Source organism: Mitsuaria sp. CC2 (assembly GCF_048957715.1).
Classification (GTDB): domain Bacteria; phylum Pseudomonadota; class Gammaproteobacteria; order Burkholderiales; family Burkholderiaceae_C; genus Roseateles.
The window spans coordinates 229,110-285,237 of record NZ_JARVXN010000015.1; the positions used below are offsets into that span (position 1 = coordinate 229,110).

51 protein-coding genes and 1 pseudogene (2 of these 52 only partly in view) are annotated in these 56,128 nt (G+C 68.4%); 17 read left to right on the top strand and 35 right to left on the bottom strand.

The genetic code is table 11. The features are described 5' to 3' along the window. Both PV762_RS11415 and PV762_RS11420 read left to right on the top strand, forming a co-directional pair. Nucleotides 1-14 carry the end of a methyl-accepting chemotaxis protein gene (locus PV762_RS11415; protein WP_421035149.1) on the top strand. 1,537 nt of this gene lie to the left of the window's left edge, so the window shows 14 of its 1,551 coding nt (coding positions 1,538-1,551); its start codon lies beyond the left edge, outside the window; it ends in the stop codon at nucleotides 12-14. Nucleotides 15-147: 133 nt separating this feature from the next. After that, entirely contained in the window at nucleotides 148-1,941 is a 1,794-nt protein-coding gene (locus tag PV762_RS11420; RefSeq protein ID WP_421035150.1) for a glycoside hydrolase family 15 protein, read from the top strand. A gap of 12 nt (nucleotides 1,942-1,953) precedes the next feature. Here the strand turns inward: PV762_RS11420 and PV762_RS11425 are convergent. Further along, nucleotides 1,954-2,229, bottom strand: a pseudogene (locus PV762_RS11425) (SDR family oxidoreductase); the annotation flags it as partial. A 50-nt stretch (nucleotides 2,230-2,279) separates the two neighbouring features. Here PV762_RS11425 and PV762_RS11430 point away from each other — a divergent pair. Together PV762_RS11430 and PV762_RS11435 are read left to right on the top strand one after the other, a co-directional pair. Next, the gene (locus tag PV762_RS11430; protein WP_421035151.1) at nucleotides 2,280-3,086 is read left to right on the top strand and encodes a LysR substrate-binding domain-containing protein; all 807 of its coding nucleotides are present in this window, start codon (nucleotides 2,280-2,282) and stop codon (nucleotides 3,084-3,086) included. Between the two features lie 144 nt (nucleotides 3,087-3,230). Further along, entirely contained in the window at nucleotides 3,231-5,129 is a 1,899-nt protein-coding gene (locus PV762_RS11435) for a M48 family metalloprotease (protein WP_421035152.1), read from the top strand. 13 nt (nucleotides 5,130-5,142) lie between these two features. Here PV762_RS11435 and tehA read toward each other — a convergent pair whose 3' ends face one another. The 3 genes from tehA to PV762_RS11450 all read right to left on the bottom strand — a co-directional run bounded on the left by tehA (nucleotide 5,143) and on the right by PV762_RS11450 (nucleotide 8,550). After that, nucleotides 5,143-6,138: a dicarboxylate transporter/tellurite-resistance protein TehA gene (gene tehA / locus PV762_RS11440; protein ID WP_421035153.1), complete on the bottom strand. Its 996-nt coding sequence runs from the start codon at nucleotides 6,136-6,138 to the stop codon at nucleotides 5,143-5,145. Between the two features lie 150 nt (nucleotides 6,139-6,288). After that, nucleotides 6,289-7,908 (bottom strand): 2Fe-2S iron-sulfur cluster-binding protein, encoded by a 1,620-nt coding sequence (locus PV762_RS11445; RefSeq protein ID WP_421035154.1) that lies wholly within the window; start codon nucleotides 7,906-7,908, stop codon nucleotides 6,289-6,291. Nucleotides 7,909-7,998: 90 nt separating this feature from the next. Next, on the bottom strand, nucleotides 7,999-8,550 hold the full coding sequence (locus PV762_RS11450) for a carboxymuconolactone decarboxylase family protein (protein ID WP_421035155.1): 552 nt from the start codon (nucleotides 8,548-8,550) through the stop codon (nucleotides 7,999-8,001). A gap of 102 nt (nucleotides 8,551-8,652) precedes the next feature. On the opposite strand from PV762_RS11450, the gene PV762_RS11455 reads away from it, so the two are divergent. Beyond that, entirely contained in the window at nucleotides 8,653-9,549 is an 897-nt protein-coding gene (locus tag PV762_RS11455) for a LysR family transcriptional regulator (protein ID WP_421035156.1), read from the top strand. 110 nt (nucleotides 9,550-9,659) lie between these two features. On the opposite strand, the gene PV762_RS11460 is transcribed toward PV762_RS11455, so the two are convergent. Then, a complete protein-coding gene (locus tag PV762_RS11460) occupies nucleotides 9,660-10,502 on the bottom strand; it encodes a ferritin-like domain-containing protein (protein WP_421035157.1) in 843 nt (280 codons plus the stop codon). A 150-nt stretch (nucleotides 10,503-10,652) separates the two neighbouring features. Between PV762_RS11460 and PV762_RS11465 the strand changes: the two genes are divergently transcribed. Beyond that, nucleotides 10,653-11,666, top strand: a complete 1,014-nt coding sequence (locus tag PV762_RS11465) for an alpha/beta hydrolase family esterase (RefSeq protein ID WP_421035158.1) — start codon at nucleotides 10,653-10,655, stop codon at nucleotides 11,664-11,666. A gap of 4 nt (nucleotides 11,667-11,670) precedes the next feature. Here PV762_RS11465 and PV762_RS11470 read toward each other — a convergent pair whose 3' ends face one another. The 4 genes from PV762_RS11470 to fba all read right to left on the bottom strand — a co-directional run bounded on the left by PV762_RS11470 (nucleotide 11,671) and on the right by fba (nucleotide 15,480). After that, nucleotides 11,671-12,774, bottom strand: a complete 1,104-nt coding sequence (locus tag PV762_RS11470) for a hypothetical protein (RefSeq protein WP_421035159.1) — start codon at nucleotides 12,772-12,774, stop codon at nucleotides 11,671-11,673. A gap of 95 nt (nucleotides 12,775-12,869) precedes the next feature. Then, a complete protein-coding gene (locus tag PV762_RS11475; RefSeq protein WP_421035160.1) occupies nucleotides 12,870-13,763 on the bottom strand; it encodes a phosphoribosylaminoimidazolesuccinocarboxamide synthase in 894 nt (297 codons plus the stop codon). A gap of 127 nt (nucleotides 13,764-13,890) precedes the next feature. After that, nucleotides 13,891-14,316, bottom strand: a complete 426-nt coding sequence (locus PV762_RS11480; RefSeq protein WP_421035161.1) for a gamma-glutamylcyclotransferase family protein — start codon at nucleotides 14,314-14,316, stop codon at nucleotides 13,891-13,893. Nucleotides 14,317-14,415: 99 nt separating this feature from the next. Beyond that, nucleotides 14,416-15,480 (bottom strand): class II fructose-bisphosphate aldolase, encoded by a 1,065-nt coding sequence (gene fba / locus PV762_RS11485; RefSeq protein ID WP_421035162.1) that lies wholly within the window; start codon nucleotides 15,478-15,480, stop codon nucleotides 14,416-14,418. A 320-nt stretch (nucleotides 15,481-15,800) separates the two neighbouring features. Here fba and PV762_RS11490 point away from each other — a divergent pair, with 320 nt between their 5' ends. Beyond that, nucleotides 15,801-16,820: an STAS-like domain-containing protein gene (locus PV762_RS11490; RefSeq protein WP_088404655.1), complete on the top strand. Its 1,020-nt coding sequence runs from the start codon at nucleotides 15,801-15,803 to the stop codon at nucleotides 16,818-16,820. A gap of 19 nt (nucleotides 16,821-16,839) precedes the next feature. Here the strand turns inward: PV762_RS11490 and pyk are convergent, their stop codons facing one another. Both pyk and PV762_RS11500 read right to left on the bottom strand, forming a co-directional pair. After that, on the bottom strand, nucleotides 16,840-18,270 hold the full coding sequence (gene pyk, locus PV762_RS11495) for a pyruvate kinase (protein ID WP_421035163.1): 1,431 nt from the start codon (nucleotides 18,268-18,270) through the stop codon (nucleotides 16,840-16,842). 229 nt (nucleotides 18,271-18,499) lie between these two features. Then, on the bottom strand, nucleotides 18,500-20,818 hold the full coding sequence (locus PV762_RS11500) for an NADP-dependent malic enzyme (protein WP_421035164.1): 2,319 nt from the start codon (nucleotides 20,816-20,818) through the stop codon (nucleotides 18,500-18,502). A gap of 253 nt (nucleotides 20,819-21,071) precedes the next feature. Here PV762_RS11500 and pstS point away from each other — a divergent pair, with 253 nt between their 5' ends. Beyond that, a complete protein-coding gene (gene pstS, locus PV762_RS11505) occupies nucleotides 21,072-22,157 on the top strand; it encodes a phosphate ABC transporter substrate-binding protein PstS (RefSeq protein ID WP_421035165.1) in 1,086 nt (361 codons plus the stop codon). Nucleotides 22,158-22,169: 12 nt separating this feature from the next. On the opposite strand, the gene PV762_RS11510 is transcribed toward pstS, so the two are convergent. The 9 genes from PV762_RS11510 to def all read right to left on the bottom strand — a co-directional run bounded on the left by PV762_RS11510 (nucleotide 22,170) and on the right by def (nucleotide 30,208). Further along, the gene (locus tag PV762_RS11510) at nucleotides 22,170-23,708 is read right to left on the bottom strand and encodes a M48 family metalloprotease (RefSeq protein ID WP_421035166.1); all 1,539 of its coding nucleotides are present in this window, start codon (nucleotides 23,706-23,708) and stop codon (nucleotides 22,170-22,172) included. Next, a complete protein-coding gene (locus PV762_RS11515; RefSeq protein ID WP_421035167.1) occupies nucleotides 23,705-24,898 on the bottom strand; it encodes a phosphoglycerate kinase in 1,194 nt (397 codons plus the stop codon). Before PV762_RS11515 ends, PV762_RS11510 begins: the two co-directional genes overlap by 4 nt. 85 nt (nucleotides 24,899-24,983) lie before the next feature. Then, nucleotides 24,984-25,313, bottom strand: coding sequence for an AzlD domain-containing protein (locus tag PV762_RS11520; protein ID WP_421035168.1), 330 nt, complete (start codon nucleotides 25,311-25,313; stop codon nucleotides 24,984-24,986). Next, a complete protein-coding gene (locus tag PV762_RS11525) occupies nucleotides 25,310-26,077 on the bottom strand; it encodes an AzlC family ABC transporter permease (RefSeq protein ID WP_421035169.1) in 768 nt (255 codons plus the stop codon). The genes PV762_RS11520 and PV762_RS11525 overlap by 4 nt, the downstream gene beginning before the upstream one ends. Before the next feature lie 127 nt (nucleotides 26,078-26,204). After that, the gene (locus tag PV762_RS11530) at nucleotides 26,205-26,984 is read right to left on the bottom strand and encodes a head GIN domain-containing protein (RefSeq protein ID WP_421035170.1); all 780 of its coding nucleotides are present in this window, start codon (nucleotides 26,982-26,984) and stop codon (nucleotides 26,205-26,207) included. A gap of 134 nt (nucleotides 26,985-27,118) precedes the next feature. Further along, entirely contained in the window at nucleotides 27,119-27,580 is a 462-nt protein-coding gene (locus PV762_RS11535) for a hypothetical protein (RefSeq protein ID WP_421035171.1), read from the bottom strand. Between the two features lie 148 nt (nucleotides 27,581-27,728). Next, a complete protein-coding gene (gene htpX / locus PV762_RS11540; protein WP_421035172.1) occupies nucleotides 27,729-28,574 on the bottom strand; it encodes a zinc metalloprotease HtpX in 846 nt (281 codons plus the stop codon). Nucleotides 28,575-28,715: 141 nt separating this feature from the next. After that, the gene (gene fmt, locus PV762_RS11545) at nucleotides 28,716-29,672 is read right to left on the bottom strand and encodes a methionyl-tRNA formyltransferase (RefSeq protein ID WP_421035236.1); all 957 of its coding nucleotides are present in this window, start codon (nucleotides 29,670-29,672) and stop codon (nucleotides 28,716-28,718) included. 23 nt (nucleotides 29,673-29,695) lie between these two features. Continuing rightward, entirely contained in the window at nucleotides 29,696-30,208 is a 513-nt protein-coding gene (gene def / locus PV762_RS11550) for a peptide deformylase (protein WP_421035173.1), read from the bottom strand. A gap of 227 nt (nucleotides 30,209-30,435) precedes the next feature. Here def and PV762_RS11555 point away from each other — a divergent pair, with 227 nt between their 5' ends. The 3 genes from PV762_RS11555 (at nucleotide 30,436) to PV762_RS11565 (ending at nucleotide 33,374) form a co-directional block, all read left to right on the top strand. Then, complete coding sequence (locus tag PV762_RS11555) at nucleotides 30,436-31,596, top strand: LysM peptidoglycan-binding domain-containing protein (protein ID WP_421035174.1); 1,161 nt, start codon at nucleotides 30,436-30,438, stop codon at nucleotides 31,594-31,596. 55 nt (nucleotides 31,597-31,651) lie between these two features. Next, nucleotides 31,652-32,809: a DNA-processing protein DprA gene (gene dprA, locus PV762_RS11560; RefSeq protein ID WP_421035175.1), complete on the top strand. Its 1,158-nt coding sequence runs from the start codon at nucleotides 31,652-31,654 to the stop codon at nucleotides 32,807-32,809. A 112-nt stretch (nucleotides 32,810-32,921) separates the two neighbouring features. Next, the gene (locus tag PV762_RS11565) at nucleotides 32,922-33,374 is read left to right on the top strand and encodes a DUF494 family protein (protein WP_421035176.1); all 453 of its coding nucleotides are present in this window, start codon (nucleotides 32,922-32,924) and stop codon (nucleotides 33,372-33,374) included. Between the two features lie 37 nt (nucleotides 33,375-33,411). Here PV762_RS11565 and PV762_RS11570 read toward each other — a convergent pair whose 3' ends face one another. From PV762_RS11570 to yajC, 4 genes are all read right to left on the bottom strand, one after another. Then, nucleotides 33,412-35,838 (bottom strand): DUF1631 family protein, encoded by a 2,427-nt coding sequence (locus PV762_RS11570; RefSeq protein WP_421035177.1) that lies wholly within the window; start codon nucleotides 35,836-35,838, stop codon nucleotides 33,412-33,414. Between the two features lie 33 nt (nucleotides 35,839-35,871). Then, nucleotides 35,872-36,906: a protein translocase subunit SecF gene (gene secF / locus PV762_RS11575; protein ID WP_421035178.1), complete on the bottom strand. Its 1,035-nt coding sequence runs from the start codon at nucleotides 36,904-36,906 to the stop codon at nucleotides 35,872-35,874. 36 nt (nucleotides 36,907-36,942) lie between these two features. Beyond that, nucleotides 36,943-38,850 (bottom strand): protein translocase subunit SecD, encoded by a 1,908-nt coding sequence (gene secD / locus PV762_RS11580; RefSeq protein WP_421035179.1) that lies wholly within the window; start codon nucleotides 38,848-38,850, stop codon nucleotides 36,943-36,945. A gap of 155 nt (nucleotides 38,851-39,005) precedes the next feature. Beyond that, a complete protein-coding gene (gene yajC, locus PV762_RS11585; protein ID WP_421035180.1) occupies nucleotides 39,006-39,335 on the bottom strand; it encodes a preprotein translocase subunit YajC in 330 nt (109 codons plus the stop codon). 218 nt (nucleotides 39,336-39,553) lie between these two features. Between yajC and PV762_RS11590 the strand changes: the two genes are divergently transcribed. Next, nucleotides 39,554-40,219, top strand: a complete 666-nt coding sequence (locus tag PV762_RS11590; protein WP_421035181.1) for a GntR family transcriptional regulator — start codon at nucleotides 39,554-39,556, stop codon at nucleotides 40,217-40,219. 198 nt (nucleotides 40,220-40,417) lie between these two features. On the opposite strand, the gene PV762_RS11595 is transcribed toward PV762_RS11590, so the two are convergent. Then, nucleotides 40,418-40,987 (bottom strand): hypothetical protein, encoded by a 570-nt coding sequence (locus PV762_RS11595; protein ID WP_421035182.1) that lies wholly within the window; start codon nucleotides 40,985-40,987, stop codon nucleotides 40,418-40,420. 139 nt (nucleotides 40,988-41,126) lie between these two features. After that, nucleotides 41,127-42,068, bottom strand: coding sequence for a DMT family transporter (locus tag PV762_RS11600; RefSeq protein WP_421035183.1), 942 nt, complete (start codon nucleotides 42,066-42,068; stop codon nucleotides 41,127-41,129). 97 nt (nucleotides 42,069-42,165) lie between these two features. Between PV762_RS11600 and PV762_RS11605 the strand changes: the two genes are divergently transcribed. Beyond that, nucleotides 42,166-43,062 carry a LysR family transcriptional regulator gene (locus PV762_RS11605; protein WP_421035184.1) on the top strand — a complete coding sequence of 299 codons (897 nt, stop codon included), beginning with the start codon at nucleotides 42,166-42,168 and terminating at the stop codon, nucleotides 43,060-43,062. Further along, nucleotides 43,059-44,630 (top strand): glycine betaine ABC transporter substrate-binding protein, encoded by a 1,572-nt coding sequence (locus PV762_RS11610; protein WP_421035185.1) that lies wholly within the window; start codon nucleotides 43,059-43,061, stop codon nucleotides 44,628-44,630. Before PV762_RS11605 ends, PV762_RS11610 begins: the two co-directional genes overlap by 4 nt. A 6-nt stretch (nucleotides 44,631-44,636) precedes the next feature. On the opposite strand, the gene PV762_RS11615 is transcribed toward PV762_RS11610, so the two are convergent. The 5 genes from PV762_RS11615 to PV762_RS11635 form a co-directional block, all read right to left on the bottom strand. Then, nucleotides 44,637-45,755 carry an HDOD domain-containing protein gene (locus PV762_RS11615; RefSeq protein WP_421035186.1) on the bottom strand — a complete coding sequence of 373 codons (1,119 nt, stop codon included), beginning with the start codon at nucleotides 45,753-45,755 and terminating at the stop codon, nucleotides 44,637-44,639. Between the two features lie 138 nt (nucleotides 45,756-45,893). Then, complete coding sequence (locus PV762_RS11620; RefSeq protein ID WP_421035187.1) at nucleotides 45,894-46,625, bottom strand: ABC transporter ATP-binding protein; 732 nt, start codon at nucleotides 46,623-46,625, stop codon at nucleotides 45,894-45,896. A 1-nt stretch (nucleotide 46,626) separates the two neighbouring features. Further along, complete coding sequence (locus PV762_RS11625) at nucleotides 46,627-48,387, bottom strand: ABC transporter permease subunit (RefSeq protein ID WP_421035237.1); 1,761 nt, start codon at nucleotides 48,385-48,387, stop codon at nucleotides 46,627-46,629. A gap of 97 nt (nucleotides 48,388-48,484) precedes the next feature. Continuing rightward, nucleotides 48,485-49,519, bottom strand: a complete 1,035-nt coding sequence (locus PV762_RS11630; protein ID WP_421035188.1) for a branched-chain amino acid ABC transporter permease — start codon at nucleotides 49,517-49,519, stop codon at nucleotides 48,485-48,487. A 251-nt stretch (nucleotides 49,520-49,770) separates the two neighbouring features. Further along, nucleotides 49,771-50,349, bottom strand: coding sequence for a GAF domain-containing protein (locus PV762_RS11635; RefSeq protein ID WP_421035189.1), 579 nt, complete (start codon nucleotides 50,347-50,349; stop codon nucleotides 49,771-49,773). Nucleotides 50,350-50,663: 314 nt separating this feature from the next. Between PV762_RS11635 and PV762_RS11640 the strand changes: the two genes are divergently transcribed. After that, nucleotides 50,664-50,900, top strand: coding sequence for a hypothetical protein (locus PV762_RS11640; RefSeq protein ID WP_067278790.1), 237 nt, complete (start codon nucleotides 50,664-50,666; stop codon nucleotides 50,898-50,900). A gap of 36 nt (nucleotides 50,901-50,936) precedes the next feature. On the opposite strand, the gene PV762_RS11645 is transcribed toward PV762_RS11640, so the two are convergent. The 4 genes from PV762_RS11645 to PV762_RS11660 form a co-directional block, all read right to left on the bottom strand. Beyond that, a complete protein-coding gene (locus tag PV762_RS11645) occupies nucleotides 50,937-51,467 on the bottom strand; it encodes a thymidine kinase (RefSeq protein WP_421035190.1) in 531 nt (176 codons plus the stop codon). A gap of 420 nt (nucleotides 51,468-51,887) precedes the next feature. Next, a complete protein-coding gene (locus PV762_RS11650; protein ID WP_421035191.1) occupies nucleotides 51,888-52,469 on the bottom strand; it encodes a hypothetical protein in 582 nt (193 codons plus the stop codon). Continuing rightward, nucleotides 52,469-53,278: a hypothetical protein gene (locus PV762_RS11655; protein WP_421035192.1), complete on the bottom strand. Its 810-nt coding sequence runs from the start codon at nucleotides 53,276-53,278 to the stop codon at nucleotides 52,469-52,471. The genes PV762_RS11650 and PV762_RS11655 overlap by 1 nt, the downstream gene beginning before the upstream one ends. A gap of 389 nt (nucleotides 53,279-53,667) precedes the next feature. Beyond that, the gene (locus PV762_RS11660) at nucleotides 53,668-54,021 is read right to left on the bottom strand and encodes a hypothetical protein (protein WP_421035193.1); all 354 of its coding nucleotides are present in this window, start codon (nucleotides 54,019-54,021) and stop codon (nucleotides 53,668-53,670) included. A gap of 303 nt (nucleotides 54,022-54,324) precedes the next feature. On the opposite strand from PV762_RS11660, the gene PV762_RS11665 reads away from it, so the two are divergent. Further along, nucleotides 54,325-55,866 carry an adenylate/guanylate cyclase domain-containing protein gene (locus PV762_RS11665; protein ID WP_421035194.1) on the top strand — a complete coding sequence of 514 codons (1,542 nt, stop codon included), beginning with the start codon at nucleotides 54,325-54,327 and terminating at the stop codon, nucleotides 55,864-55,866. Further along, nucleotides 55,863-56,128, top strand: partial view of an E2 domain-containing protein gene (locus PV762_RS11670; RefSeq protein WP_421035195.1) — the 5' portion only. The gene runs 517 nt beyond the window's last position; only the first 266 of its 783 coding nucleotides appear in the window; it begins with the start codon at nucleotides 55,863-55,865; its stop codon lies beyond the right edge, outside the window. Before PV762_RS11665 ends, PV762_RS11670 begins: the two co-directional genes overlap by 4 nt.

The window sequence follows — 56,128 nt, forward strand, 5'->3', positions numbered from 1 at the left end:
GGCTGGCGGCTTGATCCCTCACCCACACTCTGTTGCCTTCACACAGCGCCCGTCTCCAGGCGGAATCCCCCTCCACGGGAACGTTCCTTGCCCGCTGCCCGGTTCCCGTCCGTGCAACATCGCAAGAACGACGAAGAAGGAGGAACGATGGATGCAGCCTCTCTGAAACTCGGCCTCGTCGGCAACTGCGCCGTCAGCGCACTGATCGACGACCGCGCCCGCGTCGTCTGGTGCTGCGCCCCGCGCTTCGACGGCGACCCGGTCTTCCACGCGCTGATCGACTCCCCGGAAGGCATCGGTCCCGACGGCACCTTCCAGGTCGAGCTGGAAGATTTTTCCCGCAGCGAGCAGTCCTACGACCACGGCACCGCCGTGCTGCGCACCCGCCTCTACGACACGCACGGCAACGCGATCGAAGTCACCGACTTCATGCCGCGCTTCTTCCTCAACGACCGCCCCTACCGCCCCATGATGCTGGTGCGCCGCATGCGCCCCATCCAGGGCCTGCCCCGCATCCGCGTCATCCTGCGGCCGGTCATCCAGTGGGGTTCCGCCCAGCCGGCCCGCACCCGCGGCAGCAACCACCTGCGCTTCGTCGGCCCTGAAGGCACCATCCGTCTCACCACCAACGCGCCGCTGACCTACGTCCAGGAAGAGACGTCGTTCGCGCTCGACATGCCGATGAGCTTCATCTTCGGCCCCGACGAGACGCTGGACCGATCCGTCGAGGACACCGCCCGGCTGCTGGAGGAGAAGACGATCAGCTACTGGCGCGACTGGACGCGCCGGCTCGCCATCCCGATCGAGTGGCAGGAGGCCGTGATCCGCGCCGCGATCACCCTCAAGATGTGCCTGTTCGAGGAGACCGGCGCCATCGTCGCCGCGATGACCACCAGCGTGCCCGAGGCGCCGCACACGCAGCGCAACTGGGACTACCGCTACTGCTGGCTGCGCGACGCCTTCTTCGTCGTGCGCGCGCTCAACAGCCTGTCCGAGACCGGCACGATGGAGGACTACCTCCGCTGGATGCGCAACATCATCGGCCAGTCCAAGGACGGCCACGTGCAGCCGCTCTACGGCATCGGTCTCGAGTCCAAGCTGACCGAGTACATGGTCCCGCACCTGCGCGGCTACCGGGGCATGGGCCCGGTGCGCGCGGGCAACCAGGCCTATGAGCATTTCCAGCACGACGTCTACGGCAACATCGTGCTGGGCTCGGCGCAGTCCTTCTTCGACCATCGCCTGCACCAGCGCGCGGGCATCGACGAGTTCGCGCTGCTGGAGCGCGCCGGCGAGCAGGCCTTCGCCATCCACGACAAGCCCGACGCCGGCATGTGGGAGCTGCGCACGCGGGCGCGCGTGCACACCTCGTCGGTGCTGATGAACTGGGCCGCCTGCGACCGCCTGTGCAAGATCGCGCGCGAACTCAAGCTGCCGCAGCGCGCCGCGCTGTGGGGCGAACGGGCCGCGTTGATCAAGCAGAAGATCCTCGACAACGCGTGGAGCGAGCAACGCCAGGCTTTCGTCGAGAGCTTCGGCGGCAAGGACCTCGACGCCAGCGTGCTGCTGATGACCGAGGTCGGCTTCATCGATCCGATGGATCCTCGCTTTGTGAAGACCGTCGACGCGCTGGAGGCCTCGCTCTGCGACGGCCCCTACATGCGCCGCTATGAAGCGCCCGACGACTTCGGCAAGCCCGAGACCTCCTTCAACATCTGCGCGTTCTGGCGCATCGACGCACTCGCGCGCATCGGCCGCGTCGAGCAGGCGCGGGAACTGTTCGAATCGCTGCTCGCCTCGCGCAACCACCTCGGCCTGCTCTCCGAGGACACCCACCCGGTCACCGGCGAGCTCTGGGGCAACTTCCCGCAGACCTACTCGATGGTGGGCATCATCAATTGCGCGATGCGGCTGTCGAAGCCGTGGGACTCGGAGATCTGAGGACGCCGGTCCTCAGGCCTGCACCATCCCGCCGTCGACGAACAGTTCGATGCCGGTGACGAAGGACGAAGCGTCGGAGGCGAGGTAGACCGCCGCCTTCGCGATGTCCTCCGGCTGGCCGATGCGGCCGATCGGCAGCTGCTAGGTCAGGTAGTCCAGCAGGCCCTGCTGGTCGACCGGATCGGGACCGGCCAGTTCCACCAGACCCGGCGTGTGGATCGGGCCGGGAGACAGCGTGTTGATGCGGATCGCGCGGCCTTTCAGGTCGAGGATCCAGCTGCGCGCCAGGTCGTCACCTCGGCACGCGGCTGCTGCAACGCACGACGCGGCGCGTCAGCGTGACGCCCGAGGGCGCGGCGTACTACGAGCGCGCGCGGCGCCTGATCGAGGACCTCGCGGAGATGGACGAGCTTGCCGCGCAGACCCGCGCGCAGGCGCGGGGCCGACTGCGCGTGGACATCGGCTCCGTGCTGGCCAACATGATCCTGATCCCCGCCCTGCCCGACTTCCGCGCGCGCCATCCCGAGCTGCATGTGGACCTGGGCGTCAGCGACCGACCCGTCGATCTCATCGGCGAAGGCGTCGACTGCGTGATCCGCGGCGGCGAACTGGCGGACACGACGCTGGTGGCGCGCCGTATCGCCGACCTCGACTGGGTCACCTGCGCGAGCCCGGTCTACCTGAAGGCGCGCGGCGTGCCGAAACACCCCTCCGAGCTGATCGCCCGCGCCCACGGCCCCGGGGACCGGACCCGCGTGCCGGGCCACGCGATCGCGGGCTACTTCTCGTCGTTGACGGGCCGCGCGTTTCCGCTGGAGTTCCACCGCGGCGACGAGCACCTGCAGATCGCCGGCGACACCGTGATGGCCGTCAACGAGAGCACCGCGCACCTGAGCGCGCTGCTGTCCGGCGCGGGCCTGGGCCAGACCTTCCGCTTCGCGGCGTCGCCGCACCTGGAGAGCGGCGCGCTGCGCACGGTGCTGACCGACTGGACGCGGCCGCGTCACCCGTTGCACGTCGTCTACCCGGCGTCGCGTCACCTGAGCGCGAAGCTGCGACTGTTCGTCGACTGGGTCGCGGAAGTGTTCGCGCCCTTCGACGATCGCCCGACCTCCGGGAATCTCCTCAACGAGAGGGATCGCTGAGCCGCCGTTCCCCCTTCACAATCCGGCCGCGGCGCATCAGACGCCAGGAAACGGACGGCAGGAAACAGACGGCAGGAAGGAGATGCCGGGAAAACGGACGCCGGGGAATCAAGCGGCGCCGGAGGGCGCGAGGGAGGAACGAGGATGAAGACTGCCGACTTCGAGCAGATGGTGGCCCGCCTGGAGCGGGAAAGCGAACAGGCCCCCGAGGCCTACAAGATGAAGGTGGCGCTGCTGGCGCTGGCGGGCTTCGTGCTGCTGGCGGTGCTGCTGTCCTTCGCCGGTGCGGGGCTGCTGGTGCTGGCCGGCCTGGCGTGGTGGATGATCTCCAGCGGCGGCGGGGCGTTGATCCTGCTGCTCAAGCTCGGCAAGCTGCTGATCGTGCTGGCCTTCCCGATGTGGTTCCTGCTGAAGGCCTCGTTCTCCGCGCTGTTCGTGCGGCTGCCGGCGCCGACCGGCTTGCCGGTCACGCGCGAGCAGGCGCCCGCGCTGTTCGCGGCGCTCGACGACATGCGCCGTCGGATGCGCGGTCCGCGCTTCCACCACGTGCTGCTGATCAACGAGATGAACGCCGCCGTCGTGCAGCGGCCGTTGTTCGGGCTGATCGGCTTCCCGCGCAACTACCTGCTGCTGGGCTTGCCGCTGCTGGAAGCGGCCACGCCCGACGAGGCGATGGCCGTCGTTGCGCATGAATACGGCCATCTCGCCGGTTCGCACGGCCGCTTCGGCGCCTTCATCTACCGCTTGCGCCTGTCCTGGGGAACGATCCAGGCCATCGCCGAGCACTGGAGCGGCTGGAGCGGCCGCCTGCTGCGCAAGCCGGTCGACTGGTACGCGCCCTACTTCAACGCCTACACCTTCGTGCTGGCGCGCGCCAACGAGTATCAGGCGGATGCCGCGGCTGCGGAGCTGGTCGGCCCGGCTGCCGCCGCGTCGGCCCTCAAGCGCGTGAACATCAGCGGCGGCAGCTATGACCGCTTCCTGACCGACCTGTTCAAGACGGCGCGCTCGGAGAACTCACCGCCCGAGGACCTCGCCGAGCGCTGGGCCCGCACCGCCTCCGCGCCGCAGACGCCGGCGCTGTCGAGCAAGGACCTGGACGCGGCGCTCGCGCGCGACCCCGGCGTGGCCGACACCCACCCGTCGCTGCGACAGCGCCTGCGCGCGCTGGGCCTGGCCGACACGCAACTGACGCTGCCGCCTGCCGATCTGGGGACGGAGGCGGCGTCGAACTCGGCGGCGACGGTCTGGCTCGGTGCCTCGGTGTCGACGCTGCGGCGCGAGATCCAGCAGCAATGGCGCAACGACGTCCTGCTGGGCTGGCGCGACCAGCACCGTCATTGGTCGGAGCTGCGTGAGCGCGCGAAGGTGCTGCAGGCGCTGCCCGAGCGCACCGTCGAAGAGGCGTTCGAGCTGCTTCGCCTGGACGTCCAGCTGCGCCCGGACGAGGACCATCTGCCGCAGGTCGTCGCGTTCAACGCGGCGCATCCCGACCGCGCGACGGCGCTCTACATGGAAGGCCTGCTGCGGCTCGACAAGGACGACGAATCGGGCCTGGCGCTGCTCGACCGGGCGATGAGCCTGGACGGCGACGCGATCCGCCCGGGTTGCGAGCGCGCCTATGAGTTCCTCGTTCCGCGCAAAGACCCGCGCGCCGAGGAGTACGCGGAGCGTTGGCGCCAGCGCGCCGAATGGGAAGCCTCGCGCGACCAGCAGGTCGGCCAGCTCGACGCGAAGGCCGAGGCGATGCCCAGCGGCTTCTCCGCCGAGGCGCTGACGACGCTGCGCCACCAGCTCACGGCCATGACGCCGAACATCGTCGAGGCGTGGATTGCGCGTCGACGGATCCCGGCGGATGCGGACGCGGTCGCGCTGGTCGTGGTGATCCGCTTCACGCGCTGGAGCCGTGGCGGCCGCCGCCAGGAGGCGCTGGAAACGCTGGCCGCGCAGGCGTGGCCGGCGACGGTCCATCTGATCACGGACGAGGCGCCCTACACGGGGCTGTGCAAGCGCGTCAGGGCCGCCGGCGAACGGGTGATCTGAGCCCGGCTGGCGCTCAGCGCGTCGGCGCCGGGTCTGCCGGCGCGGCGGTTGCCGCTGCGGCCGGCGCCGATGCCGGCTTCGCGCGAAGCACCCACAACACCGATGCGATCGAAAGTCCGACGATGACGACGTTGCTCATCGCGAAGAGCACCGGGGCGAGCGTCGTGAAGACCGGATCGTCACCGCGCTCGGCGAAGCGCATGGTGCCGGTGGAGATCGCCGTCGCGCCGAAGGTGAAGGCCCAGTACGACAGCGTGAACGGCTGGCGGATCCACGGCATCAGACGCAGGACCATCAGCGCCTGCACGATCGCGTAGCCCAGCAGCATGCGGGCGACGATGTCCGGCGGACCGGTGGTGACCGCCGCGTAGGCCAGCAGCGACACGGCGGGAGGCGCCATCTGGATGCCGACCGTCGGGCGCAGCGCCAGCGGAAGCGGTTCGACGGTCAGGAAGCGGCCCAGGATGATGGATTCCTGGACGATCCAGGCCAGCACGCCGGCGCCGAAGAACAGCTGGCCCCAGGTCGGCCAGCCGAGCGCCGAGATCGCGATCGCCGACACCAGGTTGGCGCCGACGGTGGGCAGGTACAGCACGGTGGTGGTGGTCTTCTCGTCGCGGCCGCCGCGCCACTGGCCGCCGTGACGCCAGAGCCCGAACAGCAGCGATGCCGTCGCGCCCGCGAGGATGATCGCCGTCCCCACGCCATGCGCATGCGGCAGCACGCCGATGCCGGCGAGCATCGTCGCCACGGGCACCAGCGCGATGAAGCAGCAGAGGATGGGATGCGCGGCCTCGGCCTTGGCCGCGTCGCGGTCGGCGATCCACTTGATCGCGAAACGCAGCAGCAGCACCGCCCACACCGTCACGGCGACCGCCATGACGGCCTCGCCGATCCAGGCGGGGAAGCCCCACAGCCGCGCCGCCACGCGCCAGCCGTTGCCCAGGCCGGTCAGGCCCAGCACCATGCTGAAGTAGGAGGCGGGGACCGCCCAACGGGATGCGTTCATCGAGGTGCTCCTGCGCACGACCACCGGGGGAGCGGTGGGACGAGCGGACTGTAGGAGTCGACCCACGCACGATCAATCGGGAGTTGTTGGAAGCTCCCTCCAAAGGCGGCGCGGAACCGACGCGGTGTGCGATCTGCGGGCGGCGGACGCTCAGAGGTCCAGCGTCAGCGCCTCGCCCGCCGTCCGCGACACGCAGACGCACATCAGACCCTGGTCCGTCTTCTGCGCGTCGGTCAGCACCTCGTCGCGATGTTCGGGCGTGCCGGCGATGACGCGCGTCGCGCAGGTGCCGCAGTTGCCGATGCGGCAGGAGGCCGGCACGCGCACGCCCTGGGCCTCCGCCGCCTCCAGGAGGCTGCGGCCGGCGGGGACGACGATGTCCTTCCCGCTGCGCACCAGGTGGACGACGAACGCGCGGTCGCCCGACCGGGCGGTCTCGGCGCCGAACTTCTCGGCATGCACGCGCGCGGACGGCACGCCCGCTGCGGCGGCGGCGATCGAGACCGCCTCGTTGAGCCGTGCCGGTCCGCACACGTAGACATGATCGGACTCACCCAGCGCGCGCACCAGCGCCGCGACGTCGAGACGATCCGCCGCGTCCTTCGCATGCAGCGTCACGCGGTCGCCGAAGGCGGCCGTCAACTCGCCGAGGAACGGCGCCTGCGCGCGGGACCGGACCGCGTAGTGCAACTGGAAGTTCTCGCCCCGCGCGGCGAGCGCATGCGCCATCGCCTTGATCGGCGTGATGCCGATGCCGCCGGCGATCAGGACGGCCTTGTGGGGCGCCTCCGCCAAGGCGAAGGCGTTGCCCGGCAGCCCGCAGTTCAGACGCACGCCGAGGGCGAAGTCCTGATGCACCGCCGCCGAACCGCCCTTGCCTTGCGGGTCGTTCAGCACGGCGATCTCGTAGGCATCGGTGCGATGCGGACTCGACGCGATCGAGTAGCTGCGCGTCGACGCCAAGCCGTCGGCCAGCCGCACGGGGACGTCCAAGTGGGCGCCCGCGACCACGGCCGGCAGCGGCGCGCCGTCGGCGGCGCGCAACTCATAGGCGCGCACGGTCGGCGTGAGCTGCCGCACGCCGCTGATCGTCAGCGCGAGCGGGCCGTCGCCGAGCACGAGCGGCTCGCGCGGCGCGGCGCTCGCGGCGAGGCTCGCCTTCGCCTCGTTCAACTGCGCCTTCAGCTTCTGCACCTGCGCGCGCAGCGGCGCCATCAGCGACCCGACCTCGGCCTCGGTGAAGCGCGGGGTGATGTGCTGCGGACAGTTCCAGTCCCAGCCCTCGATGCGGATCAGGAACGCGCGCTCGACCGTTGCGCCGTAGGCCGGGTCGCTCACCGCGGCGATCGCCGCGTCGCCCTGCGCGCTCTCGCCCGCCTCGACCAGTTCCACGCGACCGAGCAGCTTCAGCCGGCGACGGTTCGGGTAGTCGACGACGATCATCGAGATCCGGTCGTCCCGGCGCAGGTTGCCGACGCTCAGATACTGGACGTTGCCGCGGAAGTCCGCGAAGCCGAGGGTCCTCTCGTCCAGCACCTTGAGGAAGCCCTTCGGACCGCCGCGGTGCTGCACGTAGGGCCAGCCCGTCTCGCTGACGGTGGCCTGGAAGAAGTGATCGGCCTCGGCCAGGAACTGCGCCTCGCGCGGCGTCAGCGCATCGCCCCGGGCGCTCATCGTGTCGAGGAAGGCGTACTGCTCGCGACTTCCCTTCTCCGACTGGACCTCGCGGACCGTCGGCGTGAATGTGATGTCGGAATAGGCGCGTCCCATGATGAGCTCCCGATGGCGATGAGGGTGGCGATGGCGACGGCGTCGGAGGCGGCCGTCGCGGCGGCTGACGATCGAGGCAACAGGCCCGGATCAGGCGGTCGCCGGAAGTTCGAGCTTCACGTTCGGGAAGTCGATCTCGACCAGGCTGGCCTTGCCCAGGATGTTGGTCAGGAAGTTCATGCCGACGTGGGTGATGATCTCGACGATCTGCGCCTCGTCGACGCCGGCGGCGCGAAGCTCGGTCAACTCCAGCGCCGAGACCTCGCCGCGCTTGGCCATCAGGCTCTGCGCGAACTTCAGGATCGCGGCCGAGGTGTCGTCGTCGCTGGTGCCGGCGCGGGCGGCGGCGATCTCCTCGGCGGACAACCCCGTCTTGCGACCGATCGCCGTGTGCGCCGACACGCAGTACTGGCAGCCGTTCTGCTGGGCCAGCGCCAGCGCGATGCGCTCGCGGTCCAGCGGATCGAGGCTGCCGCCGTTGGCGACGCCGTACAGGCCGAGGAAGGCCTGCAGCGCCGTGGTCGAATTGGCGAAGACCTTCAGGAAGTTGGGGACCATGCCGAGCTGGCCTTGGATCGCGTCCAGCAGGACCTTCTGCTCGGGCGTGGCGGTGGACGGCTCGACGACGTGGATGCGGCTCATGGAAGTTCTCCGGTGGTTGGAAGGTGAACGCATGGTGGCCTTCATGGACCGCGGAGAGAATCGGCGCGCCGGGAAAATGACTCTTCCGGAATCAGGAAAGATATGGACAAGCTCGATGCCATGGCCATCTTCGTGGCCGTCGTCCAGGAGGGCGGGTTCTCCGCGGCGGCGCGGCGGCTGGGCGTGTCGGCGCCGGTCGTGACGCGCGCGGTGAGCGAGCTCGAGGCCGCGATGAACGTGCGGCTGCTGGTGCGCACCACCCGCGTGGTCAAGGTCACCGAGGTCGGCGAGCGCTATGCGCAGGACTGCCGGCGGGTGCTCGGCGAGCTGCAGGACATCGAGCAGGCGGCGAGCGGCTCGCACGGCGCGGTGCGCGGGAAGCTGGTCGTCAGCGCGCCGGTGATGTACGGGCGGCTGCAGCTCAACCAGGTCGTGCTGGCCTACCTCGAGCGCTATCCGGAGACCGAGGTCGAATGCCGCTTCCTGGATCGCAACGTCAACCTGCTCAACGAGGACGTCGACGTCGCCGTCCGCATCGGGGATCTGCCCGATGCATCCTTCCACGCGACGCCGCTGGCCACGGTCAGGCGCGTGGCGGTCGCGTCGCCCAAGTACCTCCAGCGGAACGGGACACCGAAGCAGCCGAAGGATCTGGAGAAACACACGCTGATCGCGGCGCTGGGCGTGGAATTCGGGGCGGAGTGGAAGTTCCGCGAGGGGTCAGGGCTTGAGGCCGCGACGATCGCCGTGCCGGTGCGCGCGCGGCTCGCCACCAACAGCAACGACCACGCGATCGCCGCCGCAGCCCAAGGCCTCGGGATCACGCGGGTGCTGTCGTACATGGTCGAGACACAGCTCGCATCGGGAGAACTGGTGGAAGTGCTCGCGAAACACGCGCCGCCGCCCGTGCCGGTGCAGGCGCTGCAGCATCAAGGGCCACGCGCGTCGCGCAAGGTGCGGGCGTTCATCGATCTGGCGGTGGAGCATCTGCGACGTTGACTGCGATCGCCAAGCGCGGGCTCTCCACGGGGCATGGGGCCTCCCTCCGGGAACCCCAAGCCCCATTCCGGCCCCAGTGAGCGACGTGGGTCGCGGGCCTGGGCCTGCGATCAGGTCAGCAGAACACGGCGGCCAATGGCCGCAAGCGGGCGCTCGACGACACGCTGCACGCCCGGCCGCAGCAGCAGCGGCTTCAGCGTCATGCGCACGGCCAATCCCATCGGCAGGTTCTTGCTGACGAGCTGGATGGCGTCCTTCGTCAGCTGCTCCGCATTGGCAATGGGCGCGGGGCCGCCGTCGGCGGCACCGGTGCGCAGACGTCCGTTCACCGCATGCCTCAGCGCAATCGACGCATCCTCCTTGCGCAGCTCCAAGGCGCGGCGCACGAGCGCGGCCAGCACCTGGCCCCGATGCAGCCCTTCGATCTCACGGTACTTGCGGAAGAAGGCGAAGAAGTTCTTGTAGTGCTGGACCTCGTCGCAGCGGATGCGCCAGAACAGGTCGCGCAGCACCGGCTCGTCGCACGCCTGATGCAGCGCCTGGTAATAGGTGGTCGTGCCCATCTCGACGATGCAGCGCGCCACCATCTCCTGGCCGCGCGTCGGTTCGAGCTCGTCCATCGTGCACAGCCGCGCGTACTCGTCGAAGAATCCGGCATACGCCGTCTCCCAGTCGAAGCCCGGCCACACGTGTCGCACATAGGCCTTGAGCGCGGCGCCGTGCTGCAGTTCCTCCGGCTCCCAGTGGTCGCGCAGCCACGCGCCGACCTCGGCATCGTCGGCGAAGTGGTCGATGAGGTTGCGCGTGTACATGTCGCTGCCGCTCTCGATGAACGAGGCGCTGCAGACCAGCAGGAAGAGCGCATCGTGCTCGCGCACGCGCTCCGGCTCGATGCGGGAGAGGTCGAGGTCGTCGAGCGACCAGCGCAGGGAAGTCGTGGGAACAACGGTCATGGCGCGAGATCCGGCAATCCGTGTGCGTGTCATTCCAACAGTCCCGGAGTCCAGGCGGCGTTAAAGCCCCGTATCGTTGTGTCAAAGGGTAGGAACTCGTGTGACGACACGGTCTGGCCTCAGAATGGGTCGGATCCACCGATCTCCGCCATGCCCAAACGCTCCTCCTCCGCCGCCCTGCGCAAGGCCTGGAACAAGGGCCTGCGCGCCGTCACGGGTCAGGTCATGCGCGCGGCGACCCAGGTCGCCCGCGACGCCGCCAAGGAAGCCATGCCCGCCCTGCAGAAGACGCCGCCGCATCCGTCGCCCGGCCTCGGCGACTGGCTGTCCGGGCTGGCGACCGCGCGCGGGGGCATGCGGCGTTTCCGGCTCTTCCGGCCTGCCGGGTTGAGCGCGAGTGATCGCCCGCCGCTGATCGTCATGCTGCACGGCTGCGGACAGGATCCGGCCGGCTTCGCTCGCAGCACGCGGATGAACCGCCTCGCGGCGCGCGAGCGTTTCCTGGTGCTCTATCCCGAGCAGAGCCGGCTTGCGAATCCGCAGCGCTGCTGGAACTGGTTCGAGACCGAGTCCGGCCGCGCGCAGGGCGAGGCCGCATTGATCCTCGCCGCCATCGATCAAGTCTGCCTGCTCCACGGCGCCGATCGCAGGCGCGTGGCCGTCGTGGGGCTCTCCGCCGGGGCAGGCATGGCGGCGCTGCTGGCGACGCTGCATCCGGAACGCTTCCAGGCCGTCGCCATGCATTCGGGCGTGCCGCCGGGCCTGGCGAGTTCCGCGACGACGGCGCTGCGTGCCATGCGCGGCAACGCCGGCGCCGCCGTCGTCGATGGCGGCACGGCATGGCCGCCGCTGCTCGTGATCCAGGGCAACAAGGACCGCGTCGTCGCAGCGTCCAATGCCTTCGAGGCGGTCCGCCAGTGGGCGCTCGCCGCGGGCGCCGCCACGGTGCACGATCGCCGGCTGCAGCGCGGCAAGCGGCTGCCGATGACGGTCGTGGAGTTCAAGCGCGGGAGCTCCGTCGCCGCGACGCTCGTCGAGATCGACGGCCTCGGGCATGCGTGGAGCGGCGGAACCGCGAAGGAGCCGTTCAGCGATCCGACCGGGCCGGACGCGACGGCGATGATCTGGCGCTTCGTCGCGAAGCGTTTCGCGACGCGGGACTGAGCGCTCAGGCTTCGAGCGCGCAGCCTGCGAGCAGGTCGCGCCATTGCTGCTGCTGTTCGGCGAATTGCAGCCAGGCCTCGTCGGCCAGCGCCTGGTGGCGATCCGCGTCGGCCGTTTCGCCGAGCATCCGGAAGGTCTGCGCGAGCCGGCTGTGCGTGATGGCGCGGTCGTCGAGCTCGCACTCGGGATCGAGTTCGATCTCCGCCTCGCGCGCCTGATGCAGCGCGTGCTCGTGCTGGCCGAGGTTGGCCCGGCACCACGCGAGATCGGACAGGAGGCTGCTGCCCAGCCGTTCCAGGCCCAGCGACATGGCCTGCGGCAGATGTTCCTCGTACAGGCGTCTGGCTTCGTCGAAGCCGCCCTGCATCGTCAGCACCTGCGCGCGCAGCACCGGCGTCAGTTCCGTCATCATCTGCGCGCCGACGGCCTCGTCGAAGTGATGCACCGAGTCCACGGAGAGCATCAGTTCGGACCCGCGCCATGTCTGGCTCGACAGGCTCTCGCGCCGCAGCTGCGAGGCGCGCATGCCGGCCATGTTGAACATCAGCGCCGACAGCGACGCATCGTCGCCCTCCACCGACGCATGGCGGCGCGCGCGGATGTACCAGCGCTGCGCGGACGCCAGGTCGCCGGCGTAGTGCCAGGCCAGGCCCATCGTGATCGCCAGGCGGGCCTGCGCGACGTTGTGCTCGGGCAGCGCTTCGCCGAGGCAGCGCCGGGCGTAGTCGACCAGCGCCACCGGGTCGTGGCGGATGAAGGCCAGCTGCGACAGCCAGGCCGATGCGAGCACCCGCACCTCGATCAACGCGGGCGAGGTGCCCGCGATCGCATGCGCGCGCTGGATGCGGTCCCAGGCCTGCTGTGCGACGAAGCCGTTGTAATAGCTCATCAGGCCTTCGGCCATGTGCAGCCAGGCCCCGATCTCCGGATGCGGATGCTGGAAGGAGAGCTGATGCAGCGCGGTCAGCGCCTCGCGCGCCTCGCCCACCGCGCCGTGACGCGCCAGCAGCATCGCGCGCTTGGCCCGCGCCGCGGCGGAGGCCATCGGCGAGGTCGCGGCGGCGATGTCCTTGTCCAGCTGCTTGAGCAGCCGGGACTTGATGACCACGGGCCCCGCGGCGGCTGAACCGGCTGAAGCGGCCGAAGCGGCCGGGCCGGCAGCAGCGGAGGAAGGCGGGGCTGAGGCGTCTTGCATGCCGGGCCTCAGCGGGTCAGCCGGTCCAGCGCTTCCTGGTACTTCGCGGACGTGTTGACGATCACGTCCTCGGGCAGCGCCGGCGGCGGCGCGACCTTGCCCCAGGGCTGGCCGTCCACCGTCGCCTGCTCCAGCCAGTCGCGCAGGAACTGCTTGTCGTAGCTCGGCGGGTTGCTGCCGACCGCGTAGCTCTCCGCCGGCCAGTAGCGCGAGGAGTCGGGCGTGAGCACCTCGTCCATCAGCGTCAGCGTGCCGTCGGCATCCAGGCCGAACTCGAACTTGGTGTCCGCGATGATGATGCCCTTGGTCAGCGCGATGTCCGCTGCGCGCTGGTAGAGCTGGATCGCGATGTCGCGCACGCGCTCGGCCAGCTCGCGGCCGATGATCTCGGCGCAGCGCTCGAAATCGATGTTCTCGTCGTGGTCGCCCATCTCCGCCTTGGTCGCGGGCGTGAAGATCGGCTGGGGCAGCTTGCTGGCGTTCTGCAGGCCGGCCGGCAGCTCGACTCCGCAGACCTTGCCGCTGGCCTTGTATTCGGACCAGCCGCTGCCGGCCAGGTAACCGCGCACCACCGCCTCGATCGGCAGCGGCTTCAGGCGCTTGACCAGCATCGCGCGGTCGCGGACCTGGGCCTTTTCCGCCTCCGTCACCACCGACAGCGGATCGTCGCCGGTCAGGTGGTTGGGGACGATGCCGTCCAGCTTGTCGAACCAGAACAGCGCCATCTTCGTCAGCAGCGCGCCCTTGCCCGGGATGGGCTCGCTCATGATGACGTCGAAGGCCGAGATGCGGTCCGACGCGATCATCAGGATGCGGTCGTCGCCGACCGCATAGTTCTCCCGCACCTTGCCGCGTGCGATGAGGGGAAGGGAGGTGATCGACGAGGTGTGCAGGGCGGTCATGGGTGTGCGGTCGGACGGAACGGCAAAGCCGGGATTCTAGAGGCGGCACAGGAAACCCCGCCGTCCCCGGCGCCCCGTCCATCCGCTTCAGGACGCTCCAGGACGCTCCGGAATGCGCCCGAACGAGTTAGAGCGACGTGAAGCCGACGTAGCGCGACACAAAGCGCGCCTTGCCCTCGCGCTCGAAGCGCGCCTCGTCCCACTCCCCGTCATCGAGCCGCGCCGCGGCCTGCGGCTTGAAGAGATAGGTCCAGGCCCGCTGCCAGCTGCCGTCGGCCAGCGTCACCAGCACCTCGTGGCGCTCGTAGTCCTCGCCCTCGAAGCGGTCCAGGCGTTCCCACGCGGACTCGGGCACGTCGAGGTAGAGCCGGCCGACGACCTGATGGCCGGTCGCCGGGATCATCCCGGGATAGTCGTGACCGCGCACCGGATGGCGCGCGTGGTCGGCCAGGGTCGCCGCGACCGGCGGCGCGGACGGCTCGGCGTCGCCGCCGCAGACGCGGGCCATGATGTCCGGCCACATCAGCGTGCCGTAGGTGAACGCATGTGCCATGAGCGGATTCCCAAAGACGAGTGCGGAGGTGAGGCGTGCCGAAATGAAAAGACCGGCGCGAGGCCGGTCCGTTCGGAGGCGTTCTGTCGCGTCCGGAGCTTACTGGACGACTTGCGCCAGTTCGCCGCGCTCATAGGCGGCAGCCACGTCGACCAGGCTGCGCGGCTTGATCTTCGGAGCCTGGCCTTCGCAGCCGAATTCCAGGTAACGCGCCTTGCACACCAGCTTGGCGGCTTCGCGGGCCGGCTTCAGCCATTCGCGGGCGTCGAACTTGTCCGGGTTCTCGAACAGGAACTTGCGCACCGCGCCGGTCATCGCCAGGCGGATGTCGGTGTCGATGTTGATCTTGCGCACGCCGTGCTTGATCGCTTCCTGGATCTCCTCGACGGGCACGCCGAAGGTTTCCTTCATCTTGCCGCCGTACTGGTTGATGATCGCCAGCAGTTCCTGCGGCACGCTCGACGAGCCGTGCATCACCAGATGGGTGTTGGGGATGCGCTTGTGGATCTCCTTGACCCGCGAGATCGCCAGGATGTCGCCCGTGGGCTTGCGCGAGAACTTGTAGGCGCCGTGGCTGGTGCCGATGGCGATGGCCAGCGCGTCCAGCTGCGTGGCCTTGACGAAGGTCGCCGCCTCTTCCGGATCGGTCAGCATCTGGCTGTGGTCCAGCTTGACGTCGGCGCCGATGCCGTCTTCCTCGCCCGCGTCGCCGGTTTCCAGGTTGCCCAGGCAGCCCAGTTCACCCTCGACGGTGACGCCGACCTTGTGCGCCATCTGCACCACGCGACGGGTCACGTCCACGTTGTAGTCGAAGCTGGACGGCGTCTTGCCGTCGTCCATCAGCGAGCCGTCCATCATCACCGAGCCGAAGCCGAGGTTGATCGCGCCTTCGCAGACCTTGGGACTGGTGCCGTGGTCCTGGTGCATCACCAGCGGGACGTGAGGATAGGCCTCGACCGCGGCCTGGATCAGGTGCTTGATGAAGGCCTCGCCCGCGTACTTCCGGGCGCCGGCGCTGGCCTGCAGGATCACGGGCGCGCCGACCTCGTCGGCGGCGGCCATCACGGCCTGCACCTGCTCCAGGTTGTTGACGTTGAACGCAGGAATGCCGTAGCCCTGTTCGGCTGCGTGATCCAGCAGTTGGCGCATCGAGACGAGTGCCATGAGAGTTCTCCGAGATAGTGAAAAATCCTGTGGCCGCCGGCGGCCGCCGAACTTCGTCGTCGACCTCGCCGTAACCGCGCCGTAACTGATCGGGATTCTAGCCAGCCCCCATGACGGCCTCTGTAACGAACAGCGGCCTCCCCCCGAACTGGTGCCATACCAGTGCGCCGCGGGCGAACAGGGGTCTGTGCGCTTGTGCGGCGGCAGATACGGACGGTAGGCTGTCGCCGGGGCGTCCCCGCCCGTCGGAGCAAGTGCCGTGCCTTGTCCCGCCGCCGGCGGCGAGGACCGCCCGCGCGACCGCCGCTTCCAGGAATTTCATGACCCGTCTCGCGATCGATCAGCTCTCGCTCTGGATCACCGCCGCCGCCAACGAGCATTCGCTCGACCTGCCCGCCTTCGTCGAGGAACGCACCGGCGCCAGCCACCGCGCCACGCTGAACGCCCTGCGCCGGCTCGTCGACGCGCAATGGCTGACGCGCTCCGGCACCGCCCGGCGGCCGGTCTTCGGCCCGGGCGCGCTGCGCCAGGTGGCGCGCAGCTACACGCTGCACGGGCTGATGGAGGACGTCGTCTGGCAGCGTGACTACGCGCCCCACTTCTCGCTGCCGCGCCACGTCGCGCGGATGATCCAGCACGGCTTCACCGAGCTGGTGAACAACGCCATCGACCACAGCGGCGGCACCAGCGTCACCGTGTCGCTGCGCCAGACGCCCACCCACGCGCAGCTGCTGGTGTCGGACGACGGCTGCGGCGTGTTCGACAAGATCCGCGACACCTACGAACTGACCGACGCGCGCCACGCGATGCTGGAGCTCAGCAAGGGCCGGCTGACGACGCAGCCGCAGGCACACACCGGGCGCGGGCTGTTCTTCAGCTCGCAGCTGGCGGACGTCTTCGACATCCACGCCAACGGCAAGGCGTTCCAGCGCCGCGCCTGGGAGGGCAACGCCTGGAAGGACGGCAAGGGCCTGCCGCGCCAGGGCAGCTCGATCTACATGGCGATGTCGCTGGAGAGCAAGCGCACGCTGGAGCAGGTGCTCGAACAGTGGAGCGTCGACGGCACCGGCATCGCCTTCGACCAGACGCGAGTGATGCTCAACCTGGTGGTGGTCGCGGGGCAGATGCTGGACTCGCGCGCGCAGGCGCGTCGCGTCGCGGCCCGGCTGCCGCAGTTCAAGCGGGCGGAGGTCGACTTCGACGGTGTCACCGACGTCGGGCACGCGTTCGCGGATGAGCTGTTCCGCGTGTTCGCGAGGGCGCACCAGGAAGTGGAGCTGGTGCCCCTGAACATGACGCCGCGCATCGCCGCCTTGGTGCAGGCGGCGCGCAACGGCTGAGGTCGGCGGGGTCGACCCGTCAGCCGACGCGGCAGACCTTCAGCATGTTGGTGCCGCCCGGGTAGCCCATCGGCTCGCCGCAGGTGATCGCGTAGGTGTCGCCCGGCATCAGCACGCCGCGCTCGATCAGCAGATCCTCGGCCGCCTTCAGCGCCTCGTCGCGGTCGTTGAAGTTGGGCATCAGCAGCGGCGTGACGTTGCGGTACAGCGCCAGCTTGCGCTGCGTCAGCACCTGCGAGGTCAGCGCAAAGATCGGCACGTGGATGCGGTGGCGGCTCATCCACAGCGCGGTGGAGCCGGACTCCGTCAGCGCCACGATCGCCTTGCAGCCCAGGTGATGCGCGGTGAACAGCGCGCCCATCGCGATCGACTGGTCGATGCGGCCGAACTGGCGATTGGCGAAGTCGGTGTCCAGCGTCACGAACTCGGCGTTTTCCGCTTCCAGCGCGATCGCGGCCATCTGCTGGATGGTCTCGATCGGGAAACGGCCGGCGGCGGTCTCGGCGCTCAGCATCACGGCGTCGGTGCCGTCGAGCACGGCGTTGGCGACGTCGGAGACCTCGGCGCGGGTCGGCACCGGGTTCACGATCATCGACTCCATCATCTGCGTGGCGGTGATGCAGACCTTGTCGAGCTCCAGCGCCATCTTGATCATGCGCTTCTGCAGCGCGGGCACGGCGGCGTTGCCCACTTCCACGGCCAGGTCGCCGCGGGCGACCATGATGCCGTCGGAGGCCTTCAGGATTGCCTCCAGGTGCGGGATCGCCTCATAACGCTCGATCTTGGCGATCATTCCCGGCTTGTGGCGATAGGGCTCGCCGGCCACGTTGGCCAGTTGGCGGGCCATCTCCATGTCGGTGGCGTTCTTCGGGAAGCTCACCGCCAGGTACTCGCACTGGAAGGACATTGCGGTCTTGATGTCCTCCATGTCCTTGCCGGTCAGCGCGGGCGCGGTCAGACCGCCGCCCTGCTTGTTGATGCCCTTGTTGTTGGACAGCTCGCCGCCCTGCTTCACGATGGTGTGCACCTGCGAGCCGCGCACCGCCTCGACGGTCAGCACCAGCAGGCCGTCATTGAGCAGCAGCGTATCGCCGGGCTTCACGTCGCGCGGCAGTTCCTTGTAGTCCAGGCCCACGACCATCTCGTTGCCCGGCTCGGTGCGGTCCGCGTCCAGCACGAAGGGCGTGCCGTTCACCAGTTCGATCTTGCCGTTCTCGAACTTGCCGACGCGGATCTTCGGGCCTTGGAGGTCGGCCATGATGGCGACCTGACGGCCGGCGCGGGCGGCCACCTCGCGCACCATGCGGGCGCGATCGATGTGGTCCTGCGCCTTGCCGTGCGAGAAGTTCAGCCGCACCACGTCGACGCCGGCCTGGATCATTTTTTCCAGCACCTCGGGGGACGACGAGGCGGGACCGAGGGTGGCGACGATCTTGGTGGCACGGGACATGTCTTGTCTCTGTCTGAAATTTAGTTACAGCGACCGATTATGAGCCGCCAAAACGACATCGGACGAGTTTCCACGAGTTACGACCCAGTTTCCAACGTCGCAAACCTCGCGCTCTCTGATCGACCCGACCGGGGTCCCCTTCGCGCAACTCAAGGAGGGAATTCGCTTGCCGGCAGGCAAGCGAAGGAGGGAGATGGCGCGACGGGGACCCCGGTCGGGTTGATCTTGCTCAGGCCTTGGCGGCTTTCACGTCCGCGACGGCGAGTGCTGTCATGTTGACGATGCGGCGCACGGTGGCTGACGGGGTCAGGATGTGCACGGGGCGCTTGGCGCCCAGCAGGATCGGGCCCACGGTGACGCCCTGACCGCCAACGACCTTCAGCACATTGAAAAGAATGTTCGCGGCGTCCAGCGTCGGCAACACCAGCAGGTTGGCGGCACCGGACAGGGTCGACTCCGGCAGGAAGTTGTTGCGGACGTCCTCGGACAGCGCCGCGTCGCCATGCATCTCGCCGTCGCATTCGATGTTCGGATACGCGGCAGCGAACAGGTCACGGGCGCGGCGCATCTTCACCGCCGACGCGCGCTTGCTGCTGCCGAACATCGAGTGCGACAGGAAGGCCACCTTCGGCGGCAGGCCGAAGCGCTGCAGTTCCTCGGCGGCCTGCCAGGCGATGTCGGCGAGCTGTTCGGCGGTCGGGTCTTCATTGACGAAGGTGTCGGCGATGAAGAGCGTGCGCTGCTCCAGCATCAGCGCGTTCATCGTCGCGAAGTTGGACACCTCCGGCTTCAGGCCGATCAGGTTCTGGATGTGTTCCAGATGCGAGTCGAAACGTCCGACCGTGCCGCAGATCATCGCGTCGGCGTCGCCGAGCTGGATCGCGAGCGCGCCGATCGTCGTGTTGGAGCGCCGCACGGCCGACTTGGACATCTCCGGCGTGAAGCCGTTGCGACCCATGACCTGATGGTACGCCTCCCAGTACTGGCGGAAGCGGTGGTCGTTCTCGGGGTCGATGACGAGGGCGTCCTCGCCCAGCTTGATGCGCAGGCCGGCGCGCTTCAGGCGCATCGCGATGACGTCGGGGCGGCCGATCAGCGTCGGCTTGGCCAGGCCCTCGTCGAGCGCCACCTGCACCGCGCGCAGCACGCGCTCATCCTCGCCTTCCGCGTAGATGACGCGGGCCGGATGGGCCTTCGCCTCGGCGAAGACCGGGCGCATGAACATGCCGGTCTGGTAGACGAAACGCGACAGCTGCTCGCGGTAGGCCGCCATGTCCTGGATCGGACGCGTGGCGACACCGGACTCCTCGGCGGCCTTGGCCACGGCCGGCGCGATGCGCAGGATCAGGCGGCTGTCGAAGGGCTTGGGGATGATGTAGTCGGGACCGAAGGCCAGGTCCTGCCCCGCGTAGGCGGCTGCCACTTCCGGCGGCGTCTCGGCCTTGGCCAGCTCGGCGATCTCGCGCACGCAGGCGAGCTTCATCGCCTCGGTGATCTTGGTCGCGCCGCAGTCCAGCGCGCCGCGGAAGATGTAGGGGAAGCACAGGACGTTGTTGACCTGGTTCGGATAGTCAGAGCGCCCCGTCGCCACGATGCAGTCGGGACGCGCTTCCTTCGCGAGCTCGGGACGGATTTCCGGCTCCGGATTGGCCAGCGCCAGGATGATGGGCTGGCGGGCCATGGTCTTGACCATCTCGGCGGTCAGCACGCCGGCGGCCGAGCAGCCCAGGAACACGTCCGCGTCCTTGACCACGTCGGCCAGCGTGCGCGCCGAGGTGATCTGGCAGTAACGGCGCTTGGACTCGTCGAGCTTGCCGGCGTCGGCGCGCTCGCTCTGGATCACGCCCTTGGAGTCGACGGCGAAGACGTTCTCGCGCTTCACGCCCAGGCCGACCATCACGTCCAGGCAGGCGATGGCCGCCGCGCCGGCGCCGGACACGGCCACCTTCACCGAGCCGATGTCCTTGCCCACGAGCTCCAGGCCGTTCAGCAGCGCCGCGCTCGAGATGATGGCGGTGCCGTGCTGGTCGTCGTGGAAGACGGGAATGTTCATGCGGGCGCTGAGCTGCTTCTCGATGTAGAAGCACTCGGGCGCCTTGATGTCCTCGAGGTTGACACCGCCCAGCGTGGGCTCCATCGCCGCGATGATCTCGACCAGCTTGTCGGGATCGCGCTCGGCCAGCTCGATGTCGAAGACGTCGATGCCGGCGAATTTCTTGAACAGGCAGCCCTTGCCTTCCATCACCGGCTTGGCGGCCAGCGGACCGATGTCGCCCAGGCCCAGCACGGCGGTGCCGTTGGTGATGACGCCGACCAGGTTGCCGCGCGAGGTGAAATCGGCGGCCAGCGACGGGTCGCGCTCGATGTCCAGGCAGGGATAGGCGACGCCCGGCGAATAGGCCAGCGACAGGTCGCGCTGGTTGGCGAGCGGCTTGGTCGGCGTGACGGCGATCTTGCCGCGCGTCGGGAAGCGGTGGTAGTCCCGCGCCGCCTCGCGCAGGGCGGCCTCGGCCGGGCTCAGGTCGAGGTCGTCGTTCTTGTCGGTCATGCAAATCTCCGTCGAGGGGCGCAAAGCTTAATCCTCCGGCTCCGGCGATGCGATGACTTCAGCTTTAACTCCCATGCAAAGATGGCAATCGCCGATGCGCGCCGTGGCGTGCGCATCGGGATTTGCCCGCAAGTGGAAGCATCCTTCCGGGATCCGCCCGCAAGTGAGGGGACCAGCGCCTCGATCACGGCGTGCGAAGGACGTGCTCATTAGAATTCGCGCCGCTGTCGTTTACCTCTTTCGAGCCTCCGCCGTGTCCACCCTCCCGACTTCGCAGCGCCGTGCGCTACTTCGCCTGACCGCCGCCCTGCCGGTCACCCTCGCCCTCGGCGCCCCGCGGGCCCTGTTCGCGCAGACTGCCGCGCTGGTCGGGGCGGGAGCCTCGTTCCCCTCGCTGGTCTACGGCCGCTGGGCCACGGCCTATGAGAAGACCAAGGGTCAGGCCGTGAGCTACAAGCCGACGGGCTCCGGCGACGGCGTCAAGCAGATCACCGCGCGCGGTGTCGCCTTCGGCGGCAGCGACTCGCCGCTGGCCGCGGAGGAGCTGGTCAAGCGCAAGCTCGTCCAGATCCCGATGCTGGTCGGCGGCATCGTGCCGGTGGTCAACCTGCCGGGCGTGCCGGAAGGTCGCCTGCAGTTGACGGGCGACCTGCTCGCCGAGCTGATGATGGGGCGCGTCGCGAAGTGGAACGACGGCCGCATCGCCGCGCTCAATCCCGGTGTCGCGCTGCCGGCGCTGCCGGTGAAGCGCATCGTCCGGGCGGACAAGTCCGGAACGACCGAGGGCTTCACGAAGTATCTGAGCGCGGTGTCGCCGGCTTTCGCGAAGGAGGTGGGCGCGAATGCGCAGCCGAAATGGCCCGGCGAGGTCGAAGCCGCCGAGGGCAACGACGGCGTGGCCAAGGCGCTGAAAGCCGCGGCCGGCACCATCACGTATGTGAGCTACGACCGCGTGCAGCGCGACAAGCTCAACGGCGTGCGCCTGCGCAATGCCGCGGGCCAGTGGGTGGCAGCGGGCGAGACCGGCTTCAAGTCCGCGATCGCCAACAGCGACCTCTCGCGCAAGGGCGACGACCTGGCCTCGCTGATGGACCGCGACGGCGCGGAAAGCTGGCCCATCACGATGACCAGCTTCATCCTGATCGACGCCTCGCCCGCGACCGGCGTCGGTGCGGCGCCGGTGATGAGCTTCCTGTACTGGTGCTTCATGCACGGCGACGACCTGACGCGCGGCACCGGCTTCGCGCCGCTGCCCGTCGCGCTGCAGTCCAAGCTGGCCGCCCGCTTCGCGGCTGTGAAGCCGGCCGACGGGAAGCTGCCGGCCTACCTGGGGATCTGAAGCTTCAGGTCTTCATCCCTTCAGGCGCGGCGTCGCATCGACGCGCGCCTGCAGCTCTGGCGGCAACCCCTCGGTCATGTAGCTGAAGCGTGGCATCCAGTCGCGCTCCGCTGGCAGTACGAGCCTCATCGTCAAGGCCAACGTCGTCGCCACCTGCTCCAGGGTGAGCTTCATCGCGATCATCCGTTCCGGATCGACACGCAGCACGACGGCCACCGTCGGCGGCTCCACCGGTACGTCGAAGAGCCAAGCCTGCACGATGGCCGCATTGACCGACACCGCCCGGCGGAGCGCCTCGACCTGCGACGGCTCGAGCTCGCAAGGCTGAATCCTTCCGTGCTCGATCGCCTCTTGGGCTGCGGCTTGCCGACGATGAAGACGACGCCAGGCCGCCTCGTCCGACGATGCCGGCAACTCAGGCAACTCAGGCAACACGCGCGGGGCGCCCGCGTCGAGGCTGCGCAGCGCCTCGTGCGCCATCGTCCACATCAGGCGTTCGGCGGCACCGGCCCACGGTCCCTGGGCCTGGCAAAGCTCCGGCCAGGCTGCTTCCAGCCACTGGGCGGCGGCGCTCTCTTCCCAGGCGGGTGGGCGCAGATCGAGCGATTCCCCGACCACGCCGAGCGCCTCCATCCGCTGGCGGTGCGGCGGATGACTTCCTCGCGGCTGGCGGTGGCGCAGTGCTTCAGTGATTTCTTCCGGTGTCGGCGGGCGCTCGACCAGTTCCTTGACCGGCTCGTCGGCCCATTGCGCGGGCGGCTCGCCGCTGGCGCGCAGCGCCTCCATGTCCAGCGAGGTGGAGGCACCGCCTTGCCGCATGAGGGCGATCTCGATCAACAGCAGCGCATGCGCCAACGCCTCCGGTGACGCCCACTTCGCGGCCAGCGCGTCGGCCTCGAACTCGCAGCGTCGCGAATGCGCCTCGGAAGCGCGGTTGAACCACGGGAGAAAGAGCTCCGCGAAATTCGCGCCAGCGCGATCCCACGGGCTGCTGTCTTCCTCATCCTCCCGAACGCTGGCCGCCCAGGCGGTCCAGGCCGCCCGCGTGCGATAGAGCCAATGTCCGAGCCGCCCATGCCGGCGCGAGAAGTGCCCCAGCTCATGCGCGATGGCCGCCTCCGCCGCCGCAGTGTCCAGCAGGCGCAGCAGCGGCAGGCCGAGGATCAGCACCCGCCGGGTCGGCCGCAGCGAGACACCGCGATTTTCTTCGAGCGCCCCGGCGTTGATGCTGTCGTCGATCGCGATCGCATGCAGGCGCGGAGCCCCGATGACATCGGTCATCTCGTCGACGCGGGCGTAGAGCCGCGGCGCCTGCTCGCGGGTCAGCCGTTGCGGCGCTCCGTGCCAGCTCGGCTGCGCCAGCCAGGCCATCAGCAGGAAGGCCAGGACACCGGCACCCCAGAAGAGCCAGTTGTCGAACACGGCGGCCGGCGCCACGGTCACCAGCGCCGCCGGCACCAGCAGCATCAGCTGGTGGAAGAACGACGCCGCCAGCGCGACCAGCGCCAGCCAGACGGGCGCGATGCCCGTCTCCGTGCCCTTCGGTTTCAACCCTGCGCGCGCTTGGCCAGGATCTCGAACGCCGGCAGGGTCTTGCCTTCCAGCACTTCGAGGAAGGCGCCGCCGCCGGTGGAGATGTAGCCCACCTGGTCTTCAATGCCGTATTTGGCGATCGCCGCCAGCGTGTCGCCGCCGCCGGCGATCGAGAACGCTTCGGACTCGGCGATGGCACGCGCGATGGTCTCGGTACCGTGGGCGAAGGCGTCGAACTCGAACACGCCGACCGGACCGTTCCACACGATCGTGCCGGCCGCCTTCAGCTGCTCGGCCAGCAGGGCCGCGGTCTTCGGACCGATGTCCAGGATCAGGTCGTCATCCGCCACTTCGGTCGCGGCCTTGACCGTGGCTGGCGCATCGGCGGCGAAGGTCTTGGCCGTCACCACGTCCACCGGGATCGGCACCGCGGCGCCACGTGCCTTCATGGCCTCGATGACGGCCTTGGCTTCGCCGACCAGGTCGGGCTCTGCCAGCGACTTGCCGATCTTCAGACCAGCCGCCAGCAGGAAGGTGTTGGCGATGCCGCCGCCGACGATCAGACCGTCGACGTTGGCCGACAGCGACTTCAGGATGGTCAGCTTGGTCGAGACCTTGGAGCCCGCCACGATCGCCACCAGCGGACGTTTCGGATTGGCCAGCGCCTTGGTGATGGCGTCGATCTCGGCGGCCAGCAACGGGCCGGCGCAGGCGATCTTCGCGAACTGCGCGATGCCATAGGTCGAGGCCTCCGCGCGGTGCGCGGTGCCGAAGGCGTCGTGGACGAAGATGTCGCACAGCGCGGCCATCTTCTTCGACAACTCTTCGCTGTTCTTCTTCTCGCCCTTGTTGACGCGGCAGTTCTCGAGCAGCACGACCTGGCCCGGCTTCACGTCGACGCCGTCGACCCAGTTCGCGACCAGCGGCACGTCGCGGCCGAGCAGCTCGCCCAGGCGCCTGGCGACCGGCGCCAGCGAGTCCTCCGGCTTGAATTCACCCTCGGTCGGGCGGCCCAGATGGGAAGTGACCATCACCGCGGCACCGGCCTTCAGCGCCATCTCGATCGCGGGGATCGACGCGCGGACGCGGGTGTCCTCGGTGATCTGGCCGGCGTCGTTCAGCGGCACGTTCAGGTCGGCGCGGATGAAGACGCGCTGGTCGGCCACCTTGCCGGCGGCGATCAGATCGGCGAAACGCAAGACGTTCATGATGAGCTTCGAGTAGTTGGAAAGCGGTGCGCCGGAGGCCCGGCAAATCGGGCCGCAGCTTAACAGCCGCGTGACGGCCGCCCGCTCACCAGCCCAGCCCGATCCTCAGCACCAGCATCACCGCGGTGCCGCTGACGATGGTCCCGAGGATGCCGCGCTTCCAGAAGAAGTAAGCCGTGCCGACGGCCGCCGCGTAGAGCCGCGCGTCCTTCCAGGTGTGGATCAGCTCGCCGTTCGTCATGACGATCTCCGGCACGATCACCGCTGCGAGCGCCGCCAGGGGCGCGTAGCGCAGGCCGTCGCGAACCCATTGCGGCAGCGGTATCTCGCGGTCCGGGATCATGAAGAAGCTGCGCGTGACCATCGTGATCACCGCCATGCCGAGGATGCCGAGCACCGCTTCCCACACGCTCATGCGGACCTCCCGGAGGACGGGCCGGACGAACCGGACGACCCCGAAGTCGGTGACGCCGGCGGCTGCCACTTCTCCATCAGGAGCCCCACGGCGACCGCCGCGGCGATCGCCACCAGGATGTTGAGACGCAGCGGCAGCGCATAGGCCGCCACTGCCGCGCAGCCGGCCACGACGGCGGAGATCCAGGTGTTGCGGTCCTTGAGCAGCGAGTAGCTCAGTCCCAGCAGCGCCAGCACGCCGGCGAAACCCAGGCCCCAGTTCGTCGGGATGCGGTCGGCGAGCAGGATGCCGGCGATGGCCGGGATCTGCCACGCGAACCAGTTGGTCGCCACGCCGCCCCAGAAGTAGGGAAGCTGGTTGTCCGGATCCGGCTTCAGCTCGGGGAAGCGCTTGAGAAAGGCGACGTAGTTGAGGTCGGCCGCGAAGTAGCCGATGACCAGCCGCTGCACGCGCGGCAGCGGCTCGAAGTACAGCCGCCACTGGGCGCTGAAGATCACGAAGCGCAGGTTGACGCAGAAGGCCGTGGCCCACAGCACCCACAGCGGGGCGCCGCTGGCCAGCAGCGGCAGCGCGGCCAGCTGCGAACTGCCGGCGAAGACCACCAGGCTCATCAGCAGCGACAGGCCCACGCCCAGGCCGCTCTTGACCATGGCCACGCCGGTCACCAGCCCCCAGGCCGAGATGCCCAGCGTGATGCCCAGCATCTCCTTCGAGCCGCGCTTGAATTCAGGGTGGCGCACCAGCGCCGAGAGTCCTTCCGCCATGAGCGCGATTGTCGTCTGCGCGCTGCACCAGCGAATCGCCCCTCGCCCGCCGTCGCGGTGAGGGGCGTCCACACAGCGCCCAGCGTACCGGCGTGCCCGGAGCGTCCGGAGGCGTTGCCTCAGGTCCTCACTTCAGCTTGCGCACCGAACCCGACCCGGCGTTGGACATGCTGATCTCGGGGCTGCCGACGTAACCGACGTCGCCGGAACCGGCGATGCGCACGTCCAGCTTGCGGGTCGGGGCGACGGTGACATCGCCGCTGCCGGAGATGCTCACCTTGGCGTCGTCGACCACCAGTTCGCGGGTCTTGACGTCGCCGCTGCCGGCCACCGTCACCGACAGGGCGTTGGCCTTGCCGTTGAACACCATGTCGCCGCTGCCGGCGACGCGCAGCGTCACGTGGTCGGCCTCCAGGCCCTGCACGCGCAGGTCGCCGCTGCCGGCGATGCTGGCGTCCAGGTTGCCGGTCTTCATCGGCTCGACGCGGATGTCACCCGAGCCCGAGATCGACAGCCCTCTCAACTGGCGCATGTCCAGCGTGATGGTCGGCGTGCCCCGGGCGTTCAGGCTGTAACCGCGCTTGGGCGTGATCTCCAGCGTCCGGCCCTTGCTGCCGTCGACGACCTTGGTCTCGATGTAGCTGAACAGGTTGCGGTCGGTCTTGACCTCGACCTTGTCGGACGATCCCTGGCGCACGTAGACCTTGAAGTCCCCCGACAGCGAGACCGCGTCGAACGCCCCGACGTCGCGCGCGTCGGCGGCGACCTCGCCGTTGCCTTCGATGCGCTGCGAGCTGCCGAAGCTCAGCGACCAGGCGTGCGCGGTGCCGACGGCGCCCACGGACGCCAGGCTCAGCGCGGTGATGGCAAACAGGCGGCGGGTGGCGCGGAAGGACGTTGTGGTCATGAGCGATCTCCTGATCTTTCGGATGATCGTATCTTCGTCGCGACGCGCCCGCCCCGCGAGCGGGCGATGACGAACTGCACCATCCACGGGATCAGTTGCAGGGCAGACCGACACGCCGGACGCCCGGCGGTCGCTCAATGCCCGCCCTTGCCCTTGTCCGAGGTCTTGTCCGAGGTCTTGTCCGAGGTCTTGTCCGAGGTCTTCTCGGCCGGCTTGTCATCGGCCCGCTCGCCGACCTTGCCCGTGGCCGAACGCGGCGATTCCTCTTCGTCGTCCGACGCGGCGGCGGGACGGCTGGCCTGCGGGTTCGCGACCTGCGGACGGGTGCCTTCGAGCTTGTTCTCCCGCATGTACTCGTCCATCTCGCGCCAGCCGTCGTACACCGCGGCCTTCTGGGCCTTGGGGTTCAGGGCGTAGCAGTCCTCGATGGCGCGCAGCGCGTTGCGGCAGGCGCCGCCGATGGCCTTGCCCTCGGCCTGTTTGGCCGCGGCGACCTTGGCGGGATCCTCGATGCCGAGCTGATCGCAGCCGGTCAGCAGCGCGGCGGCGCCGAGCAGCGCCGCCGGGACGGTCAGGGAACGGAAAGAGGCGGTCATGCTGTCCTTTTCGGCCGCCGGGGACTGGCGCCTGAACGGGGCGCACCGGCGGTACCGGGCCATTGTGCCGTCGACCCGGTCAGCCCCGATCCAATGAAAAACACCGCCAGGAGGCGGTGTTTCGGCAGTCCAGGACGTTCCGCGCGGTTCAGCGGCGGACCATCGTCATCAGGCGCTCGACGCGCTCCTCGGTCGGCGGGTGGGTGCTGAACAGCCCGCGGAGGCCGCCGCCCGACAGCGGATTCATGATCATCATCTGCGCCGTCTCGGGATGGCGCTCGGTGGTCTCCAGCGGGATGCCCTGGGCATAACGATGGATCTTGTCCAGCGCGGACGCCAGCGCCTGCGGGTCGCCGGAGATCTCGGCGCCGCCGCGGTCCGCTTCAAACTCTCGGGCACGGCTGATCGCCATCTGGATCAGCGAGGCCGCGATCGGTGCCAGGATCGCCACCAGCAGGCCGACGATCGGATTGGCCGGACGACCCTCGCTGTCGCGCGGGCTGAAGAACATCGCGAAGTTGGCCAGCATCGAGATCGCGCCGGCCATCGTCGCGCTGACCGTCGAGATCAGGATGTCGCGGTGCTTCACGTGGGCCAGTTCATGCGCCATCACGCCGCGCAGTTCGCGCTCGGACAGCACCCGCATGATGCCGGTCGTGGCCGCGACGGCGGCATGCTCCGGATTGCGGCCGGTGGCGAACGCATTGGGCGCGTTCTCCTCGATCAGGTAGACCTTGGGCATGGGCAGCTGGGCGCGTTCGGCCAGCTCCTTGACCATGTTGTAGAACTGCGGCGCGCTGCGCTCGTCGACTTCCTGGGCGTTGTACATCTTCAGCACCAGCTTGTCGGAGAACCAGTAGCTGAAGAAATTCATCCCCACCGCGACGACCAGCGCGATCAGCATGCCCGTCTGGCCACCCAGCAGGGAGCCGATCGCCATGAACAGCGCGGTGATGGCGGCCATCAGGATGGCGGTCTTCATCAGGTTGAACATTGCAATCACTCCTCGAAAACAGCGGCCGGAGCCGCGAACGGAAATCACTGGGACGGTACACCGTCCCGATGTCCCATGTGACGGCAAGGAGGCAAGCTTCAAGCCGGCACCGGGCCGGTTTGTCCGACGGTTCAGCCAGGGTTAAGCGAACCGCGCACCGACCTGGAGCGGCCGGGCCTGCAGGAAGGCCGCCGCGGGCAGTCGCTTGCCGCCGGCGCGCTGGAGCTCGGTCAGCCGGACGCTGCCGGCGCCGCAGGCGACGACCGGACCTTCGGGCGAGACCGCCAGCACCTGGCCGGGCTCGCCAAGCGTGCCGTCGACCTCGACGAGCTCGGCGCGCCAGACCTTCACGGCCTCGCCGTCCAGCTGCGCGACGCCGCCGGGGAAAGGATCGAACGCCCGCAGCCGGCGCGTGATCTGCGCGGCGGCGTCGTTCCAAAGGATCTGGCTTTCGGCCTTCTCGATCTTGTGGGCGTAGGTGACGCCCGCCTCGGGCTGCTTCACCGGATGGAAACCGCCGCACGCGGCCAGTGCCAGCGCCTCGACGATCAGCCGGCCGCCGAGAGTCGCCAGCTTGTCGTGCAGGCTCGCGGTCGTGTCCGCCGCAGCGATCGGCAGACGTTCCAGCAGCAGCATGTCGCCGGTGTCCAGGCCCTCGTCCATCTGCATGATGGTGATGCCGGTCTCGGCGTCGCCGGCCTCGATGGCGCGGTGGATAGGCGCCGCGCCGCGCCAGCGCGGCAGGATGGAGCCGTGGATGTTCAGGCATCCCAGCCGCGGCAGGTCCAGCACCCACTTCGGCAGGATCAGGCCGTAGGCGGCGACGATGAGCACGTCCGGACGCGCGGCCAGCAGCGCCTGCCGGCCGGCCTCTGCTTCGTCGGGGAACTTGCCGTCCAGCCGCAGGCTGCGCGGTTGCGCCACGTCGATGCCGCGCGCCACGGCGAGCTGCTTCACCGGCGACGCCTGCAGCTTCATGCCGCGGCCGGCGGGCCGGTCCGGCTGGCTCAGCACCAGCGCAACCTCGAAGCCGGCGTCCAGCAGCGCCTGCAGCGCCACGGCGGCGAACTCCGGCGTGCCCGCGAAGGCGACGCGCAGACCCGCGTTCGGATCGGCGGCCATCAGTGCTTCGCGTCCTCGCGGGCCTTCTTCACCAGCTTGGTCTTGATGCGTTCGCGCTTGAGCGGGCTCAGGTATTCCACGAACACCTTGCCGGCGAGGTGGTCCATCTCATGCTGCACGCAGACGGCCAGCAGGCCCTCGGCGTCGAACTGGAAGGTGTGGCCGTCCCGGTCCAGCGCCTGCACGGTGACCTTCTTGTGACGCATGACCTTGTCGTAGATGGTCGGCACGGAGAGGCAACCCTCCTCGCCTTCCATCATCTCCTCGCTGCGCGCGACGAGCTCCGGATTGATCAGCACCAGCGGCTGGTTGCGCTCCTCGGAGACGTCCATCACCAGCAGGCGTTCGTGCACATCCACCTGGGTGGCGGCCAGGCCCACGCCGTCGGCGTCGTACATCGTCTCCAGCATGTCGTCGGCCAGCCGGCGCAGGCGGTCGTCGACCGCGGCGATGGGTTTGGCCACCGTGTGCAGACGCGGATCGGGGTATCGAAGAATGGAAAGTTTCGCCATGGTGAGGACGCGGGGCGCGGTGCGCGGCTGTGGACAGCACACAACGCCGGTTTGTAAGGGCTTGCAAGGGAGGGCGGGCGGGTTCATTGCCGGGCCCCCTGAACCGGGGCAGAATCGACGGCAGCGAGACGGTTGATTTTCGCCGATTTGGCGGTCAGTCTGGCCCTCGTCACAAAAGCGCCATTGGCCACGAGGGGCCTTCGATCTCGGCGCGCGGAGAACAAGTAATGACGCAAAGGCGGCCGCTGGGCTTGACGATGATTTCTGCAGCCCTGCTGGCGGGCACCTTTGCCGCCGCGCCGTCGTTCGCGGCGGGGGACTTTCCCATCACCCAAGGACAGCGCCAGACGGCGCAGCAGGTCGCACAGGCCGGCGTGCCCCTGTCGGAGCTGGCGCCCAACGCCCCCGACACGTACACCGTCAAGACGGGCGACACGCTGTGGGCCATCTCGGGCATCTTCCTGAAGAGCCCGTGGCGCTGGCCCGAGCTCTGGGGCATGAACACCGACCAGATCCGCAACCCCCACCTGATCTACCCCGGTCAGGTGCTGATGCTGATCAAGTCCGACGGCCGCGCCCGACTCCAGCTGGGCCGCGACGTGGGCGCCGGCGGACCGGGCGGCACCGTCAAGCTGTCGCCGCGCGTGCGCGCCGAGTCGCTGTACGACGGCTCCATCGCCGCGATCCCGCAGCACCTGATCGAGCCCTTCCTGAATGAGGCAGTGGTCCTGAACGGCAATGAGCTGGCCAGCTCGCCGCGCATCGTCTCGGCGCAGGAAGCCCGCGTCTGGATGACCAAGGGCGATCTGGCCTACGCCCGCGGCAACATGCCGGAGGGCTCCACCGCGTTCCGCGTGTTCCGGGAACCGCGCCCGCTGCGCGACCCCGAAACCAAGGAGGTGCTGGGCTACGAAGCCGTCTACGTGGGCACCGCCGACCTGACCCGCCCCGGCAGCGGCCAGGGCACGAAGGCCGAGGTCCCGACGACGCTGACGATGACGTTGAACCGCGTGGAAGCGCAGTCGGGCGACCGTCTGGCCCCGCTGCCGGAACGCGGCTATACGAATTACGTGCCGCACGCGCCGCAAGGCCCCGTCAACGGCACCATCATCTCGGTTTACGGCGATGCGCTCATCGCCGGGCAGAACCAGATCGTGGCGCTGAACAAGGGCAAACAGGACGGCATGGAGCGCGGCCACGTGCTGGCGCTGTGGCACAAGGGACGCGTGGTGCGCGACTCGACGACCGAACGTCGCGAAGAGATCAAGCTGCCTGACGAACGTCACGGCCAGCTCTTCGTCTTCCAGGTGTTCGACCGCGTGTCGTATGCGCTGATCCTGGCGGCCAAGGATCCGGTCGTCAGCGGCGACCGCTTCACGCAGCCCTGAAGGCAGCGGTCAGCGCGACAGGCTGCGCGGCGGCTCTCCGGATCAGGTCGTTCCCATGACCGCACGGATGGGCCCGGACGAGCTTCGCGACTGGCTGCATCTGCTGTCCTGCGTCTCTCGCGGGGCGGCTCGACGACTGCTCGCGCGTCACGGTTCTCCGGGCGCGGTCCTGCAGGCCGGCCGCGCCGGCTGGGGGAGCCTGCTGTCCCCCGACGACGCGACGCGACTGGCCCATGGGCCGGACCACCTCGACCGGCTGGTCCGCAGGACCGAAGACTGGCTGGGCGGCGGAGAACGTCGCTCCATCCTGCTGCTCGGCGCCCCCGACTATCCCCTCCCCCTCCTGCATACGGCGGATCCGCCGCTGATGCTTTATCTGGATGGCCGACGCGAACTGCTGGCCGAGCGCTGCGTGGCCGTCGTCGGCAGTCGTCGACCCAGTCCGCAGGGCGACGAGAACGCGCGTGACTTCGCCGCCGGACTGGGTGAGGCAGGGTTCTGCATCGTCTCCGGCCTGGCTCAAGGCATCGACGGCGCTGCGCATGAAGCCGCCTTGAACACGCGCGGCAGCACGATCGCGGTCCTGGGCACCGGGCCGGACCAGGTGTATCCGCTGGACCACGCCGACCTCGCCCGCCACGTCGCCCGGCGCGGGCTGCTGGTCAGTGAATACTTCGTCGGCACACCGCCGATGGCGCCGAACTTCCCGCAACGCAACCGCATCATCGCGGGGCTGTCGGAGGGCTGCCTGGTGGTCGAGGCCGCCATGAAGTCCGGGTCGCTCATCACCGCCCGCCAGGCGTCCGAAGCGGGCCGCGAAGTCTTCGCCGTGCCGGGACCGATCCACGCGCCGCAGTCCAAGGGCTGCCACCACCTGCTCAAGCAGGGCGCCTGCCTGGTCCAGGAACTGGACGATCTGCTGCAGGAGCTGCCTGCCGGCGGCCTGCCTCGCACCGCCGCCTTGGATCTCGGTGAGGCGCTCGACAACGGGCTTGGCGAGGATGCCGCCGCCAGCAAGGAGGAGAACGAGGACATCGGCAACGACCACCCCCTGCTCCGCGCCATCGGCGGCGACACGGTGTCCCTGGAGCAGCTGTCCCAACGCTGCGGCTGGGCGCAGGACGAACTCAATGCCACCCTGTTGGACCTGGAGTTGGATGGCCGCGTCGCCCGGCTGCCCGGCGCGCGCTTCCAGCGCCGGCGCGCCACTTGAACGTCGGCATTTTCAAGGCGTCGTTCCGAGGCTCGCGGACGGGGGAAATCCGTGCGCGTGCCCGCTCATTTCGGGCGGAAGGGCTTTCGGGGCGTCGGTTATAGTCCCCGCCATGTTTGACGTCCTCGTCTACCTGTACGAAACCTACTGGCGCCCCGACGCCTGCCCGGATCACGCCCAACTGACCCGGAAACTGTCGGCAGTCGGGTTCGAGGACGACGAGATCCGCGACGCCCTGTCGTGGCTGGACGGACTGGCCGGCGCAGCCGAATCCCATCACGCCGAGCCCGGCGACCGCAGCATGCGCGTCTATACGCGCGACGAGCAGGAGCATCTGGGCGAGAGCTCCGTCGGCTTCATCAGCTTCCTGGCTTCGGCCGGCGTGCTGCCGACGGCCATGCGCGAGATGGTGATCGATCGCGCCATGGCCATTCCGGGCGGCCCCCTCGACCTGGAAGACCTGAAGATCATCGTGCTGATGGTGTTCTGGAGCCTGGGCGAGGAGCCCGATGCGCTGATCCTCGACGAGCTGTTCGTTGCGCCGGAAGAACGCCTGATCCACTGATCGCCGCTGGCGCACTTGGCGCCCGGCGTCGCCGGGCTCAGGCGAGCAGGCGCGTGGGATCGACTTCGAGCTTGGCGAGCGCGTTGCGCGTCGCCTTCACCGTGAGCGACTCGTCCTGCGCCGGCAGCATCAACCCGGCCTGCAGGAAAGCGGCCAGCCGGCTCAGCTGGAACAACACACCCCGCCCTTGCGGCGAGACGAACAGGATCAGGTGGTGGCGCAGACCGCGCCAGACCAGCTGGACGGGTTCGACCCGGCCGCGATAGTCCAGCATGTACCAGCTGCCGACCTGCAGCTCGCGTGCCCATGCCAGCATCGCCGTGGTCGGCGCGGCGCCGCCTTCGGCCACCACTTCCAAGCCCTCGCACTCGTGGCTGGAGAGGTCGCGGACCAGCGTCTCGTTGATCTCGCCGGAATCGGGCGAAGGGAGCATCGCCTCGAGCGTCTCGAGCTGGCTCATCAGGTCGTCCAGGCGCTCGCGCGGGATCGCCGCGGTCTTGGCGGTGAACGCCGCCGCCAGCGCATTGTTCAGCGACCGGATGTGCTCGTCCTGACGTTCATGCGTCAGGCCGGCGTGGCCCATGCCGTCGCGCAAGGTCTTCAACAGCGGCGGCAGGCGACGGATCACCTCGGCCCGGTCCTCGCGCGAGACCTTCGCGCTCGCCGACCAGATCAGGTCGGCCGCCGCGCGCTTCATCGCCTTGGTCTGCTCGGCCTGCGGACCGTAGCGCACGCCCGTGACGGCCAGCACGTCGGCCCAGACCTGGAACAGGAAGTCGCGCACGCCGTCCTGCACCGGCACCTCGGACAGCATCTTGCGCAACTCGATCGTGTACTGGATCGCGAGGGTCTCGCGCTGCTCGACCTGCTGCGCCAGGGACACGCCCTTCTTCGAGACCTCGTTCTCCTGCTCGAAGTAGTGGTCGAGGAATTTCTCGAATTCGGTCAGCACGGTCTGGAAGACGCGTCTGCCGGTGTCGGGGTAGGCCTCGACGACCTGCACCACGCGCTTGATCTCGCGCTCCAGGGCGTCGCCGATCTCGGCCGTCGACGTGCTGAATCCCATCACGCAGGACCCCATCCGGTCGATCAGGCGGCGCGCCGGGTGATCGTCGGCGGCGAAGAAATCGGGCTCGCTGACGGCCACGCGCAGCACCGGCATCTGCAGCCGGGCGAACCACACACGGATCGCCGGCGGGATGCGCTCTTCCTGCAGGATGGCCTGGAACAGCAGTGCGACCAGTTCGATCGTGGCGCGTTCGGCCGGCGTGTCCGCGGCGTTCTTCAGGACCTGCTTCAACGCCTGGTTGCGCTGGCGGATCTCGTCGAGCGCCTGCGGCGCGGTCAGCTGCTGATCCACGGTCGCGACCTTGTCCGCGCGTCGCTGCACCGCCTCCTGGGCGTGATTGATCGCGGCATTCAGCCGCGGCGAGCCGGCCCGCGTGGACGGGCCGCCCAGCTGTCCCACACCGCCGCCGGCATGGCTCGCCTGTCCGGACATCGTGCCCGGACCGGCGGGGGCGGCGGGCAAACCGCTGCGCGTCGCCGGGCCCGCCGCCGGCATGCCGCCGGAACGGGTAGGGGCGGCAGGCTGCTGCGCGAGTTCAGGCACGTGCCGCGCGAGGACGCGCTGCAACTGCGCCATCACCTGCTGGGCCGACTGGCTGGCCGGCGTTCCGACCGGCCCGCCACCTTGGGCCCCCGCGCCAGCGGCCGCGACCTGTCCGGCCTGCGGTGCGATGCCGCCATGCACATGGGCGGGGCCTGGCGCGGGACCCAGCGGCGCGGCCTGCGTCATGCCCCCCGCCGGCGCATTGCGACGGATGAAGGGCCGCAGGTCCACCTCGGGCATCACGCCCTGCTGGATCAGCCAGTGGTTGGCTTCGTGATAGGCCTCGTTCAGCAGTTGGGAGCACTCATGGTGCAGCCAGCGCTGCAGCATCTGCCAGACCGAGCTGGTCAGGCCGGCCTCGAACCAGGCGTCGAGCACCAGCCGCGCCAGCACCTGCGCGCGCAACAGGTCCTGCTGCGGGAGGTCGTCGATGCGCTCCAGCGACTGCATGCGGTTGCGGAGGTCGCTGAATTCCCAACTGGCCTTGTCCATCATCGCCAGCGCCAGACGCGAGGCGATGATCTCGCGCTCGATCGTGTCGTCGCTGACCAGGGTCAGGTTCTGCGGACGCGACGACAGCGACGCCGACCGCGAGTCGCCCGCGCCGTGGTGATAGGCATGCCGCAGCGACTTGCCCAGGCGCGCATGCCAGGGCGTCGAGGACCGCTGCCACGCCTCGAAGGCGTCGCGCCGGGCCATCTGCAGCGAGTGCTCGGCCGGCTGTGCGAGCTGATCCTGCACCGCGGTGGTCAGGATGGCCACCATGGCGGGCAGCCCTCGCAACAGCACCTCCGTGTGGACGCGCCGTGCTTGTGAAGCCAGGGCCTGGGATCTTGCGTCGGCGGCGGTCATCGAGCGTGAGGTTGAGGAGTGCGGATGACTCTACTACACCACCGCGCCGGCGTTGGGGTCATCCGGGTCGCCGGCCTTGGCGGGACCCGCCTTGACCAGGTCCTCGCGCTTGACCCCCAGCCACATCGCGATCGCCGCGGCCACGAAGACCGACGAATAGATGCCGAACAGGATGCCGATCGTCAGCGCCACCGCGAAGTAGTGCAGCGTCGGGCCGCCGAACAGCAGCATCGACAGCACCATCATCTGCGTCGAGCCGTGCGTGATGATCGTGCGGCTGATCGTGGACGTGATCGCGTGGTCGATGATCTCGTGGGTGTTGAGCTTGCGGTACTTCCGGAAGGCCTCGCGGATCCGGTCGAAGATGACCACCGACTCGTTCACCGAGTAGCCCAGCACCGCCAGGATCGCCGCCAGCACCGCCAGCGAGAACTCCCACTGGAAGTAGGCGAAGAAGCCCAGGATGATCACCACGTCGTGCAGGTTGGCGATGATGCCGGCCACGGCGAACTTCCACTCGAAGCGGAAGGCCAGGTACAGCATGATGCCGATCACGGTGAAGCCCAGCGCCATCGCGGCGTCGTGCGCCAGTTCGGCGCCGACCGACGGGCCGACGACCTCGCTGCGGGTCATCTTCAACGGCTCGGCGTCGCCGACCGCGCAGGCGCGGCGGTCGACCGATTCCCCCTGCGGCGTGACCTCCTTGTGGGAGACCACGTTGCCCCTCTCCGCCTTGCAGAGCTCCGCGAAGACCTGGTCGGCGACCTGGTCCTGCTTCGCGCCGGGCTTGATCGGCAGGCGGATCATGACGTCGCGCGAGGTGCCGAAGTTGGTCACCTGGATCTCGCCGAAGCCCATCTGCTCGACGGTGTGACGCGTCTTGTTGATGTCGGCGGCCTGGGCGTACTGGACCTCGACCACCGTGCCTCCGGTGAACTCGATCGAGAAGTGCAGGCCCTTCGTGACCAGGAAGAAGACCGCGGCGACGAAGGTGAGGAAGGACACGGCGTTGAGGATCAACGCGTGTTTCATGAACGGGATGTCCCGTTTGATTCGGAAGAATTCCATGGCGGGGTGCGCTCGCTAAGGGGGCCGCAGCCGTTGTTACTTGGCCTCGACGGCTTCCGCCGCCGGATCGGTCGGGAGCGCGGTCGTGCCGGGCTTCCACACGGTGCCGATGGCCACCGACTTCAGCCGCTTGCGGCCGCCGTACCAGAGGTTGACCAGCGCGCGCGAGAACATCACCGACGAGATCATCGAGGTGATGATGCCCAGGCAGTGCACCACCGCGAAGCCCTTGATCGGACCCGAGCCGAAGGCCAGCAGCGCCAGGCCGGCGATCAGCGTCGTCACGTTCGAGTCCAGGATGGTCGCCCAGGCGCGCTCGTAGCCGGCGTGGATCGCCTGCTGCGGCGCGAGTCCGGCGCGCAGTTCCTCGCGCACCCGCTCGTTGATCAGCACGTTGGCGTCAATGGCCATGCCCAGCACCAGCGCGATCGCCGCAATGCCCGGCAGGCTCAGCGTGGCCTGCAGCATGGACAGCACCGCCAGCAGCAGCAGCAGGTTGAAGCCCAGCGCGACCGCGGAGAAGACGCCGAACATCATGTAGTACAGACACATGAAGATCGCCACCGCGACGAAGCCCCAGGTCACCGACGCGATGCCCTTGTCGATGTTGTCCTTGCCCAGCGACGGGCCGATGGTGCGCTCCTCGATGATCTCCATCGGCGCGGCCAGCGAGCCGGCGCGCAGCAGCAGCGCGGTGTCGCTGGCTTCCTGCGTGGACATGGCGCCGCCGGTGATCGAGAAGCTGTTGCCCAGTTCGCCGCGGATGACCGGCGCGGTCACGACCTGACCCTTGCCCTTCTCGAACAGCAGGATGGCCAGGCGCTTGCCGATGTTCTCGCGCGAGACGTCCTTGATGACGCGGGCGCCCTTGGCGTCCAGCTTCAGCGTCACGGAGGGCTGGTGGTTCTCGTCGAAGCTCGGCTGAGCGTCGTTCAGGTTGTCGCCGGTGACGACGACCTGGCGCTTGACGATGATCGGCGTGACGCCGTCCTTCTCCGTGAAGCGCTCGGTGCCGAAGGGCACGGGGCCGGTGCCCGCCAGCGCGGCATTGGCCTCGGCGCTGTCGTCCACCATGCGCATCTCCAGCGTCGCGGTGCGGCCGATGATGTCCTTGGCCTTGGCCGTGTCCTGCACACCCGGCAACTGGACGACCACGCGGTCGCGGCCCTGCTGCAGGATCACCGGCTCGGCCACGCCCAGCTCGTTGACCCGGTTGTGCAGCGTGGTGATGTTCTGCTTGACCGCGGCGTCCTGGACGGCGATCACCGCCTGGGGCGTCAGCGACCCCGTCAGGCGCAGCTCGGTGCCGGCGCCGGACGGCGTCCAGGCGAAGTCGGTCACCTGGTCGCGCAGCAGGTTCTGGGCCTGCGTGCGGATCGCCTCATCCCTGAAATTGATGACGACGTCGTTGCCTTCGCGGCTGACGCCGGCATGGCGGATCGTCTTGTCGCGCAGCATGGTGCGGACGTCGGAAGCCATGGACTCGGCCTTCTTCGTCAGCGCCGACTTCATGTCCACCTGCATCAGGAAGTGCACGCCGCCGCGCAGGTCCAGGCCCAGGTACATCGGGAACGCATGCAGCGCGGTCAGCCAGGCCGGCGAGCGCGACAGCAGGTTCAACGCGACGATGTAGGTCGGATCGCTGGTCTCGTTGCCGTTCAGGGCCTTGGCGATCGCGTCCTTGGCCTTGATCTGGGCGTCGGTGTCATGGAAGCGCGCGCGGATCGAGCCGCCTTCCAGGTGGACGAAGTCCGGCGTGACGCCGGCCTGCGTGATCGCCTGCTCGACGCGCTGACGGACCGCGTCGTCGATCTTGACGACGACCTTGGCGCTGGACACCTGCACCGCCGGCGCTTCGCCGAACAGGTTGGGCAGGGTGTAGATCAGGCCCACCAGCAGCGCCACGACGAGCAGCGCGTACTTCCACAACGGATAACGGTTCATGAGGAGGTCCTCTGGAAACCAGGCGCCGCGTCGGCCGATGACAGGCATCGGACCGCCGGGCGCCTCTGAAAACCGACCCGGCGCGTGCGTCGCACGGGCCGGGTCGTCAGGGAGCGGTCACGCCGGACGCGGCCGCCCCGGGTCGGGGTTTCGGATTATTTCGAGACGGTGCCCTTGGGCAGGACCTGCACGACGGACGTGCGCTGGATCTGGATCTCGACGCCGGAGGCGATCTCGACGGTCAGGTACTGCTCGCCGATCTTGACGACCTTGCCGAGCATGCCGCCGCCGGTGATGACCTCGTCGCCCTTGGCCAGGGCCTCGACCATCGTCTTGTGCTCCTTCTGGCGCTTCATCTGGGGGCGGATCATCACGAAGTACATGACGACGAACACGGCCACCAGGGGCAGCATCTGCAGGAAGCCGCCGGTCGGGTCGGAGGAGGCGGCACCCGCGGTCTGGGCAAAAGCGTTGGAAATAAACACGTCGATATCCCTCAGGAATTGCGTTGGCGTCGGCCCGCGGGCCGGCGCGCCGCCGGACACGAGGTCCTGGCGTACGGAAGAACCGGTGATTGTATGCGGCCCGTCCGGCCGGCCCGGCACCTGCCGGACGCGGAATTAACTGGGGTTGACCTGCGCAAACTCAATCCGGTCACGACCCAGGGATTGCCCGCATGGCAGACCTGCGATGATCCGCGCCCATGACTTCAGACACCCTAGAACTGCAGGACGTCGACAAACGCCGCCAGGCGGACCAGGCGTACGACGCGATCGAGACACTGATCGCGACCCTGCAGCTGCGCCCGGGCGCGCCGGTGGTGGATTCGGCGCTGATCGCGCGGATCGGCCTGGGACGGACGCCGACGCGCGAGGCGCTGATGCGGCTTGTCGCGAGCGGGTTGATCGCGCAGCAGCCGCGGCGCGGCCTGCTGGTCAGCGACATGCCGCTGGCGGAACACCTGGACCTGCTGGAGGCGCGCCGGCCGCTGGAGCGGTTGATCGCCTGCTGTTCGGCGCGACGGGCGTCGCCGGCGCAGCGCTCGGAACTGCTGGCCTGCGCGGCCCTGATGGCCGAGGCGGCCGAGCGGCACGACCTGGAGGCCTACATGCGGGTGGACCAGACGCTGGACCGGGTCAATCACGCGGCCTGCCGCAACCGCTACGCGGTGGCGGCGGTGCTGCCCATGATCATCCAGTGCCGGCGCTTCTGGTACGCGTACCGGCACCTGGGCGACGTCGCCATCGGCGCGCGTGCGCATCAGCGCCTGGCAGAGGCGATCGCGGGCGGGGACGGCGAGGCCGCCGCGCAAGCCTCGGACGTCCTGATGGACCATCTGCGGGCCTTCACGCAGCGCGTGATCGCCTGAGTGTCCCAAGCGGTCACATCTTGTCAGGCGGTGCCTTGATCGGCGGACCGGGCGCCCCGCCGGGTGGAGACGACGCGGCGTCCGCCTCGCCCGTGACGGGGGCAGTCGATGGCGATGGCGCCTGCTGGCCCCTCGACGGCTTGGCGCGCCTGCCGATCAGGCCCGGCCCGCGGCGCACGGCGGTTCTTGCGGGGGCGCTCATCGGAAGCGCACGCGGGCGACGCTGATCTGCGTCGTGCCGTCCGGCAACGGCTTCACGGAGACCACGCGAAAGTCCTTCGGCAGGCCGACCTTGTAGAGCTGACCACCCGCGTCGGGCTTGTCGTCGTCACAGGTCAGCGGAGCGCCATCCTTTGGCTTGCCGCGAGGCGCATCGGCGGCGCCGCAGTCGAGCGGCGTCCCATAGCGCGACAGCGCGCGTCGATAGAACCTGCCGATGCGGTCGACGTCGTCGCGGCTCTGGAATTTCCCCGCCGCCAGTTGCATGCCGAACAGGCCGCCCCACAGACTCATTTGCACGCTGGACTTGTCCTCGTCACCGTCCTTGTAGGGCACGGCGCCGGGGTAGAGCGGTGTGTCGAGGTTGCTGCCGTCGGGCTTGGTGTCGACCGTGATTCCGGCGCTGAAGCCGTCCGAGGCCGGCGGTGGCGGCGCCGGCTGCGCGCAGGCACCGAGTGCCAGCGTGATCGCGACGACCAGCAGCGCCGCGCGCGGCGCGCGAGACACGCGCACGGAGGACGGCGGGGACACGGAAGATGGAGAAGACATCGACGGCTCGGTCACGGGGCGCTCCCTGATTCGTGGTGTGCGACGCACTCTACGAACGGGCAAGGCCAGCAGCGCGTCCGCGGCGACCAACTGCATCCCGGGACGGACAGACCGCACCGATCGCGGTGCGATCGTTCCTTCAAGCGCGACGCCGCAAGGTCCAGAGCGCGACAGCGATCAGGCCGACGCCCATCATCTGGGAGAGGCTCAACGCCCGACCGTAGACGGCCCAATCGACAAGCACCGCCGTCCCGGGATAGACGAACTGCAACACCGCGATGCGCCCGGTGCCGAGACGCGCCAAGCCGGCGTACAGGACAACGTAGGCCAGGCCTGTGTGCAGCACGCCGAGTCCCGCCAGCCATCCCCAGGAGGCCCCGAATGCAGGCAGACCGTGCGTCAGCGGCCAGGGCAAGAGCAGGACCGCGCCGACGACGCACTGCCCAGCCGACAACACGAACGAGCCGGCGCGTTCGGCTTCCAGTTTGGCGATGAGGCTGGCCGCGGCATAGCTCACCGAGCCGAGCAGGCACATCCCGACGCCCAGCGCATAACCAGGCGGCCCGAAGGCGCCGCTCGCGGCGCCGCCGGGCGCGGACAGTTCGTCCGCGATGCCGGTGGCCAGCGCGAGTCCGCCCAATGCGATGGCGGCCGCCGACCACTGCGCCCGTGTCACGCGTTCGCGCAGCCAGAACGCGCCCATCGCCATCAGCCAGAAAGGCTGCACGTGGAAGACCACCGTCGACACGGCGATCGAACATCGCGGGATAGCCGCGAAGAACAGCCCCCAGTTCACCACCGTGAGCAGTCCCACGACGAGCACCGCGCCCAGCGTGCGGCCGCGCAACCGCACGAGTTGGCGGAGCTGGCCGCGCGCGGCGCCCCACAGCAGCAGTGCCGCGAGCCCGAACACGCAGCGGAACCAGACCGTCGTGGCGGGATCCTGGGCGGCCTCTTCGACGAAAACGCCGATCGTGCCGAGCAGCAGCCCGCCGCCGACCATGAATGCCTGGCCCTCCCGCAGACGACGATCGTGGGCGCTGGCTGAAGAACCGGGGGATGAGACAAGCGATGACGACATGCGACGAGTCTGTGCCGCCGCACGTATCCAGCAAAGCGAATCCTTTTCACGCTTAGCATCACGGAATCGAATGGATGCCCGCTGGGCGGAGAACCCGATGTCCTCGACCGACCTGCAACTGGATTGGCTGCGCGCATTCGTGGCGACGGTGGACGCCGGCTCGCTGACAGCGGCGGGCGCGCTGGTGCACCGATCGCAATCAGCGTTGAGCATGCAGATCGCCAAGCTGGAACAGGCCGTCGGTCAGCCGGTACTGGTCCGCACGCCGCGGCGGCTGGACCTGACGCCGGCGGGCCGCGAGCTGCTCGGGCACGCGCGCCGCCTGATCGCCCAGCACGACGAGGCGGTCCAGGCGCTCCGGCGCGAGACGCTGCACGGCCGGCTCACCATCGGCGTGCCGGAAGACTACGCCCTGCCCTACCTCACCCCGGTGCTGAGGGACTTCGCGGGCCGGCACACGGCGGTGGAACTGACCCTGGTCTGCCAGCAGTCGACGGTGCTCATTCCGCGAGTGGCGCGCGGCGAGGTCGACGTGGCCGTCGTGACGCGTGATCGCGCCGGGCGCGGGCAAGCGTTGTTCGAGGAGCCGCTGGCCTGGTTCGGCGCGCCGCGTTTCGAGGCCTGGCGGCAGACGCCCCTGCCCGTCGCGGTCTACGAATCGGGCAGCCTGGCGCGCAAGGCGGCGCTGGCCGCACTGGCGGCGTTGAAGCGCCCTCACCGCATCGTCTGCGACAGCGCCAGCCCGGCCGGCATGCTGGCTGCCGTCGAGAGCGGCCTGGCGATCGCGCTGTTCACGCGCTGCAGCGTGCCCGAGGGCATGGAACTGCTCGACGAGCGGCACGGGATGCCGCCGGCGACTTCGCTGCCGGCCATGTCGGTCGTGCTGATGCGCAGCAAGGCCTCGGCCGGCTCGGCGGCGGCCGACGCCTTCGCGGGCCAGGTCTTGCGCACGTTGGCGCGAAGCCGGACGGGCTCGACTATGCTGCGCCGATGATGCTGCTCCGCCGGCTGCGGCCCCTCCTTCTCCTGCTGGTCTGCGTGATGCCGATGGGCGCGCCGGGAGCGTGGGCCGCGGAACCGCTGCGCATCGGCTCCAAACGGTTCACCGAGAGCTACATCCTGGCCGAGGTGCTCGCCCAGACGGTACGGGCCGACGAGCCTTCCGCCGAGGTCGAGGTCCGCCAGGGCCTGGGCAACACCGCCATCGTCCACGCGGCGCTGAAGGCGGGAAGCATCGACGTCTATCCCGAATACCTCGGCACGATCGAACGGGAGATCCTCGGCCATGCGTCCACCGGCGCGCCGCTCGAACAGTTGCAGACGGAACTGCGGCCGCTGGGTCTGGCCATCGGCGTTCCGCTGGGTTTCAACAACGGCTACGCGCTGGCGATGCGCTCGGCTCAGGCGCGTGAGCTCGGACTCACCACGCTGTCGCAGTTGAAGGCGCACGCGGCATTGAAGCTCGGCCTCAGCAATGAATTCCTGGGGCGCGCCGACGGCTGGCCCGGCCTGTCGAAGCGCTACGCGCTGCCGCAGACGCCGACAGGGCTCGATCACGGCCTGGCCTACCGCGCCCTGGCCGATGCCCAGATCGACATCACCGACGTCTACACGACCGACGCGCAGATTGCGGCGCTCGACCTCACCGTGCTGGCCGACGATGGGCACTTCTTCCCCCGCTACGACGCGGTGCTGCTGTATCGCATCGATCTCCCGCAGCGGCATCCGCGGGCCTGGGAGGCGCTGCAGACGCTTCGCGGACGCATCGACGAGACCGCGATGATCGCGATGAACGCACAGGCCGAAGTCAAGCGGCAGCCGTTCGATGCGATCGCGCGCGAGTTCCTGGCTGCTCGCGGTCAGTCCGGCGCGTCGCTCACCTCATCCTCTTCGGCCGCCGGACACGCCTCGGCCAGCGCCGGGACGGCCAGGTCCGGACTGTGGTCGAGACTCACCGGACCCGATCTCGGACGCCTCACGCTGCAGCATCTGGCGCTGGTCCTGGGCGCCGTCGCGCTGGCCACGCTGGTCGGCGTGCCGCTCGCGGTCGCGCTGCACCCCTGGCCGCGCTGGCGGGAAGCGCTGCTGGCCGTCTGCGCGCTCCTGCAGACCGTGCCATCTCTGGCGATGCTGGCGCTGCTCATCTGGGCGATGAACCGGATCGGTCCGGTGCCGGCGCTGGTCGCGCTCACGCTCTACGCGTTGCTGCCGGTCCTGCGCAACTGCACCGTCGGACTCAGCGAGGTATCGGAAGGCTTGACCACCGCGGCGCGGGCGCTCGGACTCACGCGGGGTCAGGTGCTGCGCTCGGTGCAGTTGCCGCTGGCGCTGCCGGTCATGCTCGCGGGCCTGCGCACGGCGACCAGCCTGTCCGTCGGGACCGCCACGATGGCGGCCTTCATCGGCGCCGGTGGGTATGGGGAGCGCATCGTCACCGGCCTGGCATTGAACGATCAGACGCTGCTGCTCGCCGGCGCCCTGCCGGCCGCGGCGCTGGCCTTGCTGTTCGAGGGCGCGTTCGGACTGATGGCCTGGGGATTGGCGCGACGCCGCGGTGCCTGAGGGCGCTCAGGCCGCGCCAGCGTTGAACTCGCGCTCCAGGTCCGCGTAGCAACGCTGCTGCGCGGCGGACCAGTCACCCAGTTGCGCGGCCTGCAATCCAGGCTGCATCAGCTGGCGCAACGCGACCGCCTGCGCCTGCCGCACCAGATGCGCCAGCACGACGGACTCCGCCCCCTGCCCCGGACGCGGCGCCAACGCTTCGGCCACCTGGGGCGGGAAGCCCCAGTGCTCGACGATCTGCGCCGACCACGTCGCCGTCAGCAGCAGCAGCTGGCGATGCAGTCCTTCGCGGTCCAGCGGCGGCACGGACGGCGCGGACATCCCGTCCAGCGCGCGCAGCAAGGCCATCAGGCCGAGTTGGGAACTGAGGCCGGCGAGGTACGCGGAGAACTCGTCGTCGCCCGCATTGGCCAGGCGCGCCGTCGCAAAGGCGGTGCGCTCGCTGAGGTCCCACAGCAGCGTGCCGGAGCGGCTGCCGTAACGGCCCTTGCCGTGATGGAAGAGCGGCCGCATCGCGACGCTCATCACCAGTTGGTCCAGGCCCTGCTGACCAAGCACCATCACCGCGCCGGCGAGATCGGTGATCTCACGCTCGGTGCGATAGCGCGGCGAGTTGGCGAGCCGCATCAGCTCGCCCACGAGGCTGGGGTCGCGCGACATGAGCTGCGCGAGCTCCGACGAGGACACGTTGCCGCGCCGGACCAGGCGCATCAGCTGCGGCAGCACGGCAGGCAGGCGAGGCAGCAGGTCGGCCCACTGCGAGCCGCGCTGCGACTGCAGACGTTGTGTCAGCCCCTGCTCGCCTGACGACGGCGGCACGTCCTTCAGACGCGACAAGCCGAAGAGCCGGGTGCTGAAGTGCAGCCATTCGGGCGAGGCATCGAGGCTGGGGAAGACGATCTCGCCGCCGGTGTACACGGCCGTCTGCGTCGACATCATGCCCGGGCCCTGCGAATGCGAGGACACCGGCGACAGCGCCGGAGGCGTCGGGGTCCCGGCCGCCTGGGCCGGCGCTGGCGAGCCGGCCGCGCCCTTCGGCGAGCCGGCCGTGGCGGAGCCTCCGCCCGTCGACGGGGTGTCGACGGCACCGGAGAACAGTTTGCGGAGGGAGGACAGCAGAGCCATGGCGCGGAAGTTCGCCGGATTATGGTCGGCCGGTCCTGGGCGGATGTTTCACGGGCGTCACGCTTCTCCCCCCGATTCGGGGTGTGAAGCACCGGCGTACGCCGTTTCCGTCACGCCGCGGTGGAGTTCACCGCGATCTCACTGCGGCTGTCGGCTCGCGCCGAGGTAGGTCTCGATCACCCGGGGGTCCCTGGCCAGATCGGCCGCCGGGCCTTCGAGCGCGATCTCGCCGGTTTCGAGCACATAGCCGTAGTCGGCGACCTCCAGCGCGGCGCGCGCGTTCTGCTCGATCAGCAGGATGGAGACGCCCGCCTCGCGCAGCTGCGCGACGATGCGGAACACCTCCTTCACGATCAGCGGCGCCAGGCCGAGGCTGGGCTCGTCGAGCATCAGCAGCTTGGGACGCGCCATCAGCGCGCGGCCGACCGCGAGCATCTGGCGCTCGCCGCCCGACAGCGTCCCGGCCAGTTGTGCGCGGCGTTCCTTCAGACGAGGGAACAGCGCGTAGACGCGCTCCAGTTCGTCGCGCCACCCCTTCACGCCGAGGCGCATCGGTCGGAAGCCGCCGAGCACCAGGTTGTCCTCGACCGACATCGTGGTGAACAGCTCGCGCTTCTCCGGGACCAGCGCGAGACCCTTCATCACGCGGTCCTCCAGGCTCAGACGCTGGATGTCCTCGCCGTCGAAGAGGATCTGTCCGCGCGCCGGCAGCACGCCCATCAGCGCATTCAGCGTCGTGCTCTTGCCCGCGCCGTTGGGTCCGATGACGGTGACGACCTCGCCTTCGCGCAGCCGCAGATCCAGTCCCGTCAGCACTTCAGCGCGGCCATAGCCGGCCTGCAATCCGCCGACCTTCAGCAAGTCGCTCATGTCAGTGTTCCGTTCCCAGGTAGGCCGCGCGCACCTCGGGGCTGGCCTGCACCTCGGCGGGCGTGCCCTCGATCAGCTTGGTGCCGAACTCCATCACGACGATGCGGTCCGTCAGGCCCATCACGAAGTCCATGTCGTGCTCGACCAGCAGGATGCTCATGCCTTCGGCACGCAATTGGCGCAGCACCGCCGCGAGCGCCTGCTTCTCCTTGTGCCGCAGGCCTGCGGCGGGCTCATCGAGCAGCAGCAGCGATGGGTCGCTGCACAAGGCGCGCGCGATCTCCATCAGACGCTGCGGGCCGAGCGCCAGATTGCCGGCGAGTTCATGCAGGTGGTCCTGCATGCCGATGCGGCGCAGTTGCGCCTCGGCTTCGGCGAAGAGGCGCTTTTCCTCCGCGCGATCGAGCCGCAGCATCGCCCGCGCCGTGCCGCTGTGCGAGCGCAGGTAACCGCCCAGCGCGACGTTCTCCAGCACCGTCATGTCCGCGATCATCTTCACGTGCTGGAAGGTCCGAGACATGCCGCGACGCGCGATCTGGCGGGCGGGCAGGCCCGTGATGGGCGCGCCAGCGAAGCGCAGTTCGCCGCTGGTGGCGGTCAGCACGCCCGACACCAGGTTGAAGGTCGTCGACTTGCCGGCGCCGTTCGGACCGATGAGGCCCATGATCTCGCCGGCACGCAGCTCGAAGCTGACGTCGTTCACGGCCACCAGCCCGCCGAACTGCTTGCGCAACTTGTCGACCTTCAGCAGCACCGAGCCCGCCTCCGGCTTCGGCCGCGATTCGAGCGGAGCCGCGCCTTCCCAATCCCGCTCGCGGGGCCGCGCGGGCCACCAGCGCGACAGCGCCGTCTGCAGCGACGGCCACAGCCCCTTGGGGGCGTACTTCAGCATCAGCACGAGCACGACGCCCAGCACGATGATCTCGAAGTTGCCGTTGCTTCCGAGCAGCGCGGGCAGCAGTTCCTTGAGCTGGTCCTCGATGATCTTGAACACGCCCGCACCGACGAAGGCGCCCCAGACGCTGGAGACGCCGCCGACGACGGCCATGAACAGGTACTCGATACCCATCCTCAGGCCGAAGGGACTCGGGTTCACGGTCCGCTGCACGTGCGCGAACAACCAGCCTGAGGTCGATGCCAGCAGCGCTGCGATGAGGAAGATCACCACTTTGTAGCGGAAGGTCGAGACGCCCATGGATTCGGCCATCACCGTCGCGCCGCCGAGCGCGCGGATCGCCCGGCCCGGGCGTGAGTCCAGCAGATTGCGCACGACGATCGCGCCCAGGACCGCGAGCAGCCAGATCAGGTAATAGATCGCACGGCCGTCGGCGAGGCTGACGCCGAACAGCGTGATCGCCGGCACGCCGAGCAGGCCGTCGTACTTGCCCAGGGCGTCCATGTTGGCGATGGTGAAGTTCAGGCTCAGCGCCCATGCGATCGTCGCCAATGGAAGGTAGTGCCCCGACATCCGCAGCGTGATCAAGGCGAGCACCCACGCGATGCCCAGCGTGACCACGAGGCCGGCGGCGAGCCCGATCCAGGGCGACAGCCCGTAGCGCGCACTCAGCAGCGCCGTCGTGTAGGCGCCGACGCCGACAAAGGCGGCCTGGCCGAACGACGTCAGCCCGCCGACGCCGGTCAACAGGACCAGCCCCAACGCGACGAGCGCGAACATGCCGATGTAGTTCAGCTGGGTGATCCAGAACTCGGGGACCGGCAGCAGCGGCAGCGCCGCGAGCACGGCCAGCAGCAGCACCGGCACGATGCGGCGCGTCCACGGGTTGACGACCGGGGAAGCGGCGACGGAAGAAGCTGGCGCGGAGACGGCCTTCACGGCGGCGGATCGATCAGAAGCCACGTCAATGCTCCTCGTGGTGCGGGTCGCGCCAGCTGCGCCACAGCAGCACCGGCAGGATCGAGGTGAAGACGATCACCTCCTTGAACGCGCTGGCCCAGAACGAGCTGAACGATTCGATCAGGCCGACCAGCAACGCGCCGAGCGCCGCGCCCGGATAGCTCGACAGCCCCGCGAAGACGGCCGCGACAAAGCCTTTCAAGCCGATGAGGAAGCCGCTGTCGTAGAAGATCGTCGTCGTGGGGCTGATCAGGATGCCCGACAACGCGCCGATGAAGGCCGCGAGCGTGAACGACAACCGTCCCGCGGAGGCGCTGGAGATGCCCATCAGCCGCGCGCCGAGGCGGTTCACCGCGGTCGCCCGCAGCGCCTTGCCGTGGAGGCTCCTCTCGAAGAACAGCCACAACGCGATGATCAGCGCGGCCGAAGCCAGCACGATGATCAGCGTCTGGCCCGAGAACATCAGCGGTCCCGCCGAGTAGCTCGCCTCCCAGAAGCTCGGATTGCGCGAGCCCTCGGCGCCGAAGAACACCAGACCCAGACCGGTCAACGCGAAATGCACGCCGACCGAGACGATCAGCAGCACCAGCACCGACGCATCCGCCAGCGATTGGTAGGCCAGCCGGTAGAGCAGTCCGCCCATCGGCGTCACGACCGCCAGCGTCAACAGCGCCTGCGCCACCAGCGGCAGCTTCATCGGAGCCAGCCACAGCGCGCAGAGCCCGATGGCGACACCGGGCAAGGCTCTCAACGCGATGGCGATCCATTCCGCGGCGACCCGACCCGCGCGCGCGGCCGCGATCAGATCCAGGACCGCGGCCAGCAAGGCCATGGCGATCAGGAAGTGGATCGTCATCGGCGTATGGCCGAGTTGAAGGCCCGCCAGGGTCAGCGCGCCGAATGCGACGAACTCCCCCTGAGGAATGAAGATCACCCGCGTGACCGCAAAGACCAGGACCAGGGCCAGCGCCAGCAGCGCGTAGATCGCGCCGTTGGTCACCCCGTCCAGCACCAGGATGCTTGCAATCGCCCCGTCCACTTTGTCTCCTGTCGTGGTGCCAGGCAAAGGCCGTTGACCGCGCGTCGCCGATGCATGCCGGCGCCGTCGCGACCGCTCCGAAGGCCGTCGCCCGGGGGTTGGTCCGTCCATCGGACGTCTGGCGACCGACTCTAGCGGGAAGCCATCAGCCGTCCGTCAGTGGATGCCGCATTGACATTTCTCAAGAGATTAATCCGACCGGTCGGTCGAAGTTAAGCGGCGAGGGACGCGCGTGAGAGGCGCGCCCGGAGTCAGACCGTCTCGAGTTCGTGCCGGAGGGCGTGCAGGTGGAGGCAGGCCTTCGCCGTGGCACGGCGCAGGTCGAGCTCCTCGCGCTTCGTCCAGACACGGGCGGTGCGCTGCCCGAGCGCGATCACGCCGAAGGTCTTGCCGTTGATCTGGCCCGACACGTCCAGCATCGCGCGCCAGGTCGGCGGCGGCTCCAGCCCGTTCAGCTGCGGGTCGACCTGGGCATCGGCGCAACTGAAGACGCCGCCCGACAGCAGAGCGCTGAAGTAGCCCGGATAAGCGCGCTGTTCACAGACGGGGCGCTGAGCGCTCGCGCCGTCGACCGCATGCGCTCCCAGGCAGCGAAGACGATATTCGCCGGGCTCGCCGTCCAGCAGCCAGAGGCTGGCGTGCGAGCTCCGAAAGTATCCGCACAAGGCCTCGCTGACCGCGTGTGCATAACGCTCGGCGAGTTCGCCGACGCTTTCCGTCGCATGCTCGGGGCCGCTTTCCAGGCCGCTCTCGCGGGCCTCGCTGGCCGGCCATTCCATGTCCTGACTGGCCGCCCGCATGGCGGCAAACAGCCCTTCGATCCTTTCCATCGCCGTGCTCGCTCCCTGTGTGTCCTTGTTGTTGACGCCACGGTGAAACGGCGCGGCGGCATTCTAGGTGTTTTCCCTAGAACTCGCCAACAGCCCCGGATGGAGATTCGCCGCCAGCGCGAACGGATCGCCCGCCCGCTGCGACGAATGTCTCTTGGAACCGATTCGGGCGACCTTCGCGCGAGGTCATTAGCGATGCCCCGGTACGGGGATGCCCCGGCTTATAGGAAAATACGGGTTTCGCCGTCTGCCCCTGGGGGGAACTTGGGACGGACGGCGCGGCATTTCAAACTCTTATCAGGATCAGGAACAGCGTGGCCAAGGATACGACCAAGACGACCATCGAAGCCGATGGTCTGCGCTATCGCTCTAAAGCTCCAGGTTCGCCGTTCGCGGCGACCTCCTCGTTTGGCGCGGCAACCATGTCGTGCTTCCTCTGCGGCAAGCATCGCCCCCGGGCGCTGCTGAAGTCCCGCAAGCTGCTGGGCAAGTCGCAGCCAGTCTGCGCTCCTTCCTGCAAGGAACTGGAAGAGCAGCTGACGAAGAAGTAAGCCCCGGTTGCCGGGCGCCCTCAGGACGCTATGTCCTCAGGAGGCCCGGAAACAGCGTCCACAGACCGCGCGGTAACGGGAGTTGCCGCCGATCTCGACCTGCGCGCCTTCGGTCTGCTTCCGGCCGGTGGCGTCGACACGCATGTTCATCGTGGCCTTGCGGCCGCAGTCGCAGATGGTCTTCATCTCGTCCATCTCATCGGCGAGCGCCAGCAGGGCCGCCGATCCGGTGAACAGCTCGCCGCGGAAATCCGTCCGCAGGCCATAGCAGATGACGGGCACGTGGCGCATGTGCGCGATCTCGTGCAGCGACCAGACCTGGTCCTTCGTCAGGAACTGCGCTTCGTCCACAAGGATGCAGGCGATCCCCGGCGACTGGGTGATCAGGGCGCGGAAGTCCGTCTCGCCGTTGAACACCTCCGCCACCCGCTGCGGCCCCAGCCGCGACGTGACCATCCCCTTGCCGTAACGATCGTCGACGCCCGCAGTGAAGAGGCGCACCGCGTGGCCGCGCTCCTCGTAGTTGTGCGCCACCTGCAGCAGGGCGGTGGACTTGCCGGCATTCATATGGCGTCCTACCCCCTAAATGTGCATAATTCTGCTCATATTTCAACAAATCCTTGTGAGATCAACAGGTTAGCCATTGGACACTCCATTGGGGATGCATACATAGATTTGCAAAGTTCATTGGCGCTTGCGCGCATCGGGAGCTGCCCGCGTTTTGGCCCACCGGAGTTTCAGCTGAGGCGACAGCTGGAGCCGAGACGGACGCCCCACCCAGTGCCGGTGGCCCAGTTTGCGGCTTGGTCAATCATGCACTCAATCTGCTTCGAGGTGACTGCGCGCTCCTGTTGGTCCGCACGTATGTGGAGCAAGGGCACTCGCCGTGACCAGCCCACCCCCCTGCGTGCTGCGCGTGCTGGACACCATGAAGGTGAGCTTGGCCGGCTGCCACTTTTCCGGGCCGGGTGAAATGGCAGCGTTGCTCTACAAGTTTCCACTGTTGACTGCTGATGTTGCGCTAAGCGGCGCGTCTCTTGCTGTTTGCCTTCCAGAGAAAATAGGCGGGGTTATCCCGCGAAGAAATTCGGTACTCCTCGAACGCCTGGATTCCCTTGTAGGCGGCGTAGGCGCCGGCGAAAAGACTTGCCCCCCCGTTGGGATTGCTGCCACCAGGCTGGCCACCGCCGCAGCCGCGTTCCATACCGTCTTGCGGCGCAAGCGCTTGACGGCGCTATCGATCTCTGTGAGCTGAACTTCGAGAAGCTCATGCATGGCGTTCTCGGCCCGGGCTTTGCGCTTGATCGGATCCGCTTCGAGCCGCAGTTCTCGAAAGTGCTTTTCGAGCTGAAGACGAAAGCGATGAAACGCCTCCTCGTCCGTCCGGGCCGCCATCAACAGCGGCAACGGCACCTGCTCGAAGAAGGGAAGGCTCATCTGGAGAAGGCCACTTGCGGTCGCTGACTTGATATCCGGCGGCCAGGGCTCTGGGTCGAGGACCGCCGTCGCGAACGACGAGGTCGTCAGGTAGTGAGCGCCAAAGCGCCCTGCCATGGCAACGTCCTGCATCAGACCGACATGATGCTGATGCGCAGACTTGTTGATCGACTGCTGTACCCAGGCATCGAAGCTGGACTGGTTCGGAGGTGCGTCGGCAGACTCATCCTGACCGTGACGGTGCCGGACGCCTCATCCTTCGCCACGGCCTCCATCTCCCTGAGTTCGTAGCCAAAGGCGCCGATGGCATCTGAATCGAACGAGATGCAAATGCGCCGACCTAATTCCAGCGCATCGAGCACAAGTAGCCCTCGTGGGCTCGCCATGACCGAGCGAACCATCGCATGGCGACGATAGACCGCCAGCAGGTCCGCGGGGAGCAGTCCCTCAAACGCGTCCCCGGGCGCATAGATGGGAATCTCGGCAGGGATCTCGCCTTCCAAAGACGTGGGGTAGTGCGCGACGTAGCCGCAGTCAACCAGGCTGCGATTGGCAAGCAACTCCGCAGCCGCACGCGCTATCGAGTCGCGATCGAACTTCCGCGTCGGCAGTTCCGGCGAAGCAGCGAGCATTGCGGTCGTAAAGGGGTGCTCTTGCTCCGTCAAGCTGAATAGCGGATCCGATAGGACGACGGTGTCTAGGTACCAAGCGGCCTGCTTGAGCAGCTGTGGCGTGGCCATGCGACCCGGAAACAGCCTGAGGCGCCCGGCTTGCGGACGCACCTGCTCGGCCAATTCAGCCAAGTGCTGAATGCAGAACTCGCGGTACTGCTGCAGGGCCTTTCGCAACTCCTCCTCGGATACGCCGCTGAAGCCGCGCCGCACGTACGGCTCATGCAGCAAGACACTTTCGCTCAAGTGGCCGTAGATGATGGATCCCATCGCCGCTCCTCCCTGATCCTGGATCGACTCGAACAATCATCGCGCACCGGCACAGCGACCTTCATCGGAAGTCAGGGCATTGGTGGGGCTCAGCCCTGACATCTAGGCGAGGTGGCCTCCGCGCAACGCGATCGCGCCCGTCGGAGGCGGTACCGCTGATGTGAACAGATCGAGCGGCTCTCGCGCCGAGCGAGGCGGTTCGCCAGGAGGTCCGCAGGGCGGAAGGACGATGATGCGCTATCGCCAGTCGGCGATGTGGGCGTGGCACCGCCAAACCGAAGCGGCGGCGTGTTAAGGCACCGGCGGCTCGCCGGACGTCGGACTAACCAGTGCGCTGCCTCGAACGTCGATCGAATCCGCGCGGCTTGGCCAGCGGTACGAGCCGGCGCTCAGACCGAATCCGCCCCGCCTCGGCGATCCTGCACAGCAGCTGCATGAGCGCGCAATCGTGCGAGCTTGTCTTCGAACGTGATCCCTCGTGCGGGCGCTTCAGAAGGAAACAACAGCTGCAGGTACTGGGTCCGCCCTAGCCCCCGCAGGATCTGGACAAACGTCTCCAGGGTCGCTTTCCCCTCAAGCTCGAACCGCTTGAAAGTGCGCAGGGGGACTTCCGCCTTTCGAGCAAAGGCTTCCTGTGACAGACCCGCTTCCAGCCGGTGCCGGCGCACACGAATCGCCAAAAGCCGGCAGACATCCCGCTCTGGCCATTCCTTCAGCGCCTCATTCTCTTGTTCCGGCGTCATGATGGCGATGATAGGCCATCTTTGGCACTAAATCTGTGGATATCCTGAAGTTCGCAATTCGGCGAATGTACATTTGGAACGTGAAGAACTTCTCAGGCTTTCACAATACGAGAGTTAAAACGCTACGGGTAGCGATGCCGGTGAAATAAGACGCTACCAATAGCGTTTAGCACTCGACAACGGCGATTGCTGACAAGTTACGTATTTTGTGCAATATTTACACAACCCGTCCAAGGTTCGCCCATCTGTGGACAACCGGGTAGTCGTTGGGCGTCATCGGGAACATCCCCTTGGAGAGAAGAATTGACCAGCACCTGGAACCAAGATCGCGCGGCCAAGCACATTGACAAGAAGATGGGGGACGTCGATGACGTCGTCATCAAGGATTACGCCCGGGACATGTCTCTGGAATCGATCCCAACCAATGCCGCCTACCGCGTCGACGCGGTGCACTTGTACGCCGAGATCCTCAACGTCGAAGACATGCTCAACACCCACGAGGTCGAGGGTACGGACTGCCACAAGCGCACTCTGCGCTTCTTCGACCAGCATTACCGGGCGGTCAAGCGGATCCTCGACGACGTCGACGCCAAGCGAGTGGACTTTCATAACCAGCGCCTGCATGCGCTCTTCGCCAAGCCCTACAACAGCGAGACCGATGCGGAGAAGAAGCGGCTCCAGCGCGCCGTCGCAAGCGCTCAACTCATCATCGACGTGCTGGCGCAGACCGCGGACGAGAACGAGAAGATTCCCGCGGCCAAGGTCCGCGTGGGCATCGACACCGGCACCACGCTGGCGGTCAACAATGGCCGCAGTGGCTACCGCGAGCCGCTCTTCCTGGGCGACGCCGCCAATCACGCAGCCAAAATGGCCAGCAACGGAACGGCCAAAGGCATCTACCTGACGAACGCCGCGCGTGCCGTCCTGGGCTTGGCCGAACAGAAGGAGCCGATCAAGGTGGCCTTGAGCGGCGCAGAGATTGACACCTGCATAACCGCGGCTGATCTGGAGATCACCGCAGACGCGATCGTGAAGGCCTGGCGCGAAGACATGGACAACAACCCCATCGGGGGATTCGCCTTCACGCGTCAGACCCCGCCGCTAAGGGACATGGATATTCCCGACCTCACGCCGGCCAACACGAAGCGCCAGGAGGCCGTCAGCGTATTCGCCGACATCGACGGCTTCACGAAGTACGTGGCGAGTCATCTCGACGACAACACCGAGGACGTTGTGCGTACGCTCCATGTGATCCGCGCTGAACTTGAGCGCGTACTGACGACCGAGTTCGGCGGCCGTCGCGTCCGCTTCATCGGTGACTGCCTCCACGGCCTGATCTGCGAGGGCACCTCGCAGACGACTGACCCGGAACTGACGATCTCGGAGGCCACGCGCCTGGCGGGCGGTCTGCGCAGCAGTTTCGACCTGGCCCTGCAAAAACTCCAGGGCGCCGGCTACGAAACCGGCGATCTGGGTCTGGCGATCGGCCTCGATTACGGTCCGATCTCGGTGACCCGCCTGGGCCGCAAGGGTGATCGCGTTCGCTGCGCCTTCGGCCGCAGCGTGATCGGATCGGAAGCGGAGCAGTGCGACTGCGACGGCGACGAGACGGCCCTCGGCCAAGCCGCTTATGCCGCAGCAAACGACGCCGTGCGCAAGCTGTTCGGCAGCTCCCGCAAGGTGTCGAATCTTGACTACCTGGAGGCGACGGAGGCGCTGGCCGACAGCGGCGACAAGAGCGCCAAGGCCGCCCGGTCTGAGGCGTATGTCAATGCCGCGCCGGCGATCATCTCGGCGGAATCTCGCGTCGTGCAGCCCTACACGGTGCTGCCGGAGCAGGAATGAGTCCACTGGACCTGGTGGCACGGGCGGCGATGCGCCTGGGCGCCCAGGCCAGCGCGCAGACTGACGATTCGTTCCTATTGCACCTGGAAGTGCTGCATTCGGACGGCTCGCGCGACCGCTACCAGCTCCGTGTGCAGGCGCGCGGAACACACATCACGGCCCGGGAGGAAACGCCTGCGTTGTTGCCCTCGTTCTGCCCCGAGCGACACATCAACCCCGATGGCACCTTTTGCCTGTACTTCCCCGAAGCTCAGGCCCTTGA

Bases quoted from the DNA above. Each gene is read 5' to 3' on its own strand.
- def (WP_421035173.1), bottom strand. From the start codon at position 30,208: ATGGCGAAACTTTCCATTCTTCGATACCCCGATCCGCGTCTGCACACG.
- PV762_RS11460 (WP_421035157.1), bottom strand. From the start codon at position 10,502: ATGACCGTTGTTCCCACGACTTCCCTGCGCTGGTCGCTCGACGACCTC.
- PV762_RS11605 (WP_421035184.1), top strand. From the start codon at position 42,166: ATGTCCTCGACCGACCTGCAACTGGATTGGCTGCGCGCATTCGTGGCG.
- PV762_RS11655 (WP_421035192.1), bottom strand. From the start codon at position 53,278: ATGGGATCCATCATCTACGGCCACTTGAGCGAAAGTGTCTTGCTGCAT.
- PV762_RS11445 (WP_421035154.1), bottom strand. From the start codon at position 7,908: ATGGGACGCGCCTATTCCGACATCACATTCACGCCGACGGTCCGCGAG.
- PV762_RS11620 (WP_421035187.1), bottom strand. From the start codon at position 46,625: ATGAGCGACTTGCTGAAGGTCGGCGGATTGCAGGCCGGCTATGGCCGC.
- fba (WP_421035162.1), bottom strand. From the start codon at position 15,480: ATGGCACTCGTCTCGATGCGCCAACTGCTGGATCACGCAGCCGAACAG.
- secD (WP_421035179.1), bottom strand. From the start codon at position 38,850: ATGAACCGTTATCCGTTGTGGAAGTACGCGCTGCTCGTCGTGGCGCTG.
- PV762_RS11475 (WP_421035160.1), bottom strand. From the start codon at position 13,763: ATGACCGCCCTGCACACCTCGTCGATCACCTCCCTTCCCCTCATCGCA.
- PV762_RS11490 (WP_088404655.1), top strand. From the start codon at position 15,801: ATGACCCGTCTCGCGATCGATCAGCTCTCGCTCTGGATCACCGCCGCC.
- PV762_RS11530 (WP_421035170.1), bottom strand. From the start codon at position 26,984: ATGACCACAACGTCCTTCCGCGCCACCCGCCGCCTGTTTGCCATCACC.
- PV762_RS11525 (WP_421035169.1), bottom strand. From the start codon at position 26,077: ATGGCGGAAGGACTCTCGGCGCTGGTGCGCCACCCTGAATTCAAGCGC.
- PV762_RS11520 (WP_421035168.1), bottom strand. From the start codon at position 25,313: ATGAGCGTGTGGGAAGCGGTGCTCGGCATCCTCGGCATGGCGGTGATC.
- PV762_RS11615 (WP_421035186.1), bottom strand. From the start codon at position 45,755: ATGGCTCTGCTGTCCTCCCTCCGCAAACTGTTCTCCGGTGCCGTCGAC.
- secF (WP_421035178.1), bottom strand. From the start codon at position 36,906: ATGGAATTCTTCCGAATCAAACGGGACATCCCGTTCATGAAACACGCG.
- PV762_RS11455 (WP_421035156.1), top strand. From the start codon at position 8,653: ATGGACAAGCTCGATGCCATGGCCATCTTCGTGGCCGTCGTCCAGGAG.
- dprA (WP_421035175.1), top strand. From the start codon at position 31,652: ATGACCGCACGGATGGGCCCGGACGAGCTTCGCGACTGGCTGCATCTG.
- PV762_RS11660 (WP_421035193.1), bottom strand. From the start codon at position 54,021: ATGACGCCGGAACAAGAGAATGAGGCGCTGAAGGAATGGCCAGAGCGG.
- PV762_RS11555 (WP_421035174.1), top strand. From the start codon at position 30,436: ATGACGCAAAGGCGGCCGCTGGGCTTGACGATGATTTCTGCAGCCCTG.
- pyk (WP_421035163.1), bottom strand. From the start codon at position 18,270: ATGTCCCGTGCCACCAAGATCGTCGCCACCCTCGGTCCCGCCTCGTCG.
- tehA (WP_421035153.1), bottom strand. From the start codon at position 6,138: ATGAACGCATCCCGTTGGGCGGTCCCCGCCTCCTACTTCAGCATGGTG.
- PV762_RS11610 (WP_421035185.1), top strand. From the start codon at position 43,059: ATGATGCTGCTCCGCCGGCTGCGGCCCCTCCTTCTCCTGCTGGTCTGC.
- PV762_RS11450 (WP_421035155.1), bottom strand. From the start codon at position 8,550: ATGAGCCGCATCCACGTCGTCGAGCCGTCCACCGCCACGCCCGAGCAG.
- PV762_RS11420 (WP_421035150.1), top strand. From the start codon at position 148: ATGGATGCAGCCTCTCTGAAACTCGGCCTCGTCGGCAACTGCGCCGTC.
- PV762_RS11515 (WP_421035167.1), bottom strand. From the start codon at position 24,898: ATGAACGTCTTGCGTTTCGCCGATCTGATCGCCGCCGGCAAGGTGGCC.
- PV762_RS11500 (WP_421035164.1), bottom strand. From the start codon at position 20,818: ATGACCGACAAGAACGACGACCTCGACCTGAGCCCGGCCGAGGCCGCC.
- PV762_RS11570 (WP_421035177.1), bottom strand. From the start codon at position 35,838: ATGACCGCCGCCGACGCAAGATCCCAGGCCCTGGCTTCACAAGCACGG.
- PV762_RS11565 (WP_421035176.1), top strand. From the start codon at position 32,922: ATGTTTGACGTCCTCGTCTACCTGTACGAAACCTACTGGCGCCCCGAC.
- PV762_RS11645 (WP_421035190.1), bottom strand. From the start codon at position 51,467: ATGAATGCCGGCAAGTCCACCGCCCTGCTGCAGGTGGCGCACAACTAC.
- PV762_RS11635 (WP_421035189.1), bottom strand. From the start codon at position 50,349: ATGGAAAGGATCGAAGGGCTGTTTGCCGCCATGCGGGCGGCCAGTCAG.
- PV762_RS11465 (WP_421035158.1), top strand. From the start codon at position 10,653: ATGCCCAAACGCTCCTCCTCCGCCGCCCTGCGCAAGGCCTGGAACAAG.
- PV762_RS11600 (WP_421035183.1), bottom strand. From the start codon at position 42,068: ATGTCGTCATCGCTTGTCTCATCCCCCGGTTCTTCAGCCAGCGCCCAC.
- htpX (WP_421035172.1), bottom strand. From the start codon at position 28,574: ATGTTCAACCTGATGAAGACCGCCATCCTGATGGCCGCCATCACCGCG.
- PV762_RS11535 (WP_421035171.1), bottom strand. From the start codon at position 27,580: ATGACCGCCTCTTTCCGTTCCCTGACCGTCCCGGCGGCGCTGCTCGGC.
- PV762_RS11650 (WP_421035191.1), bottom strand. From the start codon at position 52,469: ATGCAGGACGTTGCCATGGCAGGGCGCTTTGGCGCTCACTACCTGACG.
- PV762_RS11595 (WP_421035182.1), bottom strand. From the start codon at position 40,987: ATGTCTTCTCCATCTTCCGTGTCCCCGCCGTCCTCCGTGCGCGTGTCT.
- PV762_RS11435 (WP_421035152.1), top strand. From the start codon at position 3,231: ATGAAGACTGCCGACTTCGAGCAGATGGTGGCCCGCCTGGAGCGGGAA.
- PV762_RS11480 (WP_421035161.1), bottom strand. From the start codon at position 14,316: ATGGCACATGCGTTCACCTACGGCACGCTGATGTGGCCGGACATCATG.
- PV762_RS11590 (WP_421035181.1), top strand. From the start codon at position 39,554: ATGACTTCAGACACCCTAGAACTGCAGGACGTCGACAAACGCCGCCAG.